Origin of the sequence: Anoxybacillus kestanbolensis (assembly GCF_001996285.1) — a bacterium.
GTDB classification, from domain to species: Bacteria; Bacillota; Bacilli; order Bacillales; family Anoxybacillaceae; genus Anoxybacillus; species Anoxybacillus kestanbolensis_A.
In genome coordinates, this window is sequence record NZ_MQAD01000002.1 from 61,838 (window position 1) to 113,462 (window position 51,625).

55 protein-coding genes and 2 other annotated features (1 of these 57 only partly in view) are annotated in these 51,625 nt (G+C 42.1%); of the genes, 49 read left to right on the forward strand and 6 right to left on the reverse strand.

Annotated elements, in window-relative coordinates; genetic code table 11:
* The 6 genes from hemC to BO219_RS01555 all read left to right on the forward strand — a co-directional run.
* A protein-coding gene (hemC, locus tag BO219_RS01530) for a hydroxymethylbilane synthase (RefSeq protein WP_077427976.1) crosses the window boundary here: on the forward strand, nt 1-248 show its 3' end. Its footprint begins 679 nt before the window's first position; the window shows 248 of its 927 coding nt (coding positions 680-927); its start codon lies off the left edge, out of view; its stop codon occupies nt 246-248.
* Nucleotides 249-998, forward strand: coding sequence for a uroporphyrinogen-III synthase (locus BO219_RS01535; protein ID WP_077427978.1), 750 nt, complete (start codon nt 249-251; stop codon nt 996-998).
* A gap of 1 nt (nt 999) precedes the next feature.
* Nucleotides 1,000-1,974 (forward strand): porphobilinogen synthase, encoded by a 975-nt coding sequence (gene hemB, locus BO219_RS01540; protein WP_077427980.1) that lies wholly within the window; start codon nt 1,000-1,002, stop codon nt 1,972-1,974.
* Nucleotides 1,974-3,269 (forward strand): glutamate-1-semialdehyde 2,1-aminomutase, encoded by a 1,296-nt coding sequence (gene hemL / locus BO219_RS01545; protein WP_077427982.1) that lies wholly within the window; start codon nt 1,974-1,976, stop codon nt 3,267-3,269. The genes hemB and hemL overlap by 1 nt, the downstream gene beginning before the upstream one ends.
* 87 nt (nt 3,270-3,356) lie before the next feature.
* The gene (gene spoVID / locus BO219_RS01550) at nt 3,357-4,334 is read left to right on the forward strand and encodes a stage VI sporulation protein D (RefSeq protein ID WP_077427984.1); all 978 of its coding nucleotides are present in this window, start codon (nt 3,357-3,359) and stop codon (nt 4,332-4,334) included.
* 15 nt (nt 4,335-4,349) lie between these two features.
* Entirely contained in the window at nt 4,350-5,246 is an 897-nt protein-coding gene (locus BO219_RS01555; RefSeq protein ID WP_198936616.1) for a protein kinase family protein, read from the forward strand.
* Here the strand turns inward: BO219_RS01555 and BO219_RS01560 are convergent.
* On the reverse strand, nt 5,231-5,422 hold the full coding sequence (locus BO219_RS01560; RefSeq protein ID WP_003396391.1) for a hypothetical protein: 192 nt from the start codon (nt 5,420-5,422) through the stop codon (nt 5,231-5,233). The two genes, BO219_RS01555 and BO219_RS01560, sit on opposite strands and share 16 nt — an antisense overlap.
* A gap of 135 nt (nt 5,423-5,557) precedes the next feature.
* Nucleotides 5,558-5,780, forward strand: a binding site (T-box leader).
* A 41-nt stretch (nt 5,781-5,821) separates the two neighbouring features.
* On the opposite strand from BO219_RS01560, the gene BO219_RS01565 reads away from it, so the two are divergent.
* The 4 genes from BO219_RS01565 to BO219_RS01580 all read left to right on the forward strand — a co-directional run bounded on the left by BO219_RS01565 (nt 5,822) and on the right by BO219_RS01580 (nt 14,193).
* Nucleotides 5,822-8,446, forward strand: coding sequence for a valine--tRNA ligase (locus BO219_RS01565; protein ID WP_077427988.1), 2,625 nt, complete (start codon nt 5,822-5,824; stop codon nt 8,444-8,446).
* A gap of 64 nt (nt 8,447-8,510) precedes the next feature.
* On the forward strand, nt 8,511-9,815 hold the full coding sequence (locus BO219_RS01570; protein WP_077427990.1) for a bifunctional folylpolyglutamate synthase/dihydrofolate synthase: 1,305 nt from the start codon (nt 8,511-8,513) through the stop codon (nt 9,813-9,815).
* A gap of 58 nt (nt 9,816-9,873) precedes the next feature.
* Entirely contained in the window at nt 9,874-13,326 is a 3,453-nt protein-coding gene (locus BO219_RS01575; RefSeq protein WP_077427992.1) for an Ig-like domain-containing protein, read from the forward strand.
* A gap of 18 nt (nt 13,327-13,344) precedes the next feature.
* Complete coding sequence (locus tag BO219_RS01580) at nt 13,345-14,193, forward strand: ankyrin repeat domain-containing protein (RefSeq protein ID WP_077427994.1); 849 nt, start codon at nt 13,345-13,347, stop codon at nt 14,191-14,193.
* A gap of 14 nt (nt 14,194-14,207) precedes the next feature.
* Here the strand turns inward: BO219_RS01580 and BO219_RS01585 are convergent, their stop codons facing one another.
* From BO219_RS01585 to BO219_RS01595, 3 genes are read right to left on the reverse strand one after another with little or no spacing between them, the layout of a single operon-like run.
* Nucleotides 14,208-15,845: a hypothetical protein gene (locus BO219_RS01585; RefSeq protein WP_077427996.1), complete on the reverse strand. Its 1,638-nt coding sequence runs from the start codon at nt 15,843-15,845 to the stop codon at nt 14,208-14,210.
* A 14-nt stretch (nt 15,846-15,859) separates the two neighbouring features.
* Entirely contained in the window at nt 15,860-16,429 is a 570-nt protein-coding gene (locus tag BO219_RS01590) for a PulJ/GspJ family protein (RefSeq protein WP_077427998.1), read from the reverse strand.
* Nucleotides 16,413-17,003 carry a prepilin-type N-terminal cleavage/methylation domain-containing protein gene (locus BO219_RS01595; RefSeq protein ID WP_077428000.1) on the reverse strand — a complete coding sequence of 197 codons (591 nt, stop codon included), beginning with the start codon at nt 17,001-17,003 and terminating at the stop codon, nt 16,413-16,415. Before BO219_RS01595 ends, BO219_RS01590 begins: the two co-directional genes overlap by 17 nt.
* 87 nt (nt 17,004-17,090) lie before the next feature.
* Here BO219_RS01595 and BO219_RS01600 point away from each other — a divergent pair, with 87 nt between their 5' ends.
* The 29 genes from BO219_RS01600 (at nt 17,091) to pheA (ending at nt 40,608) form a co-directional block, all read left to right on the forward strand.
* Nucleotides 17,091-18,278 carry a hypothetical protein gene (locus BO219_RS01600; protein WP_077428002.1) on the forward strand — a complete coding sequence of 396 codons (1,188 nt, stop codon included), beginning with the start codon at nt 17,091-17,093 and terminating at the stop codon, nt 18,276-18,278.
* Complete coding sequence (locus BO219_RS01605) at nt 18,275-19,021, forward strand: PRC-barrel domain-containing protein (RefSeq protein ID WP_077428004.1); 747 nt, start codon at nt 18,275-18,277, stop codon at nt 19,019-19,021. Before BO219_RS01600 ends, BO219_RS01605 begins: the two co-directional genes overlap by 4 nt.
* A gap of 13 nt (nt 19,022-19,034) precedes the next feature.
* On the forward strand, nt 19,035-20,279 hold the full coding sequence (locus BO219_RS01610) for a VanW family protein (protein ID WP_077428006.1): 1,245 nt from the start codon (nt 19,035-19,037) through the stop codon (nt 20,277-20,279).
* Nucleotides 20,276-21,937, forward strand: a complete 1,662-nt coding sequence (locus tag BO219_RS01615) for a GspE/PulE family protein (protein WP_077428008.1) — start codon at nt 20,276-20,278, stop codon at nt 21,935-21,937. The genes BO219_RS01610 and BO219_RS01615 overlap by 4 nt, the downstream gene beginning before the upstream one ends.
* Nucleotides 21,938-21,947: 10 nt before the next feature.
* Nucleotides 21,948-22,982: a type IV pilus twitching motility protein PilT gene (locus BO219_RS01620; protein ID WP_077428010.1), complete on the forward strand. Its 1,035-nt coding sequence runs from the start codon at nt 21,948-21,950 to the stop codon at nt 22,980-22,982.
* A gap of 6 nt (nt 22,983-22,988) precedes the next feature.
* On the forward strand, nt 22,989-24,200 hold the full coding sequence (locus tag BO219_RS01625) for a type II secretion system F family protein (RefSeq protein WP_077428012.1): 1,212 nt from the start codon (nt 22,989-22,991) through the stop codon (nt 24,198-24,200).
* Between the two features lie 77 nt (nt 24,201-24,277).
* Nucleotides 24,278-24,817 carry a prepilin-type N-terminal cleavage/methylation domain-containing protein gene (locus BO219_RS01630; RefSeq protein ID WP_077428014.1) on the forward strand — a complete coding sequence of 180 codons (540 nt, stop codon included), beginning with the start codon at nt 24,278-24,280 and terminating at the stop codon, nt 24,815-24,817.
* Between the two features lie 39 nt (nt 24,818-24,856).
* Nucleotides 24,857-25,606 carry a prepilin peptidase gene (locus BO219_RS01635; RefSeq protein ID WP_077428016.1) on the forward strand — a complete coding sequence of 250 codons (750 nt, stop codon included), beginning with the start codon at nt 24,857-24,859 and terminating at the stop codon, nt 25,604-25,606.
* A gap of 12 nt (nt 25,607-25,618) precedes the next feature.
* Nucleotides 25,619-26,587, forward strand: a complete 969-nt coding sequence (pilM, locus tag BO219_RS01640; RefSeq protein ID WP_077428018.1) for a type IV pilus biogenesis protein PilM — start codon at nt 25,619-25,621, stop codon at nt 26,585-26,587.
* Nucleotides 26,571-27,146: a PilN domain-containing protein gene (locus BO219_RS01645; RefSeq protein ID WP_077428020.1), complete on the forward strand. Its 576-nt coding sequence runs from the start codon at nt 26,571-26,573 to the stop codon at nt 27,144-27,146. Before pilM ends, BO219_RS01645 begins: the two co-directional genes overlap by 17 nt.
* Entirely contained in the window at nt 27,143-27,769 is a 627-nt protein-coding gene (pilO, locus tag BO219_RS01650) for a type 4a pilus biogenesis protein PilO (RefSeq protein WP_077428022.1), read from the forward strand. Before BO219_RS01645 ends, pilO begins: the two co-directional genes overlap by 4 nt.
* Before the next feature lie 13 nt (nt 27,770-27,782).
* Nucleotides 27,783-28,223: a type II secretion system protein gene (locus tag BO219_RS01655; RefSeq protein WP_077428024.1), complete on the forward strand. Its 441-nt coding sequence runs from the start codon at nt 27,783-27,785 to the stop codon at nt 28,221-28,223.
* Between the two features lie 105 nt (nt 28,224-28,328).
* Nucleotides 28,329-29,111 (forward strand): SPOR domain-containing protein, encoded by a 783-nt coding sequence (locus BO219_RS01660; protein WP_077428065.1) that lies wholly within the window; start codon nt 28,329-28,331, stop codon nt 29,109-29,111.
* Nucleotides 29,112-29,222: 111 nt separating this feature from the next.
* On the forward strand, nt 29,223-29,792 hold the full coding sequence (locus tag BO219_RS01665) for a Maf family protein (protein WP_077428026.1): 570 nt from the start codon (nt 29,223-29,225) through the stop codon (nt 29,790-29,792).
* A gap of 28 nt (nt 29,793-29,820) precedes the next feature.
* Nucleotides 29,821-30,495, forward strand: coding sequence for a RadC family protein (gene radC / locus BO219_RS01670; RefSeq protein ID WP_006320431.1), 675 nt, complete (start codon nt 29,821-29,823; stop codon nt 30,493-30,495).
* Nucleotides 30,496-30,579: 84 nt separating this feature from the next.
* Entirely contained in the window at nt 30,580-31,602 is a 1,023-nt protein-coding gene (locus BO219_RS01675) for a rod shape-determining protein (protein WP_077428028.1), read from the forward strand.
* Nucleotides 31,603-31,621: 19 nt separating this feature from the next.
* Nucleotides 31,622-32,482: a rod shape-determining protein MreC gene (gene mreC / locus BO219_RS01680; RefSeq protein WP_077428030.1), complete on the forward strand. Its 861-nt coding sequence runs from the start codon at nt 31,622-31,624 to the stop codon at nt 32,480-32,482.
* Complete coding sequence (gene mreD, locus BO219_RS01685) at nt 32,479-33,003, forward strand: rod shape-determining protein MreD (RefSeq protein ID WP_077428032.1); 525 nt, start codon at nt 32,479-32,481, stop codon at nt 33,001-33,003. The genes mreC and mreD overlap by 4 nt, the downstream gene beginning before the upstream one ends.
* A gap of 79 nt (nt 33,004-33,082) precedes the next feature.
* Nucleotides 33,083-33,733, forward strand: a complete 651-nt coding sequence (gene minC / locus BO219_RS01690; RefSeq protein ID WP_216366175.1) for a septum site-determining protein MinC — start codon at nt 33,083-33,085, stop codon at nt 33,731-33,733.
* Between the two features lie 2 nt (nt 33,734-33,735).
* Complete coding sequence (gene minD / locus BO219_RS01695) at nt 33,736-34,542, forward strand: septum site-determining protein MinD (RefSeq protein ID WP_077428036.1); 807 nt, start codon at nt 33,736-33,738, stop codon at nt 34,540-34,542.
* An 87-nt stretch (nt 34,543-34,629) separates the two neighbouring features.
* Complete coding sequence (locus tag BO219_RS01700) at nt 34,630-35,361, forward strand: M23 family metallopeptidase (RefSeq protein ID WP_077428038.1); 732 nt, start codon at nt 34,630-34,632, stop codon at nt 35,359-35,361.
* The gene (locus BO219_RS01705; RefSeq protein ID WP_077428040.1) at nt 35,354-36,217 is read left to right on the forward strand and encodes a site-2 protease family protein; all 864 of its coding nucleotides are present in this window, start codon (nt 35,354-35,356) and stop codon (nt 36,215-36,217) included. Before BO219_RS01700 ends, BO219_RS01705 begins: the two co-directional genes overlap by 8 nt.
* 44 nt (nt 36,218-36,261) lie before the next feature.
* Nucleotides 36,262-36,340, forward strand: a sequence feature (ribosomal protein L21 leader region).
* A 14-nt stretch (nt 36,341-36,354) separates the two neighbouring features.
* Nucleotides 36,355-36,663: a 50S ribosomal protein L21 gene (rplU, locus tag BO219_RS01710; RefSeq protein WP_003396311.1), complete on the forward strand. Its 309-nt coding sequence runs from the start codon at nt 36,355-36,357 to the stop codon at nt 36,661-36,663.
* 10 nt (nt 36,664-36,673) lie between these two features.
* On the forward strand, nt 36,674-37,009 hold the full coding sequence (locus BO219_RS01715) for a ribosomal-processing cysteine protease Prp (RefSeq protein ID WP_006320440.1): 336 nt from the start codon (nt 36,674-36,676) through the stop codon (nt 37,007-37,009).
* 13 nt (nt 37,010-37,022) lie between these two features.
* The gene (rpmA, locus tag BO219_RS01720; RefSeq protein ID WP_003396301.1) at nt 37,023-37,313 is read left to right on the forward strand and encodes a 50S ribosomal protein L27; all 291 of its coding nucleotides are present in this window, start codon (nt 37,023-37,025) and stop codon (nt 37,311-37,313) included.
* A gap of 92 nt (nt 37,314-37,405) precedes the next feature.
* The gene (locus BO219_RS01725; protein ID WP_375153719.1) at nt 37,406-37,948 is read left to right on the forward strand and encodes a Spo0B C-terminal domain-containing protein; all 543 of its coding nucleotides are present in this window, start codon (nt 37,406-37,408) and stop codon (nt 37,946-37,948) included.
* 32 nt (nt 37,949-37,980) lie between these two features.
* Nucleotides 37,981-39,267 (forward strand): GTPase ObgE, encoded by a 1,287-nt coding sequence (gene obgE / locus BO219_RS01730; RefSeq protein WP_006320445.1) that lies wholly within the window; start codon nt 37,981-37,983, stop codon nt 39,265-39,267.
* A 22-nt stretch (nt 39,268-39,289) separates the two neighbouring features.
* Nucleotides 39,290-39,730: an ACT domain-containing protein gene (locus tag BO219_RS01735; protein WP_004889247.1), complete on the forward strand. Its 441-nt coding sequence runs from the start codon at nt 39,290-39,292 to the stop codon at nt 39,728-39,730.
* Between the two features lie 14 nt (nt 39,731-39,744).
* Nucleotides 39,745-40,608, forward strand: a complete 864-nt coding sequence (gene pheA / locus BO219_RS01740) for a prephenate dehydratase (protein ID WP_077428044.1) — start codon at nt 39,745-39,747, stop codon at nt 40,606-40,608.
* Between the two features lie 11 nt (nt 40,609-40,619).
* Here the strand turns inward: pheA and BO219_RS01745 are convergent, their stop codons facing one another.
* Nucleotides 40,620-41,153, reverse strand: coding sequence for a transcription repressor NadR (locus BO219_RS01745; RefSeq protein WP_077428046.1), 534 nt, complete (start codon nt 41,151-41,153; stop codon nt 40,620-40,622).
* On the reverse strand, nt 41,150-42,286 hold the full coding sequence (locus BO219_RS01750) for an IscS subfamily cysteine desulfurase (protein ID WP_077428048.1): 1,137 nt from the start codon (nt 42,284-42,286) through the stop codon (nt 41,150-41,152). Before BO219_RS01750 ends, BO219_RS01745 begins: the two co-directional genes overlap by 4 nt.
* Before the next feature lie 92 nt (nt 42,287-42,378).
* Here BO219_RS01750 and nadB point away from each other — a divergent pair, with 92 nt between their 5' ends.
* The 10 genes from nadB (at nt 42,379) to ruvB (ending at nt 51,558) form a co-directional block, all read left to right on the forward strand.
* Entirely contained in the window at nt 42,379-43,911 is a 1,533-nt protein-coding gene (gene nadB / locus BO219_RS01755) for an L-aspartate oxidase (RefSeq protein WP_077428050.1), read from the forward strand.
* Complete coding sequence (gene nadC / locus BO219_RS01760; protein WP_077428052.1) at nt 43,908-44,738, forward strand: carboxylating nicotinate-nucleotide diphosphorylase; 831 nt, start codon at nt 43,908-43,910, stop codon at nt 44,736-44,738. Before nadB ends, nadC begins: the two co-directional genes overlap by 4 nt.
* 12 nt (nt 44,739-44,750) lie before the next feature.
* Nucleotides 44,751-45,854 carry a quinolinate synthase NadA gene (gene nadA, locus BO219_RS01765; protein WP_077428054.1) on the forward strand — a complete coding sequence of 368 codons (1,104 nt, stop codon included), beginning with the start codon at nt 44,751-44,753 and terminating at the stop codon, nt 45,852-45,854.
* A gap of 135 nt (nt 45,855-45,989) precedes the next feature.
* Entirely contained in the window at nt 45,990-46,922 is a 933-nt protein-coding gene (safA, locus tag BO219_RS01770; RefSeq protein WP_077428056.1) for a SafA/ExsA family spore coat assembly protein, read from the forward strand.
* Nucleotides 46,923-46,996: 74 nt separating this feature from the next.
* Nucleotides 46,997-47,737 carry an NAD(+) synthase gene (gene nadE / locus BO219_RS01775; RefSeq protein WP_077428058.1) on the forward strand — a complete coding sequence of 247 codons (741 nt, stop codon included), beginning with the start codon at nt 46,997-46,999 and terminating at the stop codon, nt 47,735-47,737.
* Nucleotides 47,738-47,815: 78 nt separating this feature from the next.
* Nucleotides 47,816-48,511 (forward strand): YhcN/YlaJ family sporulation lipoprotein, encoded by a 696-nt coding sequence (locus BO219_RS01780; protein ID WP_077428060.1) that lies wholly within the window; start codon nt 47,816-47,818, stop codon nt 48,509-48,511.
* Nucleotides 48,512-48,595: 84 nt separating this feature from the next.
* Complete coding sequence (locus BO219_RS01785) at nt 48,596-49,333, forward strand: YebC/PmpR family DNA-binding transcriptional regulator (protein ID WP_004889261.1); 738 nt, start codon at nt 48,596-48,598, stop codon at nt 49,331-49,333.
* 49 nt (nt 49,334-49,382) lie between these two features.
* Nucleotides 49,383-49,847 carry a BofC C-terminal domain-containing protein gene (locus BO219_RS01790; protein WP_077428061.1) on the forward strand — a complete coding sequence of 155 codons (465 nt, stop codon included), beginning with the start codon at nt 49,383-49,385 and terminating at the stop codon, nt 49,845-49,847.
* Between the two features lie 100 nt (nt 49,848-49,947).
* Nucleotides 49,948-50,541 (forward strand): Holliday junction branch migration protein RuvA, encoded by a 594-nt coding sequence (gene ruvA, locus BO219_RS01795; protein WP_077428062.1) that lies wholly within the window; start codon nt 49,948-49,950, stop codon nt 50,539-50,541.
* Nucleotides 50,542-50,553: 12 nt separating this feature from the next.
* The gene (gene ruvB, locus BO219_RS01800; RefSeq protein ID WP_077428063.1) at nt 50,554-51,558 is read left to right on the forward strand and encodes a Holliday junction branch migration DNA helicase RuvB; all 1,005 of its coding nucleotides are present in this window, start codon (nt 50,554-50,556) and stop codon (nt 51,556-51,558) included.
* Nucleotides 51,559-51,625: the final 67 nt, after the last annotated feature.

Consider the following 51,625-nt stretch of genomic DNA (forward strand, 5'->3'; position numbering starts at 1 on the left):
TTCGGGCAGAGCGAGCCTTTTTACAGCGCATTGAGGGTGGATGCCAAGTGCCTGTTGCCGGTTATGCGTACGTTGATGAAGATGCGATTGTGCTTACAGCACTTGTTGCAACACCGGATGGAACAGAAGTATTGAAAGAAGTTATGAAAGGGACAGAGCCCGAAAAAGTGGGTACGGAAGCGGCAAAACGGCTAATTGAACGAGGAGCGAAACAACTCATTGAACGAGTATTAAAGGAGCTGGAGTAAATGCTTCGGGGGAAACGGGTGCTTGTGACGCGCGAAAAATCGCAAGCAAAAGCGTTATCGCAAGCGTTAGAACAACACGGTGCGATTCCGATTGAGTTACCATTGATTCGCATTGAACGGGCAAAACAAGTAGGTCAAGACTTATTACACAAATGGCATACGTTTGATTGGATTGTATTTACGAGCCAAAACGGAGTTAAATATTTTTTCGAGCTGATTAGCGAAATGAAACCACCAACGTGGCCGAAAGTGGCTGCAGTAGGGGAAAAAACAGCGAAAGCATTGCAAAAACGAAACGTTGTTGTCGACCTCATTCCAAATGAATTTGTCGCTGAAAGTTTAGTCGAAGCGTTAAAACCGTTACTTTCTACGCATGCGCGCGTGTTGCTTGTGAAAGGAAACTTAGCGCGCGATACGTTGCGAGAGCAATTAAGCAGCATCGCAGACGTCACAGATTGGATCGTATACGAAACGACATACAATGAAGATGCAAAACCAAAAATAATCGAACTTCTTCAACAACGGATGATCGATGCGATTACGTTTACAAGTTCATCGACAGTACATAGCTTTGTTGAAGCGATCGCAGGGGAAAACGTTGATTTATCTTTTGTCACCATCGCATGTATCGGTCCGATTACGAAACAGACAGCTCTTCATTTAGGCATTCCTGTTCACGTTTGCCCACATACATATACGATCGATGCAATGATCGAAGAGCTGAATCAATATTTTACAAGGAGTGAATAATATGCAATTTGCACGTCATCGTCGTTTGCGCCAAACAGCAAATTTACGAGCTATGGTGCGTGAAACACATCTTCATATGGAAGATTTCATTTATCCGATTTTTGTGATTGAAGGGGAAAACATAAAAAACGAAGTACCTTCCATGCCGGGGGTGTATCAACAGTCGCTTGATTATGCGCTTGAAGATGTAAAAGAGGCTGTTCAATTAGGTGTACGGTCGATTATCGTATTTGGTGTACCAAACGAGAAAAACGAAATCGCTTCGCAAGCCTATTGTGAGCACGGTGTCGTTCAACGTGCCATTCGCGCGATCAAAGACGCATTTCCGGAACTTGTCGTGATTGCCGACACATGTTTATGCCATTATACGAGCCATGGACATTGTGGTATCGTAGAAAACGGAACGATTGTCAACGACGATACGCTTGAATTATTGGCAAAAACAGCAGTCAGTCAAGCGAAAGCGGGGGCGGACATCATCGCGCCATCTAACATGATGGATGGGTTTGTCGCAGCGATTCGCCAAGCGCTAGATGAAGAAGGATTTACATATGTGCCAATTATGTCCTATGCCGTAAAATACGCATCAGCATTTTACGGTCCATTTCGCGATGCAGCACATAGCGCGCCGCAGTTTGGCGACCGTAAAACGTACCAAATGGATCCTGCTAACCGTCTAGAAGCGTTTCGTGAAGCAGAAGCAGATGTAGAACAAGGAGCCGACTTTCTAATGGTAAAGCCGGCACTATCGTATTTAGATATTATTCGCGATTTAAAAAATCATTTCCATTTGCCGATTGTTGCTTATAACGTCAGCGGAGAATATGCGATGGTGAAAGCAGCCGCCCAAAACGGATGGATTGACGAAAAAGCGGTTGTACTTGAAATGTTAACAAGCATGAAGCGAGCAGGCGCCGACTTAATTTTAACGTATTTTGCAAAAGATGTTGCTCGATGGTTAAAGGAGGGGAAATGATGCGTAGTTATGAACGTTCCAAAGCGGCATATGCTGAGGCAGTTAAGCTTATGCCTGGCGGTGTAAACAGCCCGGTGCGCGCATTTAAAGCGGTAAAAATGGATCCGATTTTTATGGCGCGTGGAAAAGGCTCGAAAATTTACGACATTGATGGAAATGAGTATATTGATTACGTCTTGTCTTGGGGACCGCTTATTTTAGGTCATGCGAACGATCAAGTTGTTGAAGCATTAAAACGAGTAGCGGAAACAGGAACAAGTTTTGGTGCCCCAACGTTAATTGAAAATGAACTCGCCAAACTCGTCATGGAGCGCATGCCGTCTATTGAAATCATTCGCATGGTTAGCTCAGGAACAGAAGCGACAATGAGCGCCCTTCGTTTAGCACGCGGCTATACAGGACGAAATAAAATTGTAAAGTTTGAAGGTTGCTATCATGGACATGGCGATTCGCTTTTAATTAAAGCAGGATCGGGCGTTGCTACCCTCGGTTTGCCTGATAGTCCAGGAGTACCAGAAACGGTTGCCCAACATACAATTACTGTACCGTACAACGACTTACAAAGCGTACGTTATGCGTTTGAAAAGTTTGGGGAAGATATTGCAGCGGTCATTGTTGAACCTGTTGCAGGAAATATGGGAGTCGTTCCGCCAGAGCCAGGCTTTTTACAAGGGTTGCGCGATGTGACGAACGAATACGGTGCCCTTCTTATTTTTGATGAAGTGATGACAGGTTTCCGTGTCGACTATTATAGCGGTCAAGGTTATTACGGTGTCAAGCCAGACTTGACGTGCCTTGGAAAAGTCATCGGTGGTGGACTACCAGTCGGGGCATACGGTGGTCGGGCTGATATTATGGAGAAAATTGCACCGAGTGGTCCGATTTATCAAGCCGGTACGTTATCAGGAAATCCGATGGCGATGACAGCTGGTTATGAAACGTTGCGACAATTGACGCCAGAAACGTATGAAGCGTTTAAGAAAAAAGCAAATCGGTTAGCAGAGGGACTAAGTGAAGCAGCTAAAGCATATAACATTCCACATACGATTAACCAAGCTGGCTCGATGATCGGCATGTTCTTTACAAATGAGCGTGTCACAAACTACGAAACGGCAAAAACGTCTAATTTAGACTTATTTGCTCGTTATTATCAAGAAATGGCGAATGAAGGCATTTTCTTACCGCCATCGCAATTTGAAGGCATGTTTTTATCGACTGCACATACCGATGAAGATATCGAAAAAACAATAGAAGCAGCGCGACGTGCGTTTGCGAAAATGAGCGATTGCCTGTAAGGCGTCGCTTTTTTTATGCATACTTCTTTTTTTCTCCTCATAATCATAGTAATGTGAAATGACTTGGACGTTGAAGGAGAGATGAGCATGTTGCGTTTTTCAATTGAAGAAGCGATTGCGTTTCGACGTGAACATCACGTCGATCAACTATTATCGATTTCGCTACAACCGACAATTACAATCGAGGAACAAGAAGATTATGTGTATATTCGTGGTGTGCTAGAACTATCCGGAGAATATACAAAACATGAAGAAGATGGAGAAGATGTTGAAACATTTGAACTCGGGCGATACATTGAACAAGTGCGTATGCATGATGAGGAAACGGGTGGATTTTTACATCAATTTCCAATCGACGTAACTGTTCCAAAAGAGCGAGTCGATGATCTTGAACAAGTGTATGTGCTGATCGAATCATTTGATTATGACTTACGGAAAAACGAATTACGTCTTATTGCTGAAGTGGCCATTCACGGTATTCAAATGGATGATGATCGAGAAGACGAAGAAGAGTGGGATGCGTACAACGTAGACGACTTTGAACCGTTTGAAGCTGTTGCCCGTCAAGAAGTATATGAAGAAGAAAAAGAAGAACAAGAAACAATCGTCAATGTACCGACATTTTATATGCTCCATGAAGAACAGGTAGCTGATAATGACGAACATAAAGAAGAACGGATTGATGTTCAAGGAGAGCATGAAGAAGAACAGGTTGATACTCAAAAGGGATATGAAGAAGAACAGGTTGATACTCAAAAGGGATATGAAGAAGAACAGGAGAGCAAGCGAGAAGAAACGTCTTTTCAACTTGAACTAAAAGGAAGGGAGACGAATGAAAAGCGAAATGAAAACGCCTTATATTTAACGAAGCTATTCGGTAAAAATGAAGAACAGGCATTTGCACGTTTGAAAATTTGTATCGTCCAACAAGGTGATTCATTGGACAAGATTGCCGAGCGCTATGATGTATCTGTCCAGCAGTTATTGCGTACAAATCACTTAGAAAGCGGTGCGGATATACACGAAGGACAGTTGTTATACATTCCAACGCCAACTAAAGTGTAAAAGGGCGGCATGGTGATGAAACAAGCGAGCGTGCAAAAATGGGAAACGACAAATGGAACATACGCGATTAAACGCATCGATTCATTTGCTCATTGGCAGGCGATTGAGCAAGCTTACCGATTACGCATTCCGCTTGCCGTCCCTATTTATGAAGCGAAAAAACGAGATAATCAATGGTATTATACGATGCCTTGGTTAAAACAAAAAAAACATCCGACATCATCTTTTTTTCACGATTTAGCACGATGGCATAAACATTCATTAAAAGAAATACAAACGACTGAAGCGGAAATCGAATCTTATTATAAGGAACGAAAAAGCTCACTTGAAAAGGCAAAACAAACATTAACTCATCATATTGAACAATGTGAAAAACAGTGGTATATGTCCCCATTTCAGCTACAATGTTGCACCCATTTTCTCGATATTATGCGCGCTATCTCGTTTTCTGAACATACGTTAAATGAATGGCGCGAGCGAATGAAAGAAAAAAAGACCGTACGCATTTGTTACATTCATGGGCATCCGTCGTTCCAACATTATGTAGAACGGGATGACGGCACAGCGTATTTTATTAGTTTTGAACGGGCGCGCTGGGCTCCACCATTTCATGATTTACTCTTATTTTTTCGCCAATATTTGTATACGTATCCGATAACATGTGATGAAGCGGTACAGTGGCTTGCACAATATGAACAAACATTGGCGCTTGAAGAAGATGAACGGTTATTATTTTTTCATTTACTTGTTGATCCACATCGGTTTGTTCGTCTCATTCATCGGTACGAGCAACAACGTCATGACCGACAACTGACCGCTGCTTGGCAACGGGCATATTGGCAAATGAAAAATATTGAATATGTCATTGGAAAATGGGAAGAAGAAAAGCAACAACATCAAATCCAATCGTAATGTAGAGCGAAGGAAAGCAAAATAAAAATGGCGAGTAAAATGACATCAATGGTTGTTGGAAATAAAATGGTACGAATCGCCTGAACGACGGTAATCGGGATGATGCATTGTTCAGCAATAAAGCGAAGTTTTCGTAACCACGGTGGCCAGGCGTACGGGTTGTAACGCTTACGCATATGCTCACTTCCTTTTCAAATGATTAGCTCCACATGTTGGAGCTTTTATTTTTTATCATATGTATAAAGAAGTGAAAATGTGGCAAACCTTATTGACGATTCGTATGATTTTTATATAGTATTATGTATGAATAGAAAAAAGCGAAGATAGGGAAGAGTACGGCGCAACCCGCCTAGCAGAGAGGGAAATCAGTAGCTGCGAGATTTCCTAGGTTCGTGGTCGTCGGAAGGTCGCCCTGGAGCTGCTTCTTCGAACGAAAGTAGGAGAAGCCGGTGCATCGCCGTTATCGATTTGAGTGCTTAAGCATTGCTTAAGAAAAAAGGTGGTACCGCGAAAGAGTCTCCTTTCGTCCTTTTCGGATGAAAGGAGTTTTTTATTTTAGTGTAGGAGGGATTTGTATGTTACCGCCGAAGTACGACCACCGTGCTGTTGAGGCAAATCGTTATGAATGGTGGCTAAAAGGAAAATTTTTTGAAGCAACAAGCGATGAGACGAAAAAACCGTTTACGATTGTCATTCCACCGCCAAACGTAACAGGAAAGCTTCATTTAGGACATGCGTGGGATACGACGTTACAAGACATTATTACGCGCATGAAGCGCATGCAAGGGTACGACGTTTTATGGCTTCCGGGCATGGACCATGCGGGTATTGCTACGCAAGCAAAAGTAGAAGAAAAGCTGCGCAACGAAGGAAAAACACGTTACGACTTAGGACGTGAAAAGTTCGTTGAAGAAACGTGGAAATGGAAAGAAGAATATGCAGGTCACATCCGTTCTCAATGGGCGAAGCTTGGACTTGGTCTCGATTATACGCGCGAGCGCTTTACGCTTGATGAAGGATTATCGAAAGCAGTACGCGAAGTGTTTGTATCGTTATATAAAAAAGGTCTTATTTATCGCGGCGAATATATTATTAACTGGGATCCGGTGACAAAAACAGCATTATCGGACATTGAAGTCGTATATAAAGATGTGCAAGGTGCGCTATATCATATGCGCTATCCGCTTGCGGACGGCTCAGGTTATATCGAAGTGGCAACGACACGTCCAGAAACGATGCTTGGCGATACAGCCGTTGCCGTTCATCCAGAAGACGAACGCTACAAACATCTTATCGGAAAAACAGTCATTTTACCGATCGTCGGTCGCGAAATTCCGATTATTGGTGATGAGTACGTTGACATGTCGTTCGGTTCTGGGGCAGTAAAAATTACGCCAGCACACGATCCAAACGACTTTGAGATCGGAAATCGTCATAACTTGCCTCGCATTCTCGTCATGAACGAAGACGGTACGATGAACGACAACGCTCTTCAATATAAGGGGCTCGATCGCTTCGAATGCCGTAAGCAAATCGTGAAAGACTTACAAGAACAAGGTGTGCTATTTAAAATCGAGGAACATATGCATTCGGTTGGTCATAGTGAACGTAGTGGTGCTGTTGTAGAACCGTATTTATCGACGCAATGGTTCGTCAAAATGAAGCCGCTTGCTGAAGCTGCGATTGAACTACAAAAAACAGAAGGAAAAGTAAATTTCGTTCCAGAGCGGTTTGAAAAAACGTACTTACATTGGATGGAAAATATTCGTGACTGGTGCATTTCTCGCCAACTTTGGTGGGGTCATCGCATTCCAGCATGGTATCATAAAGAAACAGGCGAAGTGTATGTCGATCATGAGCCACCAGCAGATATCGAAAATTGGGAACAAGATCCAGATGTATTAGATACATGGTTTAGTTCTGCGCTTTGGCCGTTTTCAACGATGGGTTGGCCGGATAAAACATCGGCAGACTATAACCGTTATTATCCAACGGATGTGCTTGTAACAGGATATGACATCATTTTCTTCTGGGTATCGCGCATGATTTTCCAAGCGCTTGAGTTTACAGGCAAACGTCCGTTTAAAGATGTTCTCATTCACGGACTAGTACGCGATGCACAAGGAAGAAAAATGAGCAAATCTCTCGGTAACGGTGTCGACCCGATGGATGTTATCGATCAGTACGGTGCGGATTCGCTTCGCTATTTCTTAGCGACAGGAAGCGCACCCGGCCAAGACTTGCGCTTTAGCACAGAAAAAGTTGAAGCGACATGGAATTTCATAAATAAAATTTGGAATGCGTCCCGTTTTGCGCTCATGAACATGGAAGGATTCACGTATGAAGACATTGACTTACATGGTGAAAAATCGGTTGCGGATCATTGGATTTTAACACGCTTAAACGAAACGATTGAAACGGTGACAAAACTTGCCGATAAATACGAGTTTGGTGAAGTTGGCCGCGTATTATATAATTTCATTTGGGACGACTTATGCGATTGGTATATCGAAATGGCGAAATTGCCACTATACGGTGAAGATGAACAAGCGAAGAAAACGACGCGCTCTGTTCTTGCTTATGTGCTTGATCAAACGATGCGTCTCCTTCATCCGTTTATGCCGTTTGTGACGGAAGAAATTTGGCAACAACTTCCGCACGAAGGAGAGTCGATTACAGTTGCTTCGTGGCCACAAGTTCGCCCTGAACTAAGCAATCATGAAGCGGCTGAGCAAATGCGCTTGCTCGTTGATATTATTCGCGCGGTGCGCAACATTCGCGCCGAAGTGAATACACCGTTAAGTAAGCCGATTACGCTGCATATTAAAGCGAAAGATGAACAAGTAGCACGTACGCTTGAGAAAAACCGTTCATATATCGAGCGCTTCTGCAATCCGAGTGAACTTGTCATCGGCACGACGATTCCAACTGTTGAGAAAGCAATGACAGCTGTTGTGACAGGTGCAGAACTAAGCTTGCCGCTTGAAGGATTAATTAATATTGAAGAAGAAGTGAAACGTCTCGAAAAAGAGTTACAAAAACTCGATCAAGAAGTCGAGCGCGTGCAAAAGAAATTAAGTAACGAAGGCTTTTTAGCGAAAGCGCCAGCGCACGTTGTCGAAGAGGAACGAAAAAAAGAGCGCGACTACATCGAAAAACGCGAAGCGGTCCGCGCCCGTCTTGCACAATTAAAACAATAGTTTTATGATGAAGACGAATCCATTTCGGATTCGTCTTTCACTTTAAATAGAAGGGGGATTTTTCATGGTTCGTACATATAAAGAAGCAGTTGAATGGATTCATGGACGGTTAAAGTTAGGGGTCAAACCGGGATTAAGACGAATGGAATGGATGATGGAAAAGCTCGATCATCCAGAGCGTCGCATTAAAGCGATTCATGTCGGTGGAACGAACGGAAAAGGATCGACCGTTTGCTTTTTACGTCACATTTTACAAGAAGCAGGTTATCGTGTCGGAACGTTTACATCGCCGTATGTCGAACAATTTAACGAACGCATTAGTATAAACGGAAAACCAATTAGCGATGTTGATCTGATCAAACTTGTGCAAGTCATTCAGCCTTTGGCAGAGGAGTTAGAACAGACGGAATTAGGTGGACCGACAGAGTTTGAAGTTATTACCGCCATGGCGCTTTATTATTTTGGCAAAATGAACGTGCAAGACGTTGTCATTTTTGAAGTAGGACTTGGCGGACGCTTAGATTCAACGAACGTTATTTATCCGCTTTTATCGGTGATTACAAACATCGGTTACGATCATATACATATATTAGGGAATACACTTGAACAAATTGCGTTTGAAAAAGCGGGAATTATTAAGGCAGGAATCCCTGTTATGACAGCGATTGATCAGCCGGAGGCGCTACAAGTAGTAGAAGAGAAAGCGACATCGGTACGCGCAAAAGCATATGTGCTCGATCGCGATTTTACCGTTTTTGCTCACGAACCAACGACGGACGGAGAACGTTTTTCTTTACAAACACCGTTTACGACATATCGCGATGTAACGACAACGATGCTTGGGGCACATCAAGTGAAAAACGCAGCGCTTGCGCTGATGGTTGCCGACTATTTACGTACGTATTATTCGTTTCTGATTGAGCGTGAACATATGTACAACGGCATTCGAAAAGCAGCGTGGCTCGGGCGATTTGAAAAGATGGATGAACGTCCGCTTATCATTATTGATGGGGCGCATAACGAAGAAGGAATCGATAGTCTCGTTTCGACAATGAACGCTCACTATCCGAACCATCGCGTACACGTCCTTTTTACAGCGTTAGGGGACAAACCGGTCACAGCAATGATTCAAAAGCTAGAAACGATTGCCGAGACGATGACGTTTACAACATTTGATTTTCCGCGCGCTCTTTCCGCTGAACAACTCGCCGAACAAGCGACGCATCCGAATGTGCAATGGACAAACGACTGGAAACAATGGTTAAAAGAAAAGCGAAAGCAAGCTGAAAAAGATGATATTATTTTAATTACAGGTTCACTTTATTTCATCTCAAATGTGCGGAATTTTATAAAAAATAAATATAAGTAAGACGAAAACTGATGGTATAATAGATAAAAAATAGGACTTTTGAAAGGGGGAGGGGTAGGTGAAAAGAGCTGTTTCGGTGTTTCTCGTATTACTTTTATCATTATCTCTATGGGTTCCGGTGTTTAATAGCAATGCGGCAAGCAATAAACAAACGGGTGAGAAGTACGAAATATTGGAGATCGTTAGTCATGCCTCATCTGGATCCCCTTTAGCAAACGAATATTTAACAAAAAATACAAAAGATTTAAACATTACAACAATGACAATGAAACGCTTTGTCGCTTTACGTGACGAACTTGATGGAAAATATGATGCGATTGTGATTTCTCAAGGGGATTATAACCTGGCAAAGATTGGTAAAAGTTCTGGAAATGCTCAAGCTCATAACACAACAAATATAATGAATGATATTACTGACTTGAAAGCAGAGGAGATAAAAGAGTTTTACATTGAAAAAGGCCTCCCAATTTTTATTTATAGAAAGAGTGGAAGTGACCAAGATGTTCTAAAATATTCAAACAGTAAGTTGTATAAACACTTCTCTTCATATTTAAAGAACCAAAAAGATAATGTTATTTTCTTTGAAGATAAACTGCAGAATGATTTTGCGAAATTTGGACTAAATGGTTCACTTGAAAGCTACAAAACACGCCCACGCTTTTTCTTAACATCTGCTCCTTCGAGCGAGCAAGTAATGAAAAAAGGTGACACGCTTTCGTTTACGTACAATATCATTAACTACCAACATTTTAAAAATAAACTGCTAACTGTCAACTTATACATTGACTCTGACTTTAACGACAAATATACGAGCGAAGAGATTGTTGCATCAAAGCAAGTGCAAGGAGCAACAGGAACGATTTCGTACACTCTTCCAGCTGGCTATTCTGGACCACGTTATTGGAAAGTAGAAATGGTGGATGAAACAAGTGCGTTAAAAGATTACGAAAAAGGATTTGTAAAGTTTCAAGATGTACCTGCAACGATCAAAGTATTACAAATACGTAAAGGAAACGATGCAAGCTCGTTACTAAATACAAAAAATATGAACCCGAATTTTTTAAGTCGTGCGAACGAATATAGCATTAGTATTGACGTAACAACATTAACAGATTTTCAAAAAAGCAAAATATATGAACCAAATTATTCACATGAAGTCATTAACGGAAAATACGATATGATTATTTTCGGGTTTGCAGATTGCTATAATGGATGTAGCCCGGTCACTTCTTTAAGTACAAATACTGTTCAATCCATTAAAAATTTTATCGCTTCCGGTCAAAGTGTCATGTTTACGCACGATGTCATGTTTGGAACAAATAACGTATGGGTCAATGAGTTTGGTCCGATTGTTGGGCAAATTCAGCCGCATACAGATTTAGGAAACGGTGCTCCAAACCGATCAACGAGCACGAAACAAGTAAACAGCGGGCTTATGACAAATTACCCATTTGAATTAGATGATAGTATTACGATCGCAACAACACATAACCAATACTATACGCTCGATTTAGAAGATGGAAATGTAATTCCATGGTACAACATTGATGGTTCTCCACGTGACGTATATGATAGCTGGAACCATTATTACACATATTCCAAAGGAAATGTCACTTATTCTGGAACAGGTCATACGATTGGTTTCCCAGAAGAAGAACAAAAGCTATTTGTCAATACGATGTACCGTGCGTTTTTCGGTTCGAACCATGCACCGCAATTGACGGTTATTACGCCGCAAGAAAATGAAACGATTCCAAGCAATCAGCCAATTGAACTATCATATAAAGTGGAAGATTTAGATTTAGTCGATCGAACGTTTTCTACGAAAGTGTGGATAAACGATCAAGAAGTGTACGCGCAAAACGATGTGCCAAATGGCACAACGATTATTCAGTCGCTTCCGCACAATATGCCAAACGGTGGAACAGCGAAAATGAAAATTGAAGCGACCGACGCACGCGGAGCGAAAGTAACGAAAGAATTTCAAGTCGTCATTGAAAAAGTTTCGGCAAACATGGAAGTGAATCGGACGATTTCAAAAACGCTAGCTCCAGTCGATGAATCGATTACGATGCAGTATACAATCACACCGAAACCATTATCGTTATTGACGAATACGCTATTAAAAGTGACAAACATTGCGTTTGAAGAAAAATTACCAGCAGGCATTGAAGTCGTTTCTTTGCCGAGTGGATTTACAAAACAAGGAACAGTAGCAGAAGGATATACAATCAAAGGAATGCTACCAGATATTTCATTTGTAAAATCAGGAAATACGTATATCGCTGAACCACAAACGTTCGCCATTCAAGTGAAGCCGACAAAAAAAGGAACGTTTTCGTTATCGCAAGCAAAACTGACGTATAAAGATATAAATACACAACTTGTCAATTTATCCTTTAACACTTTGTCTTTTGTTTCCGATTACAAAATTACAGATGTTACGCTACCAAGCACCATTTTCGTGAACCGTGGCGTGCCGAAAAATGCGCGGTTATTGTTAAACGTCTTGCCGCAAGAAGCAACAATCGCCTCAGTAGAGTGGAGTGAAAATAGCAACGGACAAATTATTTCTATCGACCGAAATGGTGTCATTACCGCAGTAAAAGAAGGAACCGCACAAGTGACAGCAAAAGTAAAAGATATGTTCGGTAACGTAAAAACAACAACGATGACGGTCATCGTACGCATCCCGGTCGACTCGATCTCAATCAACGATTTTACTGTTCACGTCGGTGAAACGATCTCGATTCCGGTTACCGTATCGCCAGCAGACGCGAAAAAAGCAGTCTCTTATTCACTAGGAAATAGTTTGTATGCTGAAATCAATGGAGCAAACGGAACGATTACGGGACTAAAAGAAGGCGTAACGACGTTAACGGTTCAAGCATTTAACAGAAATGACGAACTGATTGAAAAAACGGTTACAGTAACCGTTCAAGCGATCCCAGTAACTGCTGTTGTCGTATCACCAACAGTTGCGAATATAAATATCGGTGAAACAACTACGCTCACCGCAACAGTTGCACCAAATAATGCGACATATCAAGCGGTGGAATGGCGTTCGTCTAATCCGAATATCGCTTCGGTTGATGAAGACGGACGGGTGACAGGTTTGAGCACCGGACAAGTGACGATTACCGCGCAAGCGCATAACGGTGTCGTTGGTACAGCAATCGTTCACGTCGGCGCACCGTTGACGGGTATTTCGCTTCCATCCACATTAATTGTACAAAAAGGAAAAACGATCAATGTATTACCGTACATTGCACCAATTCCGGCAAATGCGACGACAAAAATTGTGAGCCGTTCATTTACGATCGAAAACAGTTATTATGCTGTTGTTGACGAAAATGGCGAGGTGACTGCGAAACGTCTCGGTGAAACGTCATTAACGGTGAAATTGACTGATGAAAACGGAAAAACGTGGACGGCATCAACGGTCATTCGTGTCGTTGAACATGCGACAGATCCGACGAAAGGCGGAGATAAAGACGGCTGGTTGTACTAACGAAGGATGTGAACATGTATGAAAAAAGTGATGACGCTATTTGTCATCATCAGCTTGCTAAGCGGATGTTTTTCATCGAAAGAAGAAAAACAGCAACGATTTATACAAGCGATTGAGCAAGGAAACGTTCAAGCGGTACGCGAATATATGAAGAAGGAAAAAAATATTAACTTCAAAATAAAAAATGAAACACCGCTTGATGTGGCGATGCGCACCGGGCAGTACGATATTGCAGCACAACTATTAAAAGCTGGAGGAAAGTCGGCTGTTATGTCGCTTCCTCCCCTACATTTTGCACTTGCTTCATCTTTAGCGCAAGGAAATGAAGAAAATATAGAAATCGTAAAACAAATCGTAAATGAACAAACGGTGCGAGAGAAAGATAAAGAAAATAATACTCCCTTGCATATTGCAGCAGGGAGCGGGAATGTTGATCTTGTACAGCTTGTTTGCCAATACGATGTGGACGTCAATGCGGTAAATAAACACGGCGAAACGCCGTTATTGCTTGCGGTGCAAGCGGGAAATGTCGATGTTGTTCGCTTTTTATATGAGCGAGGGGCAAATGTAGAGATCGCAAATGAAGCGGGGGAAACGCCGCTATATAAAGCGGTGGAACGAAACTTTATTGATGTAGCCACATATTTATTAGAAAAAGGTGCCGATGTCAATACAAAAACGAACATTAAGAAAACACCATTAATGGTTGCAGCAGAGTACGGTTATGATGAATTAGTAACACTTTTACTTCGTTACGGTGCCGATGTACATGTAAAAGATGATACCGGCAACACCGCTCTTTCTCTCGCACAATATTGGAAACATGAAAACATTATAAAGCAACTAAAGGAAAAAGGAGCCAAGTAGCTAGCTCCTTTTCTTTATTGTACGCGTATTTCATCAACAATAACGGCAAGCTGCTTAACAAGCGGTAAACCAAGCCCGCGGTTAATAAACACATCTTTATTATGTTTCACGACAAAACGAGCATATTGTTTTTGTTCTTCTTCTGATGAGATAGGTGTTTGAAATGAAAGATTTGTTCCGGCATCGCTCGTTTCGCCGCGATACGTATTCACAATCAACCCATTTTCATCTGTGTACGGAATAATGGAGCTATTGCCGCGAGCAAATAGCCCTCCCTCGATATTTATATATGATCCGACAGCATAAATCACAGCATTGCTGTCTGTATAGAAAAATCCTTTTAAGTTTGGCGTTGCTAAGGAAAAATTGTTTGCAAACTCGTTTACACGAGCGATTTCTAACTCCCCTTTAGTCAATAACACAACTTCTTTTCCGTTTAGTCCGCTAATTGTCGTATTGTAAATAGATGTATCTCCATCGACATAAACGGTAGAGTCAAATGCGACTTGTCCTGTAATCGTTAAATCGCCAAGCACAATGATATTTCCTTTTATTTGTAACGGATTTTCTCCAGCGTTTTCTAATACAAAATCGCCGTTTACAATAAGCCATTGTCCATCATTTAACGTTAATGAAGTAACATCGAAATATGGGACGGTACTTGTATCAAGAAAAATGGATTTTCCGCTAGCAATCGCCCCTTCTAACGCAGTCGGTAAATCGATAGAATCATTAACGACAACAGGGATAAACGACGATTTTATTTGTTCGATAAGCTCGGATAATGGCAAAGAAATAAGGCTTTGATATTGCGCTTGCTTGCTTGGATCAAATCCATCAATACCAGCCGCTGATAACAATTTATCTTTTAACGTAAAATCAAAATTGACATCAATAAACTCATCTTGTTCTTTTTGAACGCTTGGTCCTTGCTGTTGAAACGACAGTGAACCTAAGGAAAAATCGTTTATGTTTTTTGTAAATTGTGTGGATATGCTATAACAGCTTTTTGCCCCATTTCCGTGGTCGCACGTATAACGGTTGCCTTCTACAAACAATATACTTTTTTCACTTGTCGTTGGAAACGTTGTCTGTACCGAATAAAGCGTTGAGTTATAAATATAGTTCGCGACGTTTGTAACGTATATATCATTTCCTGCGTATATATTGCCGTCAATATAAGAACCGCCGTTCAATGTCACGTTCTTACGCGAGCCAATCGCATATTTTAAAAAGCTCGGTGCGTTCGTAATAATGACTTCACGTGTGACCGTTTTGTTTCCGTATGGGGCAGAGATACGGAAAACACGTGTAAACAATTTATTGCGGTCAATTCCTTTTGAACTTGTTATATCTTCAATGGTAACATGATGGCGATTGATTAGCTCGCTCAAAAAGCCAGTTTGTGCATTTCCTAAATCGAGATCGAGTTGCAATGGAGTTGATAACGACAACTGTTCAACTTTTACTTTTAACTCGGCGACGGTTTCCTCTACCGCTTTTACAGCGTCATGGAGCGATGTGACATCCTCGACGCGTACTTGTGTAAAATTCGCTTGATATATGCTGACAGATAAAATGGTAAGTCCAATGATAAAAAAGACAGTGACCGTTAACATAACGAGTACGAGACTGTACCCTTTTTCGTTCACCTCTCTCCCCCCCCTTAGAAGCCGAATTGTGATTGCAACGTAAACGGTTCAATATATAACGGATCGTCTGGATTGCGATGGTCATTGTCTTGAACAGATAAACGAATCGAAATGACCCCGCTTTTACATATGTTTTGTTGCGACCGTACACACGTATAAGTAAGCTTTGATTGGTCTGAAACAATCCGTAAATTTGAAGGTGTGACTTGTTTCCCATTTATAAGTAATGTCTCGTTTGTTTTATCTATCATGATTTGTAACGTTTGACCAGCTTGCTTTTTGTCTTCCACGAGCCCTGTATTTGTATCAATCTCTTTTTTTATTTCATTCACAAATGTTAGTGTATCATCGTTTGATTCGTCTATTTTTAATCCGTCTGGAGCAAGGGCATATAGTTCGTTAAAAATCGTTGTCATCAATATATCAGCTTCGCTTCGCAGCTGATTTTCAATGCCGATCCGTTTATACGCCTTCATTCCCGCTGTAAATACACCGTATGCAGAAGCGGCAATAATCGATGTGATCGCTAAGCCGACAAGTAGTTCAATAAGCGTAAGTCCACGTTCATTAGCGAATACTTTCATTGGCGATCACCCCTTTTAAGACGATCAGTTCGTTATTTGAACGGACGGTGACATATAAACGAAGTAAATAGTTGCTGACGTCTTCGGCCATCTCTTTTTCTTGTTGGATCGTTTGTTTTAAACGATCAGGAAATTCACTTGGTGGGTTGTTTTTTATTTGTGACCATATCGCTTGATCGTATGGGATTAACCAAGCTTGTACATCTTCCTCATTATATGTCACATTGTTAATTGTCGGTGAAAAAATAGCTTTACATACGTTTTCGTCGGGAAATAACGATGTATTGGAACATGCTGAAGCATCGAAATGGACAAAAGGTGTTTGTTCGGTGATATGATCATCGACATATGCTTTCATCGTTTGAAAGTCAAGTCGTTCCATATAATGAATAACACCGCGAGCGATATTGACAGCAACCGTTTTTGATTGATTATACGCGGTGTATGTCATCGCATTTGTAAAAAACATAAACATGCCGCTCACAACAAAAGATAAAATAACAATCGATAATAGCACTTCAATTAACGTAAAAGCACGTTTGTCATAAAAAATATTCATTTCCTTTTGACACATTTTCCTTCCCCTTCTTTTAAAATACATAACTTTATTATACAATATGTTAGAGTTAAGTGTTGTATCATGTTGAATGGGGGGAGCGATTTGCCGTATTTATTCTTCGTGATCTTTTTTCTCATATTAATCCCCATCTATATTCGCTTACCATTTGGATGGACAAAAAAAGGGATTGCACTTTTATTAACGGTCGCTTGTTTATTAAGCGTTTTTGGCATGATTGCGATCGAGCAATTTCCACTTTGGCAAGCCGCATTATTTCTTTTTCTTTTAGTTGTCACAAGCACATATTTACTTGAACAAAAGCTCGGTCACTTATTTTATGCGCGCATATATGAACATGATTTAATTGTTGAAGGCGACGAAAAAGACGAGCAAGAAAACGAACTACCGTCTGCTATAGAAGAGGTGGTCGAGCAACAAAATGAGGAGATTCGACAAGAAGAAATCGAAAACGTCGATGAGGAATGGTTTCAAAGGGAATGGCCTGAAGAAATTGAACAACAAGCCTCTATTGAACCGCTCCGTGAAAATGACTTTGATCATATGATTGAGCCGATAGAAAGTGTAGATGACGTCATTGAGCCGTTACATATGGTAGACAGTGACGATACAAGTGTAAACGAAACAACCGAAGACGTGGCAGAACAACAGTGGCTTGATTTGCTCAGTGAAAAAAATATGGAGATTATACATGATCAAAATGAAATGAAGGAAGAAAAAGATAGTCAGCTACTCGACATCGAAACGATTGCTGTCGTCGAAGAAACGAGCGAGCATATGGTAGATGAATCGTATCGCATTGAGCCGATTGTAGAAGACGATGATATACATACGGAAGCGAGTGCTGATATGGTAGAAGAACAAGAAAGTATTCAAAGCGTTGAGGAAGCAGTAGAGCAAGTGAGCGAAGAAGAACAAGGAACGGCCGATGATGAATGTGTAACAGTAGAAGAAAACAATGAAGAGGTGCATATGCTCCCGAGACCGTTCATGAAAAATTTACTTGCTTCTTTATACGCGATGCGTCCATTGTTGTCGGACGAACAATATGAACAGCTTATTCATAAACATTTACATCCTCGCTTACACGAACAAGATTATTACACATTTGCCAATGTATTAATGGAGCATTACGTTGCTTCGAAACAATATGAAAAGCTATATGATGTCGCGAAACAATTGTACGGGCAATATGAGCTTTACCCGATGATCCAACAACAATTAGCACATATGATACATTATGCTGAACAAAAAATGGGGTGGAAAAAATGAAAAGTAGCGCACAAGTTATCGGTCTTCCAGTCATTAGTATTCAAAACGGAGTACAACTCGGACAAGTAAAGTCTCTTGTGGTAAATCCAGAAAAAGGAACGATTGATTTTCTAATCGTTGATCAAGAAAATTGGGAAATTAGTATGAAAGCGATTCCGTTTCGACATGTGATCGGAATTGGGGAATTTGCTGTAACGGTTGAAGAAGAGCGAGCTGTCCTTGATTTAAACGTCATTCCGATTGCGAATGAGCTTGTTAATAAAAAAATTACGATTAAACAAGCGAAAGTGATGACAAGAAAAGGACAATTGCTTGGGGAAGCAACGGAATTTTATATGGACGAAGAAACAGGACACATCACAGGAATCGAAGTGCAAATTGGAAACGAGTTGCGCATCGTTCGCGCTGATCATGTCATTACGTATGGAAAAGATTTGTTGATTGTTCATGAAGATGCACAACAGACGCTCGTTTCAAACGTTGATGAGTTAGTGACATTAAAAGGGACACAAGTGGAACCTCTTATCGAACAAATCGTCCCAACAACAGTTGATAACGAACTTGATGAACTGCGTCAAAAACAAATCGATATGTTAAAAGGAAAACGAGTATTAAAAGATATTGTTGATGTCAATGGTCAAGTGCTCATTTCAAAAGATACAATTTTAACGAAAGAACATATTATTCGCGCACAAGAAGAAGGACCAGATATTGTGATCGAGCTATCGATGAACGTCGAGTAAGGAGGCGTATGTCATGCGCCAAACCGTTTCGCTAAAGTTGTTTTTTACGTTGCTTTTGACCGTTTCATATTTACTGACAACTACAAAAGTGGCGACATGGGCGTACGAGTCGTTTATCAGTCATGACACATTTGCTGAAGGAACGATGATCGGTCCTGTTGATTTATCGAATCGTTCACGGGAAGAAGCGTATGAACGAATGAATGAAAAAGTGACTGAGTGGAAGCAATCCGCAACGATCAAACTCGTACTAGAGAAAAAAGAAGCCACGGTACAAACGGATTATTTTTCATTTCATATCGAGGAGAGCATGAAACAGGCGGTAAGCGGAAAGCGCACCCCTCTCCTCGTTTCTGTTGATGGACAAGCGTTGCAAGACGCCATTTCTTCTATTGGTGCATCAAGTGATTGGATTGATGTGGAGAAGGTAAAAAATCAATTAGAACAAACAGCGGCTTCGCTTACATCTGCTCAACTATCGCTTCAGCAATACGTTCGGGAGGATATGCAACAAGAAACGGTTTTATCGCAAGCCACGATTCCATCGCATGAAGAGCTTCGTGCAATATCGCAAACAACAATGACAATTGAGCCAAAACAAGTATTTTCTGTTTTGGACTTTTTTAAAAAACAAGGTTTAGGTATATCTAAAGAAGCGATGACGTTATTTGCATCTGCACTATATGAAACGATAATACCGACAAATTTTGAAATTGTTGAACGGCATACGAGCGCTGTATTGCCAAACGGAGTGAAAGCAGGATTTGAAGCGGCTGTTGAACAAAATAAAAAGGACTTTATTTTTTTTAATCCAAACGATCGAGCGTACACGTTCGAATGGAAAATGGAAGGCGATCGAATGCAAGTGACTTTGATCGGTCCACCTTTTATTTATCAATACGCGCTAAAAACAGATCCGATCGAGTATTATGATCCGAAAACGATTGTGCAATATAGTGCATTGTTGAAACCAAATGAAAAACGAATGAAAGAAGAAGGAAAAAAAGGCATGCTCATTCGTTTGTATAAAGAAGTGTACGATCGAAACCGCACATTAGTCGAAACGGTGCTCGTTTCGGAAGATTTTTATCCGCCTGTTCATCGCGTTGAATTGCGCGGATTACAAGCGGGAGTCAATAACGGAGCGAGTGAAATGCCACCCCCAAGTGACACACCTTCAGAGCAGCCACCACAACAAGATGACATATGGGGAAATGAAAACGAGCAAATCAAAGGAAATGAGGATGAGACCTCATGAAAAAGCAAGAGCGAAAACGATTAGGTGATTTGTTAATTGAAGCAGGGCTCATTACGAGAGAACAGCTTGAAGAAACGTTAAAAGAAAAAGCCCCTGGGCAAAAATTAGGCGATGCGTTGTTGCAACGCGGCTATATTACGGAACAACAATTAATTGAAGTATTAGAGTTCCAACTCGGTATTCCACATGTCAGCTTATATCGTTATCCAATTGATCCGAAATTAATGAACCTTGTGCCGAAAGAATTTGCGAAACGAAATATGCTTATTCCTTTAAAGCAAGAAGGAGATCGGCTATTTGTCGCGATGGCAGATCCGATGGACTTTTTTGCGATCGATGATCTGCGCCTGTCGACAGGTTTTCATATCGAAGTGGCCATTGCCTCAAAGGACGATATTTTACGAGCCATTAATAAGTATTATGATATTGATGACTCGGTTGAAGAGTTTTTAAACATCGCTCCTCAACAAGAGGTGCGTGAGCAAGAGAAGCTTGTTGAAGATGACTCGCCGATCGTAAAGCTTGTCAATCAAATTTTACAAATGGCAGTTGAACAGCGAGCTAGTGATATTCATATTGACCCACATGAGACGAAAGTCGTTATTCGTTATCGCATTGACGGAATTTTACGCACGGAGCGAGCGTTGCCAAAACATATGCAAGGAATGTTAACGGCGCGCATTAAAATTTTAGCGAATATGGACATTACAGAACACCGTGTTCCGCAAGATGGACGTATTAAAATGAACATCGATTTTCATCCGATTGATTTGCGCGTATCGACACTGCCGACGATTTACGGTGAAAAAATCGTTATGCGCGTGCTTGATTTAGGAGCAGCGTTAAATGATTTAAATAAGCTCGGTTTTAATAAAATAAACTTACAGCGATTTATTCAACTCATTGAACAACCAACAGGCATCGTGTTAATTACAGGACCGACTGGTTCGGGAAAATCGTCGACACTTTATGCCGCGTTAAATCGATTGAACGGCGAACATGTGAACATTATTACAATTGAAGACCCTGTCGAATATCAGCTTGAAGGGGTGAACCAAATTCAAGTCAACCCAAACGTCGGAATGACGTTTGCAGAAGGATTGCGTTCCATTTTGCGACAAGACCCAAACATTATTATGGTTGGGGAAATTCGTGACCGTGAAACAGCGGAAGTAGCGATTCGTGCGTCTTTAACAGGGCATCTTGTGTTAAGTACGTTACATACGAACGACGCATTAAGCACGGTCGCGCGTTTAATTGATATGGGCGTCGAGCCGTTTTTAGTTGCGACGTCGCTTTCAGGAGTCGTTTCCCAACGTCTCGTGCGCCGTGTTTGTCGTGATTGTCAAGAAGAACACGAACCGACAAAGCGGGAAATCGATATTTTTGCACGCCGCGGTTTGAAAATTGAAAAAGTGATACGTGGTCGCGGTTGTCCAACGTGCAATATGACCGGATATAAAGGGCGTATCGCGCTACATGAATTAATGGTTATGTCTGATGATATGCGAAAAGTGATTTTAAACGGTGAACCACTTTCGAAATTGCGTGAAATTGCGATCAAAAATAAAATGATTTTTTTAATTGATGATGGGCTATTAAAAGTCAAACAAGGGCTGACGACAACGGAAGAAGTGTTGCGTGTAAGCATTTTATAAGGTGATGAAGATGAAACAAAAAGTAGATGCGATGTTGCGTGCTGCATTTGAATTAAAAGCATCTGATATTCATTTAACGGTCGGTATTCCTCCGATTTTTCGCATTAACGGAGATTTGAAACGATATGGGCAAGATGTGTTGTCGCCAACCGATACAGAACAAATGGCAAAAGCGATCGTTCCAGAGCATATGTGGACGCGCTTTGAAACAGACGGCGAATTAGATTTGTCATATAGTCTTTCAGGTGTGTCACGCTTTCGTGTCAACGTGTTTAAACAACGTGGTTGCATATCGCTTGCTATTCGTATCGTGCCGACAAAAATTCCATCGCTTGAAGAATTGCAACTACCAGATGTATTAAAAAAGATGGTCACAAAACCTCAAGGCCTCATTCTCGTGACAGGACCGACGGGGAGCGGAAAATCGACAACGTTAGCTGCGATGATTGATTATATGAATAAAACGATGCGCAAACATATTATTACGCTTGAAGATCCGATTGAATACGTGCATAAACACGGGGGATGTGTCATTGATCAGCGCGAAGTTGGAACGGATACAAACAACTTCGCAAACGGGTTGCGGGCAGCGCTTCGTCAAGACCCAGACGTCATTTTAGTCGGCGAAATGCGCGATTTAGAAACGATTCAAACGGCAATTACCGCCGCAGAAACAGGACATCTTGTTTTCGGGACGCTTCATACGTCAAGTGCCCCTGCGACGATTGACCGAATTATTGATGTATTTCAACCAGAACAACAGGCACAAATTCGCATTCAGTTGGCGACAGTTTTAGTTTCCATTATTTCACAACGACTATTTCCGCGTGCACAAAAAAACGGAAGAATTGCAGCGACCGAGATTTTAATTAACAATGCAGCCGTTGCGAATCTAATTCGCAACGGGAAAATTCATCAAATTCCGAGCGTTATGCAGACGAATCGCGCGCTTGGCATGCATACACTTGAGGCGAACATTAAAGAGCTTGTCCAACAAGGACTGATTGCAAGAGAAACGGTTGAGCCGTACTTGCAGGAAGGATGATGACAAATGGCGCAATTTCGCTATGAAGCGCGTGATATGCGCGGACGAGTAAAAAAAGGGACGATTGTTGCTTCGTCACGTCGCGATGTGATGATGAAACTTCGTGAACAACGGTTGAAAGTGATCGACGTACGCGAAGTGCCACAAACGTTATTAACGAAAGAAATTACATTCGGTAACCCCGTCAAACTACAACATTTCGTTATTTATTTACGTCAATTTGCTACGCTTTTAAAAGCGGGAGTGACGATTGTAGATGCTACGCGCATTTTAGCGGAACAAACGGAAAGTAAAGCGTTAAAAAAAGCGCTCGTTCACATTGAGGAACGATTAAGAAGCGGTCAACCGCTATCTACAGCAATGACTGATCATCCGAACATTTTTCCACCGCTCGTCAGCAATATGATTCGCGCAGGGGAAGCGAGCGGAAGTATGGATGAAACGCTTGAGAGGCTCGCCGATCATTTTGAAAAAGTGCATCGAACGCGACAAAAAATTGTTTCCGCTTTGGCTTATCCTGTTGTTGTTGGCATCATTGCGGTCATCGTCGTCATCTTTTTGCTCGTTCAAGTCGTTCCGACATTCGTTTCGATGTTTGCTGATTTCGGTGCTGATTTGCCAGCGATTACGAAGTTTGTGCTACGTGCAAGTGAAGTGATGCAAACTTATTGGTGGGGCGTCATTTTACTTATGTTGATCATGTACGGCTTACTTCTATTGTTAAAAAAGCAAAAAAAGACGAAATATTATTTAGATGTGATCGTATTACGTATGCCGATTTTTGGTAGCATGATGCAAAAAGCGGTGCTTGCTCGTATGACGCGTACGTTAAGCTCGTTATTTTCAAGCGCTGTCCCTATTTTACAGGCGCTTGCGATCGTTGAAGAAGTTGTGGAAAACGAGGTGGTTGCTCGCGTCATTCGCACATCTCGTGATGCGCTAGAGCGAGGGGAATCGTTGACCGAGCCAATGAAGCGGCATTGGGCGTTCCCCCCTCTTGTAACACAAATGATTGCGATCGGAGAGCAAACGGGTTCACTTGATGCGATGCTTGCGAAAGTTGCCGACTTTTATGAAGCGGAAGTCGAAGCGGCTACCGATCGTTTAAAATCGCTTATTGAACCGCTTATGATCGTCTTGCTTGCCGGCGTTGTCGGGACGATTGTCACATCCATTTTAGTCCCGATGTTCGATATATTTAATCATATTCAACAATAAAACTAGTACTTTTCAACTAGATTACTGGTGTTGTAAAATGATGAGAGAGATTATAAAAATTGCAAAGGAGAGGAATTATGTTAAAGAAATTGATTCGCAATGAAAAAGGTTTAACATTAATTGAGTTGTTGGCGGTTATCGTTATTTTAGGGATTATTGCAGCTATTGCAATTCCGAGCATCGGGGGATTAATTGACAACTCGAAAAAAGATGCGCACGTAGCAAACGCCCAGCAAATGATTAACGCGGCGAAAATTGCTGTAACGGCGGACAAAAGTCTGATTCCGGCTAATGGAAAAGCGAAGACAATCTCCCTTAAATATTTAGAAGATAATGGATATTTAGAAACTGCAAAAGATCCTGATGGGGGAACATATACAAGAGATAACAACGGTGGGGTATCTGCTGATTTAGATATTACGGGAACTCCTGTAAAAGATGGTACAATTACTGAACCTAATGGCGATTCCTATGTTGTTATTATTAATGATAATACAAAGTTGCATTACCGTGTTAAGCTTGTTAATGGAAATAGAGGAGTCCAAACAGGTGGAACAAGCGGAGCAGCAGGTAAAGCAGTAAAGGAAGAAAATTTAAAACGTTCAGAAGTTCGGTAATTGGATAAATTAAAATTTTTTAGTTTAGAGTGATTGCATATGTTGGCTTTTATTTCCTTTCTCCTCGGTCTTCTTCTCGGTTCTTTTTATAACGTTGTCGGGTTAAGGGTGCCGAAAGGGGAGTCGATTGTTGCGCCGCGTTCGCATTGTCCGTCTTGTAAGCGAACGTTAACGGCGTTTGAATTAATTCCGGTTGTTTCGTATGTGTTACAAAAAGGGAAATGTCGCGCATGTTCGGCGCGCATTTCCTTTGTTTATCCGTTCATTGAGCTGTCCACGGCGACATTGTTTGCGCTCGCCCCGCTTTTTGTCGGTTGGTCGGCGGAAGTAGCCGTTAGTTGGACGCTCATTTCTTTATTCGTTATTATTTTCGTTTCTGATGTGCATTATATGATTATTCCAAACCGTGTTTTATCATTTTTCGCCCCGCTTCTTCTTATTGAGCGTCTATGGTTTGCGCCGCTTACTCCGTGGTGGGATAGTTTGCTTGGAAGTGCTATCGGATTTATGACGTTATTTCTTATTGCGCTCGTGAGTAAAGGTGGCATGGGTGGTGGAGATATTAAACTGTTTGCCGTGATCGGTTTGGCGCTTGGGGTCAAACTGACGATTTTAGCGTTCTTTTTATCGACGCTCGTCGGGACAATATTCGGGCTTGTCGGCATGGCGATGGGGCGTGTGAAGCGTGGTGAACCGATGCCGTTTGGACCGGCCATTGTCGTTGGTACACTTGTCGCTTATTTTTTTGGTGAAACGATCATCGATGCGTATGTTAAGGTTATGATGTAAGGAGAACAAACTATGCGGTTTTTTTCGATGAAAAATAAAGTAGGCAACATCGTCATAAAAGATCATGTTATTCGCTACGTAGAACTTAAACAAAAGCAACCGCTTGTTTTGCATACGTGCGAGGAATGGCCGCTTCCAGAAGGGATTGTGCGCGACGGAAAAATTGTTAATGAAGAACAGCTTACCGAAGTGTTAGAACAATGCGTGGACGAATGGAAAATAAAACATCGCCGCGTTCGTTTTCTCGTTCCTGATCCGCTCGTAGTCATTCGAAAAATATCGTTGCCAAAAGACGTGGACGTCGAAGATATACGCAGTTATTTATTTATGGAAATTGGCGCGACCATTCCACTTCCGTTTGAAGATGCGGTATTTGATTATGTGGTGCTTGAGAAAACGAAAGAAGCGCTCCACGTTTTATTATTTGCAGCTCCAGAAGCAAACGTGATGCAATATGCAGAACTGTTTGAAGCAGTTAAATTAAAACCGATTGTCGCAGATATTTCTCCGCTCAGTTTGTATCGTCTGTTTTATTCATTTGATTTAGCGAATGACGTCGATCACTTTTTATTCGTTCAATTTGATTTATCATCGTTAAACGTCAGTGTCTTTCATCAGCACCGTCCGATCTTTACACGACAGCTTGCCTTTGATTCACAATGGACATCTTGGGAAAAAACGAACGAAAGATGGAAGTGGTTAAACGAGGGTGAGCCGGAGTGGCAGCTTGAAGACGTATATAAAGAGTTAGAGCGCGTCATGAATTTTTATCGCTTTTCATTGCAGCGTGATGAAGCGCAAATTACGCGCGTCGTCGTTACCGGCGATCATCCGCTCGCTCATGCGTTTTCCGGTATGTTAAAAGATCGGCTTGATGTGGCTGTTGAAACATTGACGTTGCCGCTTTCGATCGACCCTGCTTACTATTTGCCAATCGGACTCGGATTAAAAGAGGGTAATGGATATGTTAGTAGAAATTAATTTATTGCCAAAACGCGAACGAAAATCCCGCCTTCTCCCGCTTTTATTGATCGTTGCGGCCGTGTTGTTGCTTGTGGGAGCGACAACGTTTTATTTCGTTATTCAACACATGGAACAGCAAATATCGCAATTAAAAACGGAACTCGATCAAACGAAGGCGTTGCGAATCGCGGAAGAGGAAAAACAGTCAGCAGGGACGAGTGCATCCGTCGGCGCACAGTTACAAGAAGCGATTCAATGGGCAGAACAATACCCTGTTCATACGGTCGCGCTTTTACATGAATTGATTGAGCGATTGCCAGAGCGCGGCTTTTTAATGAGCGTTTCGTACGCCCGTGATGGTGCCATTCAACTAACGGCTCAATTTGATACAACACGTGAAAGCGCCGCCTATTTACAAGCATTAAAAGAAGCATCGTTTATTGCTGATGTGAAATTAACGAGCTTAACTGCAACGGAAGGAAAATCAGAAGAAGGCACGATGCCGAGGTATGTCGGACAATTTTCCATTCAATTAAATATGGAGGAATGGAAAAAACAACAAGGAGGGAGAACATGAGAAAAGGTGTCATCGTCAGTCTCTCTCTCTTGTTAGTTGCATTGCTGTCATTTGCGCTTTATATATACGTGTACAAACCGCTCGATGATCGGCAAGAGCAATTAAAAACGGAATTACAAACCGAAAAAAAGTTGCTGCAAGCGTTGCAAAGTAAACAAACGCCAGATGAGTTGCGCGTCAGCATCGTAGAATTACAAAAACGGGTTCCCGTACAACCGTTCGTTGAACAATTTTTATTAGAAATCGAAAAAGCGGAAGCGGTATCAAATAGCATCGTGCTGTCGCTTTCATTTCAAGAGGGCGAACAAATCGAAGGAGCCCCAACTCCTATTCAAAAATTGACGGTCAGCATGTCTGTTCGTTCTCCTTCGTACTTTGCACTTGAACAATTCATCGACGTACTAGAGCGGTCAAAGCGTATCGTTTCCGTTGATTCGCTATCGTTCACCGGATATGAAGAATGGACGACGGTTATGGATGAAGTACCAGCATTGTCTTATTCCTTGACTGTATCAACATTTTATGCACCAGAATTGCGCCAATGGATTGAGCAATTACCACCACTTGATTTACCGCAACCGAGCGAAAAGCGCAATCCGTTTCCTTCACTAACGGAACAATAAAGGGGGCGGTCGAATGCAAGATGAGCGGGGAATGACGTTAATCGAACTGTTAGCTGTCATTGTCATTTTAAGTATTTTAGTTATGATTGAGACTGTCTCTGTCGTTGAGATCATTAAAAAATCGCGTGATCGAGCGTTTGTTGCGACAGCTTATACGCTCTATGAAGCTGCACGGCTTCACGTTGGTGCGCAAAAAGCAGAGTTTTTAACACCAAATGAAAGCGAGATATTGACGTATGAACAATTAGTCGCTGATGGGGTTCTTGAAGGAATTATCGATCCATACACATCGAAACGTTTGCCGCCAAATGATGATTCATACGTCATTGTGACAAAACAAAGTGACGGTACGATCACATATGCCGTTTGTTTAAAAGGGGAAACGAAGCAAATTTGTAAAGAAAACGGCGTGCCTGTCGATCAATTGTCTGTCAATGATATTCAAGACAAGTAGTGCGAAATTTGACGAAAACCTTCCGCAACGAGACGACAAATGTCTCGTTTTTTTTTTCTTTTTTTATGTTACGATGGGCGAAGAATGACAGCGGGAGGGAAAAAAATGGACAAGCCAGCGAAAAAAGCGATTGTGATTAAAGTGAACGGAAAAGAACAGCCATACACGACAGTAACAAATACGTTGCCCCAATGGTCGAGCGAAGAACATGATAAACAAAACGAAACACAGGACGAGCTTACACCATTTGAAACGGGTAAACGATATACAAAACGATCCCCTTGGCGCTCGTTTATGTTGGCAGTTGTTTTAGCAGTCGTTCTTGGGACAAGCTTCGGTTTCCTTGTGTTAACAATCATTCCGACGACTGAAAATAAACTAGCATCGCCAGCGACGTTGGAACAAGAACAAAAAGAAGAAACATCGATCGCGCAACGAACGGAAACGGTTTTTGTCATTCAAGGTGGAGTGTTTCAAGATGAAAAAGCAGCGAATGTATATGTACAAAAAATAAAGGCACAACAACGTCCGAGTGTAATGATTGGAAAACAGCCTGTTTATGTATTTTTAGGCATGGCATTGACAAAAGAGGAGGCAAAGCAAATCGCAAGTTTATACGAATCGCTCGGCATTGACACATATGTGAAAGCATGGAATGTATCCATCGACGAAAAAGAAAGTGAACCTTTTGTGATGGTCGTGTCCGCTATTAGTCGATTATTAAATAGACAGCAACTTCAAAATGAACAGTGGAAACAGCTACAGTCGTATTCGATTCATAATGAACAAATGAAAAAGGCGTATGAAGCGCTCCGCACGTTCCAACAGACAAAAGATGACGCAAAATTATGGGAAGCACAACAACATATATTACACGTTTTACATTAAGAAGCGAACAGCTTCTTTTTTTTGTCGAACCATTGTTTATTGTGTATAAATTTGGTACGATACAAGTGTATCTTCCTTGAAACAAACGCTCATGACAGAAAGGTGATGACGATGCAACTTGTATTAGCTTCTAGTTCTCCTCGCCGAAAACAACTTCTTCATATGCTTGGACTTCCGTTTGACATCCTCGTCAGCGATGTCGATGAATCGTTTGATGCAAAATTATCCCCAAGTGAAATTGTACAACAGCTCGCATATAAAAAAGCTAATGCGGTATGGCAACAAACAAGCGATGCGTGCGTCATCGGTGCAGATACGATTGTCGTATGTGAAGGAGAAGTGCTTGGAAAGCCAGTAAGCGAACAAGACGCTTTTCGTATGTTAAAACGTTTATCTGGAACGACACATGAAGTGTGGACAGGGGTAGCGATTTGTACCGCAAACGAGTGCGTGACGTTTGCTGAAAAGACGGACGTGACGTTTTGGCCGCTTTCAGACGATGACATTTGGGCATATATTGCGACGAAAGAGCCGCTTGATAAAGCAGGGGCATATGGCATTCAACAACGTGGAGCGCTTTTTGTTCAAAAAATCGATGGCGATTATTTTTCTGTTGTTGGTTTGCCGATCGCTAAACTTGCTCGCGAATTAAAAAAATTCGGATTTTGTCCATTTCGTTAAAAAAAGGTTAAAATAGAGGGGGGAACGTATGCTTATTCGTCATGTTCCGCCCGATGAACGCCCGCGTGAACGCTTGCTTTCCGAAGGACCGCAAAGCTTATCAAATCAAGAATTGTTAGCCATTTTGCTTCGCACGGGGACGAAACAATATTCTGTTCTCACACTTGCACAACATTTACTCACCCATTTTGAAGGACTCCGCCAACTAAAAGATGCAACGATTGAAGAAATGACAAGCATTAAAGGAATCGGAAAAACAAAAGCGATTCAAATTATTGCAGCGCTTGAACTCGGTCGGCGTGTGCATCAACTTCAATATGACGATCGTTACGTCATTCGCTCGCCAGAAGACGGTGCACGATACGTCATGGAAGATATGCGTTTTTTAAGTCAAGAACATTTCGTTGTGTTATATTTAAATACGAAAAACCAAGTGATGCATAAAAAAACAGTATTTATTGGCAGTTTAAATGCATCAATTGTTCATCCACGCGAAGTGTATAAAGAGGCGATAAAACGTTCGGCAGCGTCGATTATTTGCATTCATAATCATCCGTCGGGGGACCCGACACCGAGCCGCGAAGATATTGAAGTGACGCGCAGGCTCGTGGAATGTGGTCGTCTCGTCGGTATTGAGCTGCTCGATCATTTAATTATTGGCGACAAAACATATGTAAGCTTAAAAGAAAAAGGATATGTGTAAATCGTTCTCTTTTCGTTGTAATTGCGTTATAATAAGTGTCATGAGTTTTTGAAAGCATTTTGTTTCAGAAAGGAAGATACGAATATGTTTGGCATTGGATCAAGAGATCTCGGAATAGATTTAGGTACTGCAAATACGCTTGTATACGTCAAAGGAAAAGGCATTGTTTTGCGCGAGCCTTCTGTTGTCGCGCTCCAAAAAGATACGAAGCAAATTGTGGCGGTTGGAAATGAAGCAAAGCAAATGATCGGACGTACACCAGGAAATGTTGTCGCACTCCGCCCGATGAAAGACGGAGTTATTGCCGATTATGAAACGACAGCCATTATGATGAAGTACTACATTAAGCAAGCGACAAAAAATAGCGGCCTGTTTGCTGGGAAGCCGTACGTCATGGTATGCGTACCATCAGGAATTACAGCGGTAGAGGAGCGCGCGGTCATCGATGCGACGAGACAAGCAGGGGCTCGTGATGCATATACGATCGAAGAGCCATTTGCGGCGGCGATCGGAGCAAACTTGCCTGTATGGGAGCCAACAGGAAGTATGGTCGTTGACATCGGGGGTGGCACAACGGAAGTCGCTGTCATTTCTTTAGGTGGGATTGTAACGAGCCAATCCATTCGTGTTGCTGGTGATGAAATGGATGAGGCAATTATCCAGTATATTCGCAAGACGTACAATTTAATGATCGGGGAGCGCACGGCAGAAGCAATTAAAGTTGAAATTGCTTCCGCAGGAAATCCAGAAGGAATCGGAAGCATGGAAATTCGCGGTCGCGACTTATTAACAGGGTTGCCAAAAACGATTGAAATTCATGCGGAAGAAATTGCAGAGGCTTTGCGTGATACCGTATATGCGATTGTTGATTCCGTAAAAAATACGCTAGAAAAAACGCCGCCAGAGCTTGCAGCCGATATTATGGATCGCGGCATCGTGTTAACAGGTGGAGGAGCTTTGTTACGGAACTTAGATAAAGTCATTAGCCAAGAAACGAACATGCCGGTCATTATTGCCGAAAACCCGCTCGATTGCGTTGCGATCGGTACAGGAAAAGCGCTTGATCATATCCACTTATTTAAAAATAAAGCGCGGGACCATCGCTGATGCGTAAGAAGGTGTTTTTATGCCGAAGTTTTTCTTAAATAAACGGCTTATCATATTGCTTGTCAGTATCATGGTTCTCGTCGCCTTGATCGGTTTTTCATTGAAAGAGCGAAACGAATTAAGTTGGATGGAAAAGTTTGTGAAAGACACTGTTGTTTTTATGCAATCGATCGTGCATAAGCCCGCACAGTTTGTTGCGGGCTTCTTTGAAAATGTGAATGATTTGCGCCATACATACGAAGAAAACAAGCGTTTAAAAGAGCATTTAGAGCAATACGTTCTTTTGCAATCGGAAGTGGAATCGCTAAAAAAAGAAAACGAACGTTTGCGTGAACTTTTGAATAAAAAAGAAAGTTTACGTGACTTTGTTGCCATTCAAGCGACAGTCATTGGGCGCAATCCAGAGCGTTGGGAAGAGACGTTAATTGTCAATAAAGGGTCACAGCACGGTGTGGAAAAAAATATGGCGGTCATTACGCCACAAGGACTAATCGGGAAAGTGCGGAGCGTATCGCCATTTAGCGCCACGGTGCAACTGCTAAGCGCAAAAGATCGGCAAAATCGCATTTCCGCATTTATTCAAGGAGATGAAAACGTATTCGGTTTAATAGAAGGATACGATGAAGAGCGAGAGACGTTGCTGCTTAAACGCATTCCGTATGACGCGAAAATCGAGAAAGGGCAGCGTGTCTTTACATCAGGACTTGGCGGGATTTTTCCAAAAGGATTGTTTATCGGAGAAGTGGAAGAAGTCGTTGCGGATGAGTACGGGCTTACACAAATTGCCTATATCAAGCCAGCAGCGAATTTTTATGACATCGATGATGTGATTATTGTGAAACGGAAAATTGAAATGTCGCAAGAGGAGGAAGGACAATGAACCGTTTGTTTCTTCCTTTCCTTGTGACCGTGATGTTTTTATCTGAAAGCATTATTGTTCAATTGTTTTCACAGCCATTATTTGATGTTTATTTGCTCGTCCCGCGTATGTTGCTCGTTTTTATCGTGTTTATTACGATTTTTATTGGACAAACAGAAGGAATGATGTACGGATTCATCTTCGGGCTATTATACGATGTAGCATATACGGAACTATTAGGTGCTTATGCCTTTGCCTTTTCGCTCATCGCCTATTTAATCGCAAAAGCGATGAACGTTTTTCATAAAAATGCATGGACGGCTTCTTTTTTTGCCATTGTGGCGATTGCATGTGTCGAATGGTACGCATACGCCATCCAACTTGTTATTGGTGGAACGACCATGTCTGTTCAAACGTTTTTACAAGCACGTTTTTTGCCAACGTTGTTTATTCATACAGTAATCATTTTGGTCGCCGCCTATCCGCTAAAGCAAACGTTGTTAAAGTGGCATGAGAAACAGGACGAATCGTCGCCAGTGTGAAGGAATACAAAAAAAATGCGGAGAAATATTCATTGAGGTGAAAGTCGTGGCTGGCAAGGAGAAAAGAGTATATGTGTCGATGAAAGGAACGAAAGAAGGACTGACGTTGTATCTCGACGATACGTGCGCCTATGACGAATTATTAAAACAAGTGGATGAGTTGTTGATGACGACAACTCGTGACGAGGAAGGTCCGCTTGTTTCGGTGCATGTACATGTGGGAAACAGATATTTGACGCGTGAGCAAGAAGAGCGATTGCGCGATGTCATTCGAATGAAAAAAAACTTAATCGTTCACTCGATTGTAAGCAACGTGATGACGAAACAAGAGGCGTTAGAATGGAAGAAGAAAAATGAAATTGTATCTGTTGCGAAAATTATTCGTTCTGGGCAAGTGCTACATGTCGATGGAGATTTACTGTTAATAGGTGATGTGAATCCTGGCGGAACTGTCATTGCCACAGGAAACATTTTTGTATTAGGGGCGTTACGTGGCATTGCTCATGCGGGATATGATGGGAATCGTCAAGCGATCATTGCTGCGTCAGTTATGAAGCCGACACAGTTGCGCATTAGCGATGTGATGAATCGAGCACCAGATTATCGTGCCGACGAAGGAAATGAAATGGAGTGCGCTTATATTGATGAACACGATCAAATTGTTGTCGATCGGTTGCAACTATTGATGCATTTACGACCGAATTTAACCCGATTAGAAAGGAGCATTTGACAGTGGGAGAAGCGATTGTTATTACTTCTGGTAAAGGTGGCGTTGGCAAAACAACAACGACAGCAAATCTCGGAACGGCGCTTGCGCTTTTAGGAAAGCGTGTCTGTCTCGTTGATACTGACATCGGTTTGCGCAATCTTGATGTCATTATGGGATTAGAAAATCGCATCATTTACGATCTTGTCGATGTTGCTGAAGGACGTTGCACCGTTCAAAAAGCGCTTGTGAAAGATAAGCGATTTGAAGATCGTTTATATTTGTTGCCAGCTGCTCAAACGAGTGACAAATCTGCTGTGACGCCGGAACAAATGAAACAGCTCATTGACGATTTAAGACAAGATTACGATTATATTTTAATTGATTGTCCTGCAGGTATTGAACAAGGATATAAAAATGCTGTCGCGGGAGCGGATGAAGCGATTGTTGTGACAACCCCAGACATTTCAGCGGTTCGCGATGCCGACCGAATTATCGGTTTGCTTGAAAAAGAAGAGCATATGAGACGACCACGTTTAATTATTAACCGCATTCGTAGTCATATGTTGAAAAATCATGATATGTTAGATATTGATGAAATTGTCATGCACTTATCGATTGATTTACTCGGTATTATTGTCGATGATGAACATGTGATTAAAGCATCAAACAATGGTGAACCGATCGTTCTCGATCCGAATAGTAAAGCATCGCTAGCGTATCGCAACATCGCCCGTCGCCTTCTCGGTGAATCGGTGCCGCTTATGTCGCTTGATGATGAAGAACAAAAAGGCTTTTTCTCGAAAATTAAAAAACTGTTTAGCGCTCGTTAGCACTTCCATTTGGAGGTGCTTTTTTCATTCATATCTTCTCTATTTCCCAAATACATATAATACAAATAGGACGAGAGGGGTGGGAGTGTGAGCGATCGAATTGAACATATTCGAAAACGAATGGCCAAGCGAAAAAAGCAACGCGAACGCTACGTTCAAACGATGTTGACGAATTGGAGCGAAGATGAAAAATACGGGAATCCGACCGTTGTGACGTATGACGGCGATCGGGAGCCGCCGCTGTTTCGTAAAGATATATTTTTATTGAAAAGTTTTTTGGCGGCGATGTTATTTTTTAGCGTTGCCATTTTGTTTCAATATGATTCTCCGAAAATGGAAGAAGCACGCACATTCGTCAAACAAGTGATGGAAAAAGATTTTCAATTTGCGACCGTTGCGCAATGGTATGAAAACACATTCGGCAAGCCGCTTGCATTTTTTCAAACAAAAAAACAACAAGAGACAACTGCTACAGCGTATGCCTTCCCTGCTTCAGCACGTGTTGTAGAAACATTCGAACATAATGGACAAGGCGTTGTTATTGAAACTAATCAAGCCATTAAAGCAGTCGAAGAAGGGATTGTCGTGTTTGCCGGTGTGAAAGAACCGTACGGAAAAACGGTCATTATTCAACATGCGGACGGAAGCGAAACGTGGTATGGAAAATTATCAGCTATTTCTGTAAAGTTGTATGATTTTATTGAGGTGGGAAAAGAAGTAGGGAAGGCGGAAGAGAATAATCAGAAAAGTGTATTTTATTTTGCCGTTAAAAAAGGGGATCGCTTCATTGATCCGGTTCAGGTGATTTCCTTTGAATAAATGGGTAGCTATATTTATGAACATTCATATTCATCCGCTCTTTTGGTTTGTTGCGTTGATAGCTGTCATGACTGCGCAATTTCAGACGCTCCTTTTACTATTTTGGATTGTGCTTTGGCACGAACTTGGACACGTTGTAGCGGCGCACATGTTTTCATGGCGTGTCAAACGTGTTTTACTCTTGCCGTTTGGCGGGGTAGCGGAGATAGATGAGCACGGAAATCGTCCGTTTCATGAAGAATTGATCGTAACACTAGCAGGTCCGTTTCAGCACATATTTATTTTTTTTATGGCATATATCGCTCACGAGGCAAACATGTTATCTAATGAATGGTATCAGCAGATCATTGAATATAATTTATCTATTTTACTTATTAACTTATTGCCGATTTGGCCGCTTGATGGAGGAAAGCTAATGTTCCTTTATCGCACAGCGCGTACGTCGTTTCGGCGTGCGCATGAACAAACGCTTTATTTCTCCTTCCTTTTCTTGATTATATATTTTATTGCTTTATTGGTCGTCGCACCGGCGCACATGAATTTATGGATCATTGGTCTTTTTTTAGCGCATGCTATTTGGTTTGAATGGAAGCAAAGAACATATGTATGGATCCGTTTCTTACTTGAACGTTACTACGGAAAACGAACGGAATATCGAGCGTTAAAGCGTCTTGTCGTTGATGCAAATGATCCGTTATTTCGCGTCCTTCTTTTGTTTCATCGCGGAAAAAAACATGCGATTATCGTAAAGAAAAATCAAATGGAAATGGAACTCGACGAAAACGAATTGTTGTACGCATATTTTCATGAGAAACGAACAAATGAACCGATCGGCCATTTCATTTATACGTATTGACAATTGTTTTCTTTTTATGCTATCATCTTCTATGTTGTGTAGCACCCGTGCTACAACCGCTCAGCTAAGGCTATTTAAGCGTTCGCTTGAACCGCCTCGCAGCTGGCGAGTCTGAGTCTAGTTTAGGAGGTGCAAATATGTACGCGATTATTGAAACTGGTGGAAAACAAATTAAAGTACAAGAAGGCCAAGCGATTTACATCGAGAAAATCGATGCAGCAGAAGGCGAAACTGTAACATTTGACAAAGTGTTATTTGTAGGTGGCGAAAACGTAAAAGTTGGCAATCCTACAGTCGCTGGCGCAACAGTAACGGCGAAAGTTGAAAAACATGGTCGTCAAAAGAAGATCATCGTTTTCAAATATAAGCCAAAGAAAAACTATCGTCGTAAGCAAGGTCATCGCCAACCATACACAAAAGTTGTTATCGAAAAAATTAACGCATAAGGCGTAAGCGATGATTCGCATAACAATTAATCGGACGTCAGAAGGGACGATTCGTTCCTTTACCATTAGCGGACACGCTCAGTTTGCGAAGCGTGGACAAGACATTGTATGTGCAGGTGTATCAGCTATTTCGTTTGGTGCGGTCAATGCAATCATTGCCTTGACGAATGTGAAACCGATCATTCAACAAGGGAAAGACGGCTATCTTCATTGTGAACTTCCGACAATTGAAGATGCGAAAGTACTAGCCGATGTGCAACTTCTTCTTGAAGGAATGATCGTGTCGCTCCAAACGATTGAGCGTGATTACGGTAAATACGTCAACATAACGACGAAAACGTTGTAGGAGGTGACACGACATGTTGCGTTTAGATCTTCAGTTTTTCGCATCGAAAAAAGGGGTAGGTTCAACAAAGAACGGTCGTGATTCGATCGCAAAACGTCTTGGTGCGAAGCGTGCGGACGGTCAATTCGTTACAGGCGGTTCAATTCTTTACCGTCAACGCGGAACAAAAATTTATCCAGGATTAAACGTAGGCCGCGGTGGCGACGACACACTTTATGCGAAAGTTGACGGCATCGTTCGCTTCGAGCGCATGGGTCGCGATCGTAAAAAAGTGAGCGTTTATCCTGTTGTAAAAGAAGCATAAGGAAGTGGAAAACTCTAACCGACTTGGTTAGGGTTTTCTTTTTGTTGTCGTATGTTATAATTATACTCAAAATGTTTATGGGAGAATGAATGATGGAGAAGCGGTGGACAATTGTAGAAGCGTTGCGTCATTCCAGGCACGACTGGCTCAATAAAATTCAGCTCATTAAAGGGAATTTATCTTTGCAACGGATGGATCGCGTCAATGAGATTATTCAACAAATTATCATTGAGGCAGAACATGAAGCGAAGCTAACGAATTTACAAGCAGGGCGCTTCGCTGAATTGCTTATGACGTACCATTGGCAAGCTCGTCATATTCAACTAGAGTATGAAGTGTTAGGAGAGCCACGCTCGCTACATGCATACGATCATATGCTCGTTACGTGGTGTCAAACATTTTTACATATGCTTGAGGAATGTTCTTCTCCACATGTTGAAAACTATGTAACGATTACGATCGATTTAACAGGAAAAGATGTGCGCTTATTTTTTGACTATCGCGGCATGCTTCACAAACTCGAGGCGGTGAAAGCATGGATTCAAAAACATAGTCAATATGAGGCGCTCTCGCTTTATGAATATGTCATTCAAGAACATGAACTAACGCTATGTGCAACTATTTCATCTTTTTAAATGAAAGATGAACAGATCGGAGGAGAAAGACGATGTTTGTTGATCAAGTGAAAATATATGTGAAAGGTGGCGACGGCGGAAACGGAATGGTCGCGTTTCGGCGCGAAAAATACGTTCCCAAAGGCGGGCCTGCTGGAGGGGACGGTGGAAAAGGTGGCGATGTCGTATTTGTTGTTGATGAAGGATTACGTACGTTAATGGATTTTCGCTACCAGCGTCATTTTAAAGCGCCACGTGGCGAACATGGTATGTCGAAAAATCAACACGGAAAAAACGCCGAAGATTTAATTGTGAAAGTGCCGCCGGGAACAGTTGTCATTGACGATGAAACGAAAGAAGTCATTGCTGATTTAACAGAACATGGACAACGATTTGTCGTAGCAAAAGGTGGTCGCGGTGGACGAGGAAATACTCGCTTTGCAACCGCATCGAATCCGGCGCCAGAAATTGCTGAAAACGGTGAGCCGGGACAAGAACGATACGTGACATTAGAATTAAAACTGCTTGCAGATGTGGGGCTTGTCGGTTTTCCAAGCGTCGGTAAGTCGACGTTACTGTCGGTCGTTTCAGCAGCGAAGCCGAAAATCGCAGACTATCATTTTACGACGATCGTTCCTAATCTAGGTGTTGTTGAAACGGAAGATGGTCGCAGCTTCGTAATGGCAGATTTACCAGGTCTCATTGAAGGGGCACACCAAGGCGTTGGACTTGGGCATCAATTTTTACGTCATATTGAACGAACGCGCGTCATTGTGCACGTAATTGATATGGCTGCCATCGAAGGACGGGATCCGTACGAAGATTATGTAGTCATTAACGAAGAATTAAAACAATATAATTTACGTCTAACAGAGCGACCACAAATTATTGTGGCGAATAAAATGGATATGCCAAATGCAGAGGAACATTTGCAACAGTTCAAACAAAAATTAAATGAAGATGTGCCGATTTTCCCAATTTCAGCAGTCACGCGCCAAGGGATTCGTGAACTGTTATTTGCGATTGCCGACTTGCTTGAAACGACGCCGGAATTTCCGCTCTATCCTCAAGAGGAAGAAGCGATTCATCGCGTCGTTTACAAGCTTGAAAAAGAAGAAGCTCCGTTTCATATTACGCGCGATGATGATGGGACGTTTATTTTATCCGGAGAAAAGATTGAAAAACTGTTCAAAATGACCGATTTTTCACGCGAAGAGTCCGTGCGTCGTTTTGCGCGTCAGTTGCGTTCACTTGGAGTCGACGATGCATTGCGCGCTCGCGGAGCAAAAGATGGAGATATTGTCAAACTGTTGAATTACGAATTTGAATTTGTTGATTAATGCGAAAGGGGGCGTCTGTGCGGTGGATAAAAAGTTTTACTTAGTGCGTGAAGATGTGTTGCCTGAGGCGATGAAAAAAGTATTGGCTGCAAAAGAATTAATTGAACGAAAAAAAGTTGATTCTGTCGCTGACGCTGTGCAACTTGTCGATGTTAGCCGAAGCGTTTTTTACAAATATCGCGACGCCGTTTTTCCATTTCATACGATGGTTCGCGAAAAAATTATTACGCTTTTTTTTCATTTAGAAGACCGCTCAGGCACCCTTTCAAAGCTGTTAAGTGTTGTTGCAGCAGCCAATTGCAACGTGCTTACGATTCACCAAACGATTCCGCTTCAAGGACGTGCAAACGTGACGTTATCGATCAGTACAAGCGAGATGACGATGACGATTGATGAGCTACTTTCGCAATTAAAACAACTGCCTTTTGTTGAAAAAGTAGAGATTCTCGGTTCAGGGGCGTAGAGAGGAGAGGAAATGTGAAAATCGGATATTTAGGACCAAAAGGGACGTTTACGCATGCGGCCGTTGAGGCGGTTTTTCCACATATTCTGAACGTCCCATATCATACAATTCCGCAATGCATGGACGCTGTCCGTGACGGCGAAGTGGAGTTTGCTGTCGTTCCGTTAGAAAATGCGCTCGAAGGTTCCGTCAATTTGACGATTGATTATTTAATTCACGAATGTAATTTGCCGATTGTAGGGGAAATTATCGCACCGATTGAACAACATTTGCTCGTTCATCCGTCTCAATTGGACGATTGGAAGCACATTAAACGTATTTATTCCCATTCACATGCGATTGCACAATGTCATAAGTTTTTACATCGTCATTTAAAGCATGCCACGTACGAATACGTCACTTCAACAAGTGCAGCAGCTCAATATGTAAGCGAGCATCCGAAAGAAAATATTGCAGCGATTGGCAATCGTCTGGCTGCAAAACAATACGGTTTAGCGATTGCGAAAGAAAACATTCATGATTATGACTACAACCATACGCGCTTTATCGTATTGCACCGTGAACGCTGTTTATTGCCTGTAAAAGATCAAGAAGACGGATTTAAAACAACGTTGATGGTTATGTTGCCAAAAGATCAAGCAGGAGCGCTTCATCAAGTGTTATCGGCGTTTGCATGGCGAAAGCTCAACTTAACAAAAATTGAGTCAAGACCAGCGAAAACAGGCTTAGGGAACTACTTTTTCATTATTGATATCGATCAAAAAATGGATGACGTTTTAATTCCGGGAGCGATTGCGGAGCTAGAAGCGCTCGGCTGTACGGTGCAACTATTAGGCAGCTATCCATATTATACCGTAAAAAAAACATCCCTCGTGTAAAGGGATGTTTTTTATTCGATTAAAAATCCTGCTTGTTTTAAAGCTGTACATGCTTCATCGAGCTTTTCTACACGATCTGCTTCAAGCGTATGCAAATGCACACCATCTGTCAGTTGAGATAAATAGGCAGATTTCGTTTCGTTAATTTTTCGAATAAATTCATCGACTTCTAACCGATTGCTGACCATAATCGACGCTGTTAAGTCACCGTATACGGGATGTTCAATTTTGACATCTTTAACAGTAACGCCATGATCGACAATAGTGTACAGTTCGTCTTTTGTTTGTTCTGGCGTATGACAACAAGCAACCACGCGCGTATACATGTGAGTAGAAGAAGGCGATAAATATAAATATCCTTGGCTTGTGGCGATAATTGGCTCGTTTCTTGCTTTTAATAGCGAAATATCTTGAACGATAACTTGACGACTGACGTTTGTTTTATTGGCTAATTCAGTCCCTGTCATCGGGCGATGGTTCTCTTTTAGCCATTGCAAAATAAGCGCTCGTCGTTCCTCCCCAAGTAATTTTCTCTCTTTTTTCATGTTGACATCCTTTCTTTTTGAAGCTGTTCAAGTACAGAAACAACGGCTTCGATTTCGCTTTTTGTTGTATGCACACCAAATGAAAGACGAATGAATTGCTTCGCTTCATCGTCCTCCTTGCCGATCGCGATCATCGTTTTTGAAGGAGCTTGTTTTCCGACTTGACATGCGCTTCCCGTCGAAATGGCTATTCCGTGACGATTGCAGTGCAACATGACATATTGTCCTTCAAAGCCGTGAACGAGACAGCCTACAATTTGTGGCAATTGGTCAGTCGGATGCTCAAAAACAGTTATCGGTAGTTGTTTTTGAACGATTTGCTCAACAAAATAGCGACGCAATTCATTCATATGATGTTGCGCTGTTGTGCGCTTTTTTTCGATTTCAAGAGCCGCTGTTGTAAAAGAAGCGATGCCGGGGACGTTGACCGTTCCCGGTCGAAATCCGCCTTCATGTGTTGTGTTTGGTAACGACATGTGCCAAGGGACGCGTGGGTTGATATAAACAGCTCCAACTCCTTTCGGACCGTAAATTTTATGGCTAGAGATGGATATGCTATCGAGATGGAACTGTTTCACATCTATCGGTATTTTACCAAAAGTTTGTACACAATCGCTATGAAAGATAATTTGTTTTTTCTTTAACAATTCACCAATTTGCTTTAATGTTTGAATTGTGCCAATTTCAGAATTCGCATGTTGAATAGATACAAGAATCGTTTCTTCTGTCAACGCCCGTTCAAGCGCTTCAATATTTACTTGTCCAAAACGATCGACAGGAACGTACGTGACGGTGAATCCTTCTTGTTCTAGCTGGGCGCATACCGCATGGACGGAAGCGTGTTCAACGCTTGATGTAATAATATGTTTTCCTTTGTGACAATGGGCATAAGCGAGCGAACGAATAGCAAGGACGTTTGCCTCCGTCCCACCGCTTGTGAAATATATCCCTTTTTCTTCTCCTCCAACGAGTTGAGCGATTTGTTTTCGGCAAACGGTAAGCAACTCATTTGCCGCTGTTCCGATGTCATGGAGACTGCTGGCGTTTCCAAAATATTTTTTTGCGCTTTCTACATAAACAGCTAACGCTTCTTCACTCATCGGTGTTGTTGCAGCGTGATCTAAATAAATCATCTCATTCACCAACTTCCAAAACAAAAGTCTTGTCATCAGTTTAAATATATGTCAATATAGGTGTCAAGACAGTATGAAATGGAGGAGCATCCATGCGTGAAGCGGATGTGATTATCGTTGGTAGCGGCCTTGCAGCATTAATGGTTGCCTACCATTTATGTGAGCATAAAAATGTGATTATTTTCACGAAGTCGAATAAAGAAACGAGTAATTCTTGGCTTGCTCAAGGGGGAGTGGCTGCTGCCATCCACCCGAATGATCATTGGTCATCTCATTACGAAGATACGATCATTGCTGGGTGTGAGCATAATGATAACGAGGCGGTACGTATTTTAGTTCAAGAAGGACGTGAAGCGATTCAACATTTCATGAATCTCGGTTTTTCATTTGATGTGGACGAACGTGGACAGCTCCTTTTTGGCCAAGAAGGTGCGCATCGCACGAAGCGTATTTTACATGCTGGAGGAGATGCGACTGGGAAAAATATGGTATCCTTCTTATTTGAGAAGCTTTCCGGACGTGTAACGTTTATAGAAAACGATCCTGTGATTGACTTGCTTGTCTCCGCTGGATGTTGTGTAGGGGTGCAAACGAAGCAAGGAACGTATGTAGCGAATGCAACAATTATTGCAACAGGTGGAATTGGGCAGTTGTACACGTTTACATCGAACGCTGAAACAGCAACAGGCGATGGAATTGCGATGGCGTATCGAGCGGGAGCGGCTGTTACGGACATGGAGTTTGTACAGTTTCATCCGACAATGCTCTATGTGAATGAAAAAGCGGTTGGTCTCATTTCTGAAGCGGTGCGTGGCGAAGGAGCGATTCTCGTCACCGATGACGGTCGACGCGTGATGGACGGGGCGCATCCGCAAAAAGATTTAGCTCCACGTGACGTTGTATCTCGAGCCATTGATCGTGAAATAAAAAATGGTCATCGTGTTTTTTTAAATATTTCTACGATCCCACACTTTTCATCTCGGTTTCCAACGATCACATCTCTTTGTGAGCGCTATCATATTGATTGGCGTAACGGTCTTCTTCCTGTTGTCCCGGGTGCTCATTTTTTAATGGGGGGTATCGTTGTAAATACGGATGGAGAAACGACGTTACCGGGATTGTATGCCGTTGGCGAAGCGGCATGTACAGGTGTGCATGGGGCGAATCGTTTGGCGAGCAACTCGTTGCTTGAAGCGCTTGTTTTTAGTAGAAGATTAGCTTTTCACTTGTTGCAAAAAAGGGGACAACATCAGACGTTAAAGAAAAGCGAGAGGAAAGGAACTCACGTACGTATCACGTTACCAACAAAAGAACAAATTCAACAAACGATGACACAATATGTTGGGATTGTGCGTGATTATGATCAACTGTTACAAGCGAAACGATGGTTTGAACAATACGCGATTCATGAACTCGTGGATATGGCACCTGAACATGACGATGAGAAACGGACGATCATATACATGTTAATCGTTGGATGGCTTATCACGACTTCAGCTTTGCAACGAAAAGAAAGTCGCGGGGCTCATTATCGAAGTGATGAGCCGTTTGAAAAAATGTATTGGGAAAAGCGGCGCATCATGCGCACGAGAGCAGAGCATCTCATAAAGGAGGGTTTGAGTTGAATGAACTAAAGTTAAAAGAGCTATTGAAGCGGTTTTTTTTAGAAGACATTGGGGAACGTGATATTACGAGCGAAACAATTTTCTCTCCTTCAAATGAGGGAAGAGCGATATTTGTTGCCAAAGAAGATGGGATCATCGCAGGCGTTTCCATTATTGAAATCGGATATCAGTTATTACACCCATCTATCGCATGTCAATTATATAAACGAGACGGGGAAAGCGTAAAAAAAGGAGAGGTCATCGCTGTCGTTTCAGGTCCAATCATCCCGCTTTTATCAGGTGAGCGCGTCATTTTAAACTTACTTCAGCGTATGAGTGGTATTGCTACATTGACAAATCAAGCCGTTCGGGCACTCAACAGCAATCACACTCGCATTTGTGATACACGAAAAACAACGCCAGGGCTTCGCATGTTAGAAAAATATGCGGTGACATGCGGTGGCGGCTATAATCATCGCTTCGGTTTGTATGATGGGGTGATGATTAAAGATAATCATATTGCGTTTTGTGGATCGATTAAAAAAGCGGTCGAACGTGTTCGTTCCCAACTTGGTCATATGGTAAAAATTGAAGTGGAAACGGAAACGAAACAACAAGTCATCGAAGCGGTTGAAGCAGGGGCGGATATCATTATGTTTGATAACCGTACACCCGATGAAATTCGCGAATTTGTCCAACTCGTCCCATCGTCTATCATTACAGAAGCGTCAGGTGGGATTACCCTTGAAAATATTGCACAATATCGGGATACAGGGGTTGACTACATTTCGTTAGGGATGTTAACGCACTCAGCGAAAGCGCTGGACATTAGTTTAAACGTGCAATAGGAGGAATGAACGATGAACGTATTACAACTCATGCAACAACACGACACGATGCCAGAGACATATAAACAGTTGTCAGTTGAAGAAATGGAAAAACGAGTCGCTCGTGTCAAACGGGAGCTCGGCACGCGTTTATTTATTCCAGGTCATCATTATCAAAAAGACGAAGTCATTCAATTTGCGGATGCGACAGGTGATTCATTGCAACTCGCACAAGTAGCAGCGAAAAATAAAGAGGCTGAATATATTGTATTTTGTGGCGTCCATTTTATGGCGGAAACAGCGGATATTTTAACGAGTGATGAACAAATCGTCATTTTGCCAGATATGCGCGCGGGCTGTTCGATGGCTGATATGGCAGAAATTGAACAAGTGGAACGAGCATGGCCTATATTACAACAACTGTTTGGCGATACGATTTTACCGTTAACGTACGTCAACTCTACAGCTGCGATTAAAGCGTTTGTCGGTTTACATGGCGGTGCAACAGTGACATCATCAAATGCGAAAAAAATGGTCGCATGGGCGTTTACCCAAAAGGAGCGTATTTTCTTTTTGCCTGACCAACATTTAGGAAGAAATACAGCGTACGATCTCGGTGTTCCGCTAGAACAAATGGCTGTATGGGACCCGATAACAAATACATTGCAATATGAGGGAGATGTTCAACAAATTAAAGTAATTTTATGGAAGGGGCATTGTTCCGTTCATGAAAACTTTACAGTAAAACATATTGAACATATTCGAAAAACGAAGCCAGATATGAAAATTATCGTTCATCCAGAATGTAGCTGGGAAGTCGTGCAACAAGCGGACGATGCAGGGTCGACGAAATATATTATCGAAACGATTGCCAACGCACCAGCAGGAAGCAAATGGGCGATCGGAACAGAAATGAATTTAGTGAATCGCATCATTCAACAACATCCAGATAAAGAAATCGTATCGTTAAACCCGTATATGTGTCCATGTTTAACGATGAATCGCATTGATTTACCACATTTACTTTGGGCGCTCGAATCGCTTCTTGAAGGAAAAGTGGTAAACCGCATTACCGTGCCAAAAGATGTAGCAGAAGGAGCGATGTTAGCACTTGAGCGCATGTTAGCACGCGCATAAGATCGGCATTTTTTTGCCGGTCTTTTTTATTTTTATCATAAAAAAAGCTTTCTGTTCATAAGTTATGTTGAAGCCTAGTAGCGACAAGCTAAACATGACATACACGTCACGTCTGAACATAGGAGGGGGAAACACGTGAAAATTCATATCGTTCAAAAAGGAGATACCCTTTGGAAAATTGCGGAGAAATATGAGGTTGATTTTGAAGAGCTAAAAAAAATGAACGCTCATTTAAGTGATCCAAATTACATTATGCCGGGGATGAAAATTAAAGTACCAACACCAGCCGCACCAGCGAAACCAGTCAAAAAGGAAACGCCAAAAGTTTCTGTTGATGTTGACATTCATGTAAACAAAAAAGAGCAACCATTACAACAACCGCAAAACGTGGAACCGATCGCAAAAGAAATTCCAATTGCAAAAGCATCGGAGAAAAAAGAAGAGCCGAAACAAGAGATGCCGCTTTTGCCGCCAAAACCGCCAAATATTATGCCGAATATGATGGAACCTGACGAAGAGATACCAATGCCGCCATTTCCGGATATTCCACCAATTCCAACAACGCAAGCGCCAGTGATGGAAGAACAGCCACAACAACCGATGCACCCGCAGCCTGCTCCAATGCCTTTGCCGATGCCAATGCCGTGCATTCCTATTTCGCCAGTGATGCCAGGATACGGTTTTTATCCGTGGTTTCCGCCAATGTATCCAATGATGCCGTGGACATATCCACAAAACATGGCAAACAACGATGATTGCGGATGTGGCGAACCGAAACCGACACCTTATATGCCACAAATGCCAACAGGTGAATATTCTCAACAGTCGCAACCGATGATGCCGCAGATGCCAACAGGTGCAGGGGAGTATTCACAACAACCGCAACAAGCATCATATCCACAACAAATGTATGGTGAAAACGTGCCGATGATGCCACAGCAAATGTATATGCCACAGCCAGCTATGCCATATGGTCCGTACGGATGGCAACAAGGGTGGCAGGGGCAACCGTATGGAATGAATCCATATTTTTCTGTTCCTTATCGTGAAGAAGAAGAGGGGCAATAAGTCGCCTCTTTTTCTTTTTGCTTTTTGTGTGATAAAATGAACATGATGATGTAAAAAGAAAGGGATGTACATACATGGAACAAAAAATTGAGAGGTTAATTGCATGGCTTCGTGAACGCGTACAGGAAGCAGGGATGAATGGAGCGATTGTCGGGATTAGTGGCGGCATTGATTCTGCGGTCGTTGCCCATTTAATTAAGCGGGCATTTCCTAACAACTCGTTAGGGCTCATTATGCCATGTAAAAGTAACCCAAAAGATAAAGAAGATGCATTAAAAGTTGTAGAAAGTTGCGGCATTGATTATCATGTCATCGACTTAACAGAAACACATCGCGTATTATTCGGTGAAATTGAGAAACAACTAAAAGAAAAGGGGCAATGGAACGAGCAAGCTGCACGCCTTGGTGATGCGAATACACGTGCACGTCTGCGTATGACGACGTTGTATGCGGTCGCAAATAATTATGGTTACCTCGTCGTCGGGACGGATAATGCAGCGGAGTGGCATACAGGCTACTTTACAAAATACGGCGATGGTGGCGTTGATTTAGTCCCACTTGTTCATTTCACAAAAGGAGAAGTGCGTGAAATGGCTCGCATTCTCGGTGTACCTGAAGAAATTATTACGAAAGCGCCTAGCGCAGGTCTTTGGGAAGGACAAACAGACGAAAACGAAATGGGTACAACATACGACATGATTGACAAATATTTAAAAGGTGAGCCAATTCCAGAACGCGACCGCGAAATTATTGAACGGCTTCATGAACGTTCACATCATAAACGACAGTTAGCGATCGCTCCGCCAAAATTTTAACAGCGATAAAACTCCTTTTTTGCGCCAAGCTAATGATGTAGACGCATGGTCTACAAAAGCAAAAAGGGGGTTTTTCCTTTGCGGAAGCGAATTGTTGCTCTTGGGGCAGTCATCGCACTTAGCGGGTTAGTTGCTTGCAATAACCAAGCATTTGATACACGTTATACGGATCGCACACGCCCCATCGGATATTACTCGAATGAGAACGATATGACGGGGTTTCAATACGGCCGTTATGGTACAGAGCGTTTAAACGGAAACGTTCGTCAAGTGCGTGACAATGATGGACCGATTACGGAAATGCTCGATCGTGGCATGAACCGAACAACACGAACACCGCAAGTGGATCGAAATTTTAGTCGCGCTGATCGCAACTATCATGGACATTTAAATGCGATGGATGAACGCACGCGCCCGTCGTATTACCGTAATTATAACGGAGCGTTAGCTGAAAAAATTGCAAAACGTGCTACAAACGTTGCAAACGTAAAAGATGCACGTGCCGTCGTCTCAGGTGACCGAGTTGTTGTTGCTGTATCGACGACAGAAAAAAATACAGCGCGCATCGAACGTCTCGTTCGTGAAGCGATCGCTCCATATACCGCGGGCAAAACCGTTCGTGTTGTAGCAAATGAAAGCATGTATAACCGCATTCGTACGCTAGATAATGACATTCGCGATGGTGGTCCGATGGATCAACTAGAGCGCGATATTCGCGATATATTTAACGATATGGGCGATATGATCGAACGGCCATTTATGAATCGCGGCTAAAGAACAGGGGCTCACCCCTGTTCTTTTTTATCTATTTTTGTTATAGTTTTTATGGACATTTTTCACATATGAGAGGGGATCCGAATGGCAGGACATTCTAAGTGGAAAAATATTCAACGGCGCAAAAATGCACAAGATGCGAAACGCGGAAAACTATTTATGAAGTTGGCAAAAGAAATTTATGTAGCGGCAAAGATGGGCGGTGGCGATCCAACAACAAACGCTACGTTGCGCCTTGCGATTGAAAAGGCAAAATCAGCGAACATGCCGAACGAAAATATTGAACGTGCCATTAAAAAAGCAACAGGAAATCAAGAACATACACATTATGAAGAAATTCGTTATGAAGGATATGGACCAGGCGGCGTAGCGGTCATGGTGATTTGCTTAACAGATAATAAAAATCGTACAGCCTCTAACGTTCGTGTCGCATTTTCAAAAAATGGCGGAAACTTAGGGGAAACGGGATGTGTTTCGTATTTATTTGATCGAAAAGGATTAATCGTTATCGCACGTGAAAATTTACATATCGATGAAGATGAGATGCTGTTACAAGCGATTGAAGCAGGGGCAGATGAAATGGAAACAACGGAAGATTCATTTGAAATTTATACATCCCCAGAACAGTTCGAACAAGTAAAAAATACGTTAGCTGCCCAAGGATTTACGTTTGCGACAGCCGAAATAACGATGATTCCGCAAACGTATACGACGTTAACGGGTGACGATTTAACGAAAATGTTAAAACTCATTGATATGCTTGAAGATGATGATGATGTGCAAGAAATTTACCATAATTTAGATGAATCTATGTTAGAATAACGGTCTTGCGGTAGCAAGACCGTTTAATTTTGGAGAAAATGGTCAACATATGAATGAGGTGAAAATCATGATACTTACATTACTGTTCAGTTTATTTGTTTTGCAACATACGTCTCCTGTGGAGATGACAATTATTTTAGAAACCGTATATATGGATGGGGAAGTGGGCGAGGAAATTAGGGAAGAAACGGTAACATCAATGAAAGACATTTGGAACAAATATAAAGATTGGCACCTAATCAATATGGATGACGAGCAAATTGTTTTTCAACGATATGTTGACGATTTATCTCCATTAACGAAAGCAGGGTATTTCGGTCTTACTGAAGATGGCACACTCTCGATTTTTGAAGGGAAGCCAGGTGAATCATCTCGCGTCATTCAATCGTTTTTTCAAATTGATGTAAAAAAACTAGAAAGTCATGAACGAGAGAAATTGAAAAAAGGCATTTCAGTTCGTTCCAAGAGAAATTATGAACGTGTCATCGAAGCATATAAACCGTTTGGAAAATAAGTCCGCGCACGAAAGCGGACTTTTTGTGTTTGGCCTTCTGCTTTCCGCTTTTCTTGTATTATGCTAAAATGAAAAGCGTGAGAAAAGGAGGAACGAGGCGTTGATTGAATTTATTCGTGGATATGTCGATTACGTTTGCCCGGAATATGTTGTCATCGAAAATAACGGAGTAGGCTATCAAATTTTTACTCCCAATCCGTTTTCATTTCAAATGAACAAACAGCAACAAATTGTTGTATATACATATCAGTACGTGCGTGAAGATGTGCTTGCGCTCTACGGCTTTCATACTCGCCAAGAGCGAACGTTATTTGCTAAACTATTGCAAGTATCGGGCATCGGACCAAAGGGGGCGCTTGCCATTTTAGCAGCTGGTCAGCTTGAGCAACTTGTTGAAGCGATTGAAGCAGAAAACGATCAGTTTTTATGTAAGTTTCCAGGTGTCGGGAAGAAGACGGCGCGGCAAATGATTTTAGATTTAAAAGGAAAACTGCAAGCCATTGTACCTGATGCTTTCCCGAATTTATTTACAGAGCCGTTTGAAGAAACGAACGCGCTTTCTGAAGCGCTTGAAGCGTTAAAGGCGCTCGGTTATGCAGACAAAGAAATTCAAAAAGTTGTGCCGATGCTAAAACAAGAACGATTATCGACAGAAGGATATATTAAGCTTGCTTTACAGAAACTACTAAAGTAAGGAGGATGCATGATGGAGGAGCGTCTCATTTCAAGCGCAGCTGACTATGATGACGCATCGCTTGAATACAGTCTTCGCCCGAAACAGTTGCGGGAATATGTTGGACAGCAAAAAGTAAAGGAAAACTTAACTGTATTTATTGAAGCGGCGAAAATGCGCGGGGAGACGCTTGATCACGTGTTGTTGTACGGTCCACCAGGGCTTGGAAAAACAACGCTTGCCGCGATTATCGCAAACGAAATGGGGGTACAATTGCGTACAACAGCGGGACCAGCGATTGAGCGGCCCGGCGATTTAGCCGCAATTTTAACAACGCTTGAACCTGGTGATGTGCTCTTTATTGATGAAATTCATCGTCTGCCGCGAGCAGTAGAAGAAGTGTTGTATCCGGCAATGGAGGACTTTTGTTTAGATATTGTCATCGGTAAAGGACCAGCTGCTCGTTCTGTCCGCCTCGATTTACCACCATTTACGCTCGTAGGGGCAACAACAAGATCTGGGGCGCTTTCTGCCCCGCTGCGTGACCGCTTTGGTGTATTAAGCCGTTTAGAATACTATACCCCTGAGGAGCTTGCGCATATTGTGAAGCGAACAGCGCACATTTTTGCAGTACAAATCGAGGAAGAAGCCGCGTTTGAAATTGCTCGTCGTTCACGGGGCACACCGCGCATCGCAAACCGACTGTTGCGACGTGTACGCGATTTTGCCCAAGTGCGCGGTGATGGGACGATCACGTTTCTTTTAGCGAATGAGGCGCTCGAACAATTGCAAGTCGATCGATTAGGATTAGATCATCTTGACCATAAACTATTAAAAAGTATGATGGAAAAATTTCGCGGTGGGCCTGTCGGATTAGAAACGATTGCCGCAACGATTGGGGAAGAAGCACAAACGATTGAAGACGTATATGAACCGTATTTGTTACAAATCGGTTTTTTACAACGAACACCGCGTGGACGAATCGTTACACCGCTTGCATACCATCATTTTGGGATGGAGGCTTTTGACTTTTCATGATAAATGTATAAATATTTATAAAAATCTGATGATCATTTTATATAAAAAAAGTCAAAAAGGGGCTGGG

Excerpts from the sequence above, each read along its gene's own strand:
- BO219_RS01535 (WP_077427978.1), top strand. The coding sequence starts at position 249 with ATGCTTCGGGGGAAACGGGTGCTTGTGACGCGCGAAAAATCGCAAGCA.
- hemB (WP_077427980.1), top strand. The coding sequence starts at position 1,000 with ATGCAATTTGCACGTCATCGTCGTTTGCGCCAAACAGCAAATTTACGA.
- hemL (WP_077427982.1), top strand. The coding sequence starts at position 1,974 with ATGCGTAGTTATGAACGTTCCAAAGCGGCATATGCTGAGGCAGTTAAG.
- spoVID (WP_077427984.1), top strand. The coding sequence starts at position 3,357 with ATGTTGCGTTTTTCAATTGAAGAAGCGATTGCGTTTCGACGTGAACAT.
- BO219_RS01555 (WP_198936616.1), top strand. The coding sequence starts at position 4,350 with ATGAAACAAGCGAGCGTGCAAAAATGGGAAACGACAAATGGAACATAC.
- BO219_RS01560 (WP_003396391.1), bottom strand. The coding sequence starts at position 5,422 with ATGCGTAAGCGTTACAACCCGTACGCCTGGCCACCGTGGTTACGAAAA.
- BO219_RS01565 (WP_077427988.1), top strand. The coding sequence starts at position 5,822 with ATGTTACCGCCGAAGTACGACCACCGTGCTGTTGAGGCAAATCGTTAT.
- BO219_RS01570 (WP_077427990.1), top strand. The coding sequence starts at position 8,511 with ATGGTTCGTACATATAAAGAAGCAGTTGAATGGATTCATGGACGGTTA.
- BO219_RS01580 (WP_077427994.1), top strand. The coding sequence starts at position 13,345 with ATGAAAAAAGTGATGACGCTATTTGTCATCATCAGCTTGCTAAGCGGA.
- BO219_RS01590 (WP_077427998.1), bottom strand. The coding sequence starts at position 16,429 with ATGAAAGTATTCGCTAATGAACGTGGACTTACGCTTATTGAACTACTT.
- BO219_RS01595 (WP_077428000.1), bottom strand. The coding sequence starts at position 17,003 with ATGTGTCAAAAGGAAATGAATATTTTTTATGACAAACGTGCTTTTACG.
- BO219_RS01605 (WP_077428004.1), top strand. The coding sequence starts at position 18,275 with ATGAAAAGTAGCGCACAAGTTATCGGTCTTCCAGTCATTAGTATTCAA.
- BO219_RS01610 (WP_077428006.1), top strand. The coding sequence starts at position 19,035 with ATGCGCCAAACCGTTTCGCTAAAGTTGTTTTTTACGTTGCTTTTGACC.
- BO219_RS01615 (WP_077428008.1), top strand. The coding sequence starts at position 20,276 with ATGAAAAAGCAAGAGCGAAAACGATTAGGTGATTTGTTAATTGAAGCA.
- BO219_RS01620 (WP_077428010.1), top strand. The coding sequence starts at position 21,948 with ATGAAACAAAAAGTAGATGCGATGTTGCGTGCTGCATTTGAATTAAAA.
- BO219_RS01625 (WP_077428012.1), top strand. The coding sequence starts at position 22,989 with ATGGCGCAATTTCGCTATGAAGCGCGTGATATGCGCGGACGAGTAAAA.
- BO219_RS01630 (WP_077428014.1), top strand. The coding sequence starts at position 24,278 with ATGTTAAAGAAATTGATTCGCAATGAAAAAGGTTTAACATTAATTGAG.
- BO219_RS01635 (WP_077428016.1), top strand. The coding sequence starts at position 24,857 with ATGTTGGCTTTTATTTCCTTTCTCCTCGGTCTTCTTCTCGGTTCTTTT.
- pilM (WP_077428018.1), top strand. The coding sequence starts at position 25,619 with ATGCGGTTTTTTTCGATGAAAAATAAAGTAGGCAACATCGTCATAAAA.
- BO219_RS01645 (WP_077428020.1), top strand. The coding sequence starts at position 26,571 with ATGTTAGTAGAAATTAATTTATTGCCAAAACGCGAACGAAAATCCCGC.
- pilO (WP_077428022.1), top strand. The coding sequence starts at position 27,143 with ATGAGAAAAGGTGTCATCGTCAGTCTCTCTCTCTTGTTAGTTGCATTG.
- BO219_RS01655 (WP_077428024.1), top strand. The coding sequence starts at position 27,783 with ATGCAAGATGAGCGGGGAATGACGTTAATCGAACTGTTAGCTGTCATT.
- BO219_RS01660 (WP_077428065.1), top strand. The coding sequence starts at position 28,329 with ATGGACAAGCCAGCGAAAAAAGCGATTGTGATTAAAGTGAACGGAAAA.
- BO219_RS01665 (WP_077428026.1), top strand. The coding sequence starts at position 29,223 with ATGCAACTTGTATTAGCTTCTAGTTCTCCTCGCCGAAAACAACTTCTT.
- radC (WP_006320431.1), top strand. The coding sequence starts at position 29,821 with ATGCTTATTCGTCATGTTCCGCCCGATGAACGCCCGCGTGAACGCTTG.
- BO219_RS01675 (WP_077428028.1), top strand. The coding sequence starts at position 30,580 with ATGTTTGGCATTGGATCAAGAGATCTCGGAATAGATTTAGGTACTGCA.
- mreC (WP_077428030.1), top strand. The coding sequence starts at position 31,622 with ATGCCGAAGTTTTTCTTAAATAAACGGCTTATCATATTGCTTGTCAGT.
- mreD (WP_077428032.1), top strand. The coding sequence starts at position 32,479 with ATGAACCGTTTGTTTCTTCCTTTCCTTGTGACCGTGATGTTTTTATCT.
- minC (WP_216366175.1), top strand. The coding sequence starts at position 33,083 with ATGAAAGGAACGAAAGAAGGACTGACGTTGTATCTCGACGATACGTGC.
- rplU (WP_003396311.1), top strand. The coding sequence starts at position 36,355 with ATGTACGCGATTATTGAAACTGGTGGAAAACAAATTAAAGTACAAGAA.
- BO219_RS01715 (WP_006320440.1), top strand. The coding sequence starts at position 36,674 with ATGATTCGCATAACAATTAATCGGACGTCAGAAGGGACGATTCGTTCC.
- rpmA (WP_003396301.1), top strand. The coding sequence starts at position 37,023 with ATGTTGCGTTTAGATCTTCAGTTTTTCGCATCGAAAAAAGGGGTAGGT.
- BO219_RS01725 (WP_375153719.1), top strand. The coding sequence starts at position 37,406 with ATGGAGAAGCGGTGGACAATTGTAGAAGCGTTGCGTCATTCCAGGCAC.
- obgE (WP_006320445.1), top strand. The coding sequence starts at position 37,981 with ATGTTTGTTGATCAAGTGAAAATATATGTGAAAGGTGGCGACGGCGGA.
- BO219_RS01745 (WP_077428046.1), bottom strand. The coding sequence starts at position 41,153 with ATGAAAAAAGAGAGAAAATTACTTGGGGAGGAACGACGAGCGCTTATT.
- BO219_RS01750 (WP_077428048.1), bottom strand. The coding sequence starts at position 42,286 with ATGATTTATTTAGATCACGCTGCAACAACACCGATGAGTGAAGAAGCG.
- nadB (WP_077428050.1), top strand. The coding sequence starts at position 42,379 with ATGCGTGAAGCGGATGTGATTATCGTTGGTAGCGGCCTTGCAGCATTA.
- nadA (WP_077428054.1), top strand. The coding sequence starts at position 44,751 with ATGAACGTATTACAACTCATGCAACAACACGACACGATGCCAGAGACA.
- nadE (WP_077428058.1), top strand. The coding sequence starts at position 46,997 with ATGGAACAAAAAATTGAGAGGTTAATTGCATGGCTTCGTGAACGCGTA.
- BO219_RS01785 (WP_004889261.1), top strand. The coding sequence starts at position 48,596 with ATGGCAGGACATTCTAAGTGGAAAAATATTCAACGGCGCAAAAATGCA.
- BO219_RS01790 (WP_077428061.1), top strand. The coding sequence starts at position 49,383 with ATGAATGAGGTGAAAATCATGATACTTACATTACTGTTCAGTTTATTT.
- ruvB (WP_077428063.1), top strand. The coding sequence starts at position 50,554 with ATGGAGGAGCGTCTCATTTCAAGCGCAGCTGACTATGATGACGCATCG.